Annotated in this window: 52 protein-coding genes (2 of these 52 cut by a window edge); 24 read left to right on the forward strand and 28 right to left on the reverse strand. The window is 68.7% G+C overall.

The features are described from left to right. The 4 genes from ABL838_RS29540 to ABL838_RS29555 form a co-directional block, all read right to left on the reverse strand. A protein-coding gene (locus tag ABL838_RS29540; protein ID WP_418123170.1) for a sensor histidine kinase crosses the window boundary here: on the reverse strand, positions 1-335 show its 5' end (the start). 1033 nt of this gene lie to the left of the window's left edge; the window shows 335 of its 1368 coding nt (coding positions 1-335); its start codon is at positions 333-335; its stop codon lies beyond the left edge, outside the window. Between the two features lie 58 nt (positions 336-393). Then, complete coding sequence (locus ABL838_RS29545) at positions 394-1050, reverse strand: response regulator transcription factor (RefSeq protein ID WP_176665079.1); 657 nt, start codon at positions 1048-1050, stop codon at positions 394-396. A gap of 143 nt (positions 1051-1193) precedes the next feature. Then, on the reverse strand, positions 1194-2327 hold the full coding sequence (locus ABL838_RS29550; protein ID WP_184639656.1) for a winged helix DNA-binding domain-containing protein: 1134 nt from the start codon (positions 2325-2327) through the stop codon (positions 1194-1196). After that, a complete protein-coding gene (locus ABL838_RS29555; RefSeq protein ID WP_418123172.1) occupies positions 2294-3127 on the reverse strand; it encodes a pseudouridine synthase in 834 nt (277 codons plus the stop codon). The genes ABL838_RS29550 and ABL838_RS29555 overlap by 34 nt, the downstream gene beginning before the upstream one ends. Positions 3128-3208: 81 nt before the next feature. On the opposite strand from ABL838_RS29555, the gene ABL838_RS29560 reads away from it, so the two are divergent. The 6 genes from ABL838_RS29560 to ABL838_RS29585 all read left to right on the forward strand — a co-directional run bounded on the left by ABL838_RS29560 (position 3209) and on the right by ABL838_RS29585 (position 9299). Continuing rightward, the gene (locus tag ABL838_RS29560) at positions 3209-4279 is read left to right on the forward strand and encodes a bifunctional nicotinamide-nucleotide adenylyltransferase/Nudix hydroxylase (RefSeq protein ID WP_418123174.1); all 1071 of its coding nucleotides are present in this window, start codon (positions 3209-3211) and stop codon (positions 4277-4279) included. A gap of 64 nt (positions 4280-4343) precedes the next feature. Then, positions 4344-5789 (forward strand): nicotinate phosphoribosyltransferase, encoded by a 1446-nt coding sequence (locus tag ABL838_RS29565; RefSeq protein WP_184639652.1) that lies wholly within the window; start codon positions 4344-4346, stop codon positions 5787-5789. A gap of 80 nt (positions 5790-5869) precedes the next feature. Beyond that, a complete protein-coding gene (locus ABL838_RS29570; protein WP_418123176.1) occupies positions 5870-7024 on the forward strand; it encodes an MGDG synthase family glycosyltransferase in 1155 nt (384 codons plus the stop codon). Then, a complete protein-coding gene (locus ABL838_RS29575; protein ID WP_418123177.1) occupies positions 7021-7518 on the forward strand; it encodes a hypothetical protein in 498 nt (165 codons plus the stop codon). The genes ABL838_RS29570 and ABL838_RS29575 overlap by 4 nt, the downstream gene beginning before the upstream one ends. Further along, complete coding sequence (locus ABL838_RS29580; RefSeq protein WP_418123178.1) at positions 7515-8090, forward strand: dual specificity protein phosphatase family protein; 576 nt, start codon at positions 7515-7517, stop codon at positions 8088-8090. Before ABL838_RS29575 ends, ABL838_RS29580 begins: the two co-directional genes overlap by 4 nt. 87 nt (positions 8091-8177) lie before the next feature. Beyond that, the gene (locus ABL838_RS29585) at positions 8178-9299 is read left to right on the forward strand and encodes a zinc-binding dehydrogenase (protein ID WP_418123180.1); all 1122 of its coding nucleotides are present in this window, start codon (positions 8178-8180) and stop codon (positions 9297-9299) included. Between the two features lie 311 nt (positions 9300-9610). Here the strand turns inward: ABL838_RS29585 and kdpE are convergent, their stop codons facing one another. The 10 genes from kdpE to ABL838_RS29635 all read right to left on the reverse strand — a co-directional run bounded on the left by kdpE (position 9611) and on the right by ABL838_RS29635 (position 18972). Beyond that, complete coding sequence (gene kdpE / locus ABL838_RS29590; RefSeq protein ID WP_184639641.1) at positions 9611-10309, reverse strand: two-component system response regulator KdpE; 699 nt, start codon at positions 10307-10309, stop codon at positions 9611-9613. A gap of 4 nt (positions 10310-10313) precedes the next feature. After that, positions 10314-13055, reverse strand: a complete 2742-nt coding sequence (locus tag ABL838_RS29595; protein WP_418123181.1) for a DUF4118 domain-containing protein — start codon at positions 13053-13055, stop codon at positions 10314-10316. A gap of 12 nt (positions 13056-13067) precedes the next feature. Beyond that, positions 13068-13202 carry a hypothetical protein gene (locus tag ABL838_RS29600; protein ID WP_418123183.1) on the reverse strand — a complete coding sequence of 45 codons (135 nt, stop codon included), beginning with the start codon at positions 13200-13202 and terminating at the stop codon, positions 13068-13070. Further along, complete coding sequence (locus ABL838_RS29605) at positions 13192-13506, reverse strand: hypothetical protein (RefSeq protein WP_418123184.1); 315 nt, start codon at positions 13504-13506, stop codon at positions 13192-13194. The genes ABL838_RS29600 and ABL838_RS29605 overlap by 11 nt, the downstream gene beginning before the upstream one ends. A 67-nt stretch (positions 13507-13573) precedes the next feature. After that, positions 13574-14206: a potassium-transporting ATPase subunit KdpC gene (kdpC, locus tag ABL838_RS29610; protein ID WP_418123186.1), complete on the reverse strand. Its 633-nt coding sequence runs from the start codon at positions 14204-14206 to the stop codon at positions 13574-13576. Positions 14207-14219: 13 nt separating this feature from the next. Continuing rightward, a complete protein-coding gene (gene kdpB, locus ABL838_RS29615) occupies positions 14220-16319 on the reverse strand; it encodes a potassium-transporting ATPase subunit KdpB (protein ID WP_418123188.1) in 2100 nt (699 codons plus the stop codon). A gap of 10 nt (positions 16320-16329) precedes the next feature. Continuing rightward, complete coding sequence (gene kdpA, locus ABL838_RS29620; protein ID WP_418123189.1) at positions 16330-18129, reverse strand: potassium-transporting ATPase subunit KdpA; 1800 nt, start codon at positions 18127-18129, stop codon at positions 16330-16332. A gap of 1 nt (position 18130) precedes the next feature. After that, entirely contained in the window at positions 18131-18229 is a 99-nt protein-coding gene (gene kdpF, locus ABL838_RS29625; RefSeq protein ID WP_019657711.1) for a K(+)-transporting ATPase subunit F, read from the reverse strand. After that, positions 18226-18363, reverse strand: coding sequence for a hypothetical protein (locus tag ABL838_RS29630; RefSeq protein ID WP_418123191.1), 138 nt, complete (start codon positions 18361-18363; stop codon positions 18226-18228). The genes kdpF and ABL838_RS29630 overlap by 4 nt, the downstream gene beginning before the upstream one ends. Before the next feature lie 192 nt (positions 18364-18555). Next, on the reverse strand, positions 18556-18972 hold the full coding sequence (locus ABL838_RS29635; RefSeq protein WP_184639630.1) for a hypothetical protein: 417 nt from the start codon (positions 18970-18972) through the stop codon (positions 18556-18558). 149 nt (positions 18973-19121) lie between these two features. Between ABL838_RS29635 and ABL838_RS29640 the strand changes: the two genes are divergently transcribed. The 6 genes from ABL838_RS29640 to ABL838_RS29665 all read left to right on the forward strand — a co-directional run bounded on the left by ABL838_RS29640 (position 19122) and on the right by ABL838_RS29665 (position 26525). Further along, complete coding sequence (locus tag ABL838_RS29640) at positions 19122-19280, forward strand: hypothetical protein (RefSeq protein ID WP_418123193.1); 159 nt, start codon at positions 19122-19124, stop codon at positions 19278-19280. Between the two features lie 284 nt (positions 19281-19564). Next, positions 19565-20677, forward strand: coding sequence for an efflux RND transporter periplasmic adaptor subunit (locus tag ABL838_RS29645; protein ID WP_369660484.1), 1113 nt, complete (start codon positions 19565-19567; stop codon positions 20675-20677). Further along, positions 20674-23754, forward strand: a complete 3081-nt coding sequence (locus ABL838_RS29650) for a MexW/MexI family multidrug efflux RND transporter permease subunit (RefSeq protein ID WP_369660483.1) — start codon at positions 20674-20676, stop codon at positions 23752-23754. Before ABL838_RS29645 ends, ABL838_RS29650 begins: the two co-directional genes overlap by 4 nt. 2 nt (positions 23755-23756) lie before the next feature. Beyond that, positions 23757-25190, forward strand: coding sequence for an efflux transporter outer membrane subunit (locus ABL838_RS29655; protein WP_418123195.1), 1434 nt, complete (start codon positions 23757-23759; stop codon positions 25188-25190). Positions 25191-25225: 35 nt separating this feature from the next. Then, entirely contained in the window at positions 25226-25900 is a 675-nt protein-coding gene (locus ABL838_RS29660; RefSeq protein ID WP_418123197.1) for a helix-turn-helix transcriptional regulator, read from the forward strand. Positions 25901-25943: 43 nt separating this feature from the next. Then, positions 25944-26525: a superoxide dismutase gene (locus ABL838_RS29665; RefSeq protein WP_418123199.1), complete on the forward strand. Its 582-nt coding sequence runs from the start codon at positions 25944-25946 to the stop codon at positions 26523-26525. A gap of 12 nt (positions 26526-26537) precedes the next feature. Here ABL838_RS29665 and ABL838_RS29670 read toward each other — a convergent pair whose 3' ends face one another. Continuing rightward, the gene (locus ABL838_RS29670; protein WP_418123201.1) at positions 26538-26915 is read right to left on the reverse strand and encodes a VOC family protein; all 378 of its coding nucleotides are present in this window, start codon (positions 26913-26915) and stop codon (positions 26538-26540) included. A 259-nt stretch (positions 26916-27174) separates the two neighbouring features. On the opposite strand from ABL838_RS29670, the gene ABL838_RS29675 reads away from it, so the two are divergent. Both ABL838_RS29675 and ABL838_RS29680 read left to right on the forward strand, forming a co-directional pair. Continuing rightward, a complete protein-coding gene (locus ABL838_RS29675; RefSeq protein ID WP_418123203.1) occupies positions 27175-28176 on the forward strand; it encodes a Bug family tripartite tricarboxylate transporter substrate binding protein in 1002 nt (333 codons plus the stop codon). Positions 28177-28236: 60 nt separating this feature from the next. Further along, positions 28237-29247 carry an MBL fold metallo-hydrolase gene (locus ABL838_RS29680; RefSeq protein WP_418123204.1) on the forward strand — a complete coding sequence of 337 codons (1011 nt, stop codon included), beginning with the start codon at positions 28237-28239 and terminating at the stop codon, positions 29245-29247. Between the two features lie 15 nt (positions 29248-29262). Here ABL838_RS29680 and ABL838_RS29685 read toward each other — a convergent pair whose 3' ends face one another. The 4 genes from ABL838_RS29685 to ABL838_RS29700 form a co-directional block, all read right to left on the reverse strand. Then, positions 29263-29520, reverse strand: coding sequence for a hypothetical protein (locus tag ABL838_RS29685; RefSeq protein WP_418123206.1), 258 nt, complete (start codon positions 29518-29520; stop codon positions 29263-29265). Positions 29521-29540: 20 nt separating this feature from the next. Beyond that, positions 29541-30305 (reverse strand): SDR family NAD(P)-dependent oxidoreductase, encoded by a 765-nt coding sequence (locus tag ABL838_RS29690; protein WP_418123208.1) that lies wholly within the window; start codon positions 30303-30305, stop codon positions 29541-29543. 66 nt (positions 30306-30371) lie between these two features. Continuing rightward, positions 30372-30839, reverse strand: a complete 468-nt coding sequence (locus ABL838_RS29695) for a hypothetical protein (protein ID WP_418123210.1) — start codon at positions 30837-30839, stop codon at positions 30372-30374. Next, positions 30836-31615 carry a Crp/Fnr family transcriptional regulator gene (locus tag ABL838_RS29700; RefSeq protein WP_369660474.1) on the reverse strand — a complete coding sequence of 260 codons (780 nt, stop codon included), beginning with the start codon at positions 31613-31615 and terminating at the stop codon, positions 30836-30838. The genes ABL838_RS29695 and ABL838_RS29700 overlap by 4 nt, the downstream gene beginning before the upstream one ends. A gap of 84 nt (positions 31616-31699) precedes the next feature. On the opposite strand from ABL838_RS29700, the gene ABL838_RS29705 reads away from it, so the two are divergent. The 7 genes from ABL838_RS29705 to ABL838_RS29735 all read left to right on the forward strand — a co-directional run bounded on the left by ABL838_RS29705 (position 31700) and on the right by ABL838_RS29735 (position 40520). Continuing rightward, positions 31700-33655, forward strand: a complete 1956-nt coding sequence (locus ABL838_RS29705; RefSeq protein WP_418123212.1) for an AMP-dependent synthetase/ligase — start codon at positions 31700-31702, stop codon at positions 33653-33655. Between the two features lie 160 nt (positions 33656-33815). After that, a complete protein-coding gene (locus ABL838_RS29710) occupies positions 33816-34598 on the forward strand; it encodes an ABC transporter ATP-binding protein (protein ID WP_184639600.1) in 783 nt (260 codons plus the stop codon). 160 nt (positions 34599-34758) lie between these two features. Continuing rightward, positions 34759-35688, forward strand: a complete 930-nt coding sequence (locus ABL838_RS29715; protein WP_126021240.1) for a branched-chain amino acid ABC transporter permease — start codon at positions 34759-34761, stop codon at positions 35686-35688. 164 nt (positions 35689-35852) lie between these two features. Beyond that, positions 35853-36917 carry a branched-chain amino acid ABC transporter permease gene (locus ABL838_RS29720; RefSeq protein WP_125950549.1) on the forward strand — a complete coding sequence of 355 codons (1065 nt, stop codon included), beginning with the start codon at positions 35853-35855 and terminating at the stop codon, positions 36915-36917. A gap of 59 nt (positions 36918-36976) precedes the next feature. Further along, positions 36977-38308 (forward strand): ABC transporter substrate-binding protein, encoded by a 1332-nt coding sequence (locus ABL838_RS29725; RefSeq protein WP_126021239.1) that lies wholly within the window; start codon positions 36977-36979, stop codon positions 38306-38308. Positions 38309-38407: 99 nt separating this feature from the next. After that, positions 38408-39220 (forward strand): ABC transporter ATP-binding protein, encoded by an 813-nt coding sequence (locus tag ABL838_RS29730; RefSeq protein ID WP_418118348.1) that lies wholly within the window; start codon positions 38408-38410, stop codon positions 39218-39220. A gap of 49 nt (positions 39221-39269) precedes the next feature. After that, entirely contained in the window at positions 39270-40520 is a 1251-nt protein-coding gene (locus tag ABL838_RS29735; protein ID WP_418123214.1) for a phenylacetate--CoA ligase family protein, read from the forward strand. Here the strand turns inward: ABL838_RS29735 and ABL838_RS29740 are convergent. Further along, positions 40511-41530, reverse strand: a complete 1020-nt coding sequence (locus ABL838_RS29740; RefSeq protein WP_418123216.1) for a hypothetical protein — start codon at positions 41528-41530, stop codon at positions 40511-40513. The two genes, ABL838_RS29735 and ABL838_RS29740, sit on opposite strands and share 10 nt — an antisense overlap. A gap of 94 nt (positions 41531-41624) precedes the next feature. Then, positions 41625-42746 (reverse strand): citrate synthase/methylcitrate synthase, encoded by a 1122-nt coding sequence (locus ABL838_RS29745; protein WP_418123218.1) that lies wholly within the window; start codon positions 42744-42746, stop codon positions 41625-41627. Positions 42747-42834: 88 nt separating this feature from the next. Here ABL838_RS29745 and ABL838_RS29750 point away from each other — a divergent pair, with 88 nt between their 5' ends. Beyond that, positions 42835-44061, forward strand: coding sequence for a citrate synthase (locus tag ABL838_RS29750; protein ID WP_418123220.1), 1227 nt, complete (start codon positions 42835-42837; stop codon positions 44059-44061). Here ABL838_RS29750 and ABL838_RS29755 read toward each other — a convergent pair. Together ABL838_RS29755 and ABL838_RS29760 are read right to left on the reverse strand one after the other, a co-directional pair. After that, the gene (locus ABL838_RS29755; RefSeq protein ID WP_369660466.1) at positions 44006-44581 is read right to left on the reverse strand and encodes a type 1 glutamine amidotransferase domain-containing protein; all 576 of its coding nucleotides are present in this window, start codon (positions 44579-44581) and stop codon (positions 44006-44008) included. The two genes, ABL838_RS29750 and ABL838_RS29755, sit on opposite strands and share 56 nt — an antisense overlap. Positions 44582-44716: 135 nt before the next feature. Continuing rightward, positions 44717-46183, reverse strand: coding sequence for an NAD-dependent succinate-semialdehyde dehydrogenase (locus ABL838_RS29760; RefSeq protein WP_418123222.1), 1467 nt, complete (start codon positions 46181-46183; stop codon positions 44717-44719). Positions 46184-46427: 244 nt separating this feature from the next. Here ABL838_RS29760 and ABL838_RS29765 point away from each other — a divergent pair, with 244 nt between their 5' ends. Next, complete coding sequence (locus tag ABL838_RS29765; RefSeq protein WP_418118357.1) at positions 46428-47402, forward strand: tripartite tricarboxylate transporter substrate-binding protein; 975 nt, start codon at positions 46428-46430, stop codon at positions 47400-47402. A gap of 170 nt (positions 47403-47572) precedes the next feature. Here ABL838_RS29765 and ABL838_RS29770 read toward each other — a convergent pair whose 3' ends face one another. Beyond that, positions 47573-49687 (reverse strand): PQQ-dependent dehydrogenase, methanol/ethanol family, encoded by a 2115-nt coding sequence (locus ABL838_RS29770; RefSeq protein ID WP_418123224.1) that lies wholly within the window; start codon positions 49685-49687, stop codon positions 47573-47575. Between the two features lie 131 nt (positions 49688-49818). Between ABL838_RS29770 and ABL838_RS29775 the strand changes: the two genes are divergently transcribed. Beyond that, positions 49819-51099 (forward strand): helix-turn-helix domain-containing protein, encoded by a 1281-nt coding sequence (locus tag ABL838_RS29775; protein WP_418123226.1) that lies wholly within the window; start codon positions 49819-49821, stop codon positions 51097-51099. A gap of 7 nt (positions 51100-51106) precedes the next feature. On the opposite strand, the gene ABL838_RS29780 is transcribed toward ABL838_RS29775, so the two are convergent. The 4 genes from ABL838_RS29780 to ABL838_RS29795 all read right to left on the reverse strand — a co-directional run. Further along, entirely contained in the window at positions 51107-53542 is a 2436-nt protein-coding gene (locus ABL838_RS29780; RefSeq protein WP_418123228.1) for a membrane-bound PQQ-dependent dehydrogenase, glucose/quinate/shikimate family, read from the reverse strand. Between the two features lie 68 nt (positions 53543-53610). Beyond that, a complete protein-coding gene (locus tag ABL838_RS29785) occupies positions 53611-54777 on the reverse strand; it encodes an ROK family transcriptional regulator (RefSeq protein ID WP_418123229.1) in 1167 nt (388 codons plus the stop codon). Between the two features lie 28 nt (positions 54778-54805). Continuing rightward, entirely contained in the window at positions 54806-55606 is an 801-nt protein-coding gene (locus tag ABL838_RS29790; RefSeq protein WP_184639579.1) for an ATP-binding cassette domain-containing protein, read from the reverse strand. A gap of 1 nt (position 55607) precedes the next feature. Beyond that, on the reverse strand, positions 55608-55877 hold the final stretch of the coding sequence (locus ABL838_RS29795; RefSeq protein ID WP_126021227.1) for a sugar ABC transporter permease. It continues 930 nt past the right edge of the window; only the last 270 of its 1200 coding nucleotides appear in the window; its start codon lies off the right edge, out of view; it ends in the stop codon at positions 55608-55610.

Here is a 55877-nt window from a genome sequence, read left to right on the forward strand (position 1 = left end):
GCCTGCAGCGGCACCGTGAGCACCGGCCACGATGTGGCGCGCAGCGTGCTGCCGTCGGCGCTCCAGATCTGCACGATGAAGGCGCCGCGCGAGAAGGCGGCCTCGCCGTCCATCGGGCGCGGCAGCTTCTGCGGGTCGCTGCCCGCGTACGACTCGGCCACGAGGCGCATCTGGTCGTCCAGCGCGTTGTGCACGAGGTTGCCGTAGGCCATGAAGGAGAACCACGCCGTGAGCACGGCCGCGCCCAGGTGCAGCGTGATGAGCCACAGCAGCAGTTGCGTGCGCAGCGATCGCGGCCGCCACCAGCGGCCCGGGCCGCGCGAGGTTGCGTTCATCGGCAGGCCAGTCCGGCAGCCCGGCCCCGAAGTGCGTGGAGCCTGCGGGCGAGCATCATCATGCGGCGACGCGCCAGCCCAGTCCGCGCACGTTGCGGATCGCATCGGCGCCGAGCTTGCGGCGCATGCCGTGGATCAGCACGTCGATCGCGTTGCTGGTCACTTCTTCGCCCCAGCCGTAGATGCGGTTCTCCAGCTGCTCGCGCGACAGGATGGCGCCGGGCCGCTCCAGCAGCGCGTGCAGCAGCGCGAACTCACGCGCGGTGAGCGCCTCTCGCGCGCCGTTGACCACGACTTCACGCGTGGTGAGGTCCAGCTGCAGCGCGCCGCTGCCCACCAGCGAGTGCGCGGCCCCGTCGCGGCGGCGCACCACGGCGCGCATGCGCGCGAGCAGTTCGCGGAATTCGAAGGGCTTGAGCAGGTAGTCGTCGGCGCCGAGGTCGAGGCTGTGGATGCGGTCGTCCAGGCCGTCGCGCGCGGTGAGCACCAGCACCGGCGTGGCGTCGCCGCGTTCACGGGCGCGGCGCAGCACCTCGGTGCCGTCCTGCCTGGGCAGGCCCAGGTCGAGCAGCACGCAGGTGTAGCCGCCGTCGCCCAGCGCGCTCTGCGCCAGCTCGCCGTCGCGCACCCAGTCCGCGGACCAGCCCGCGCCCTCGAGCGCCTGCTTGAGGCTGCGCCCGATCATTTCATCGTCTTCCACCAACAGCACGCGCATCGCGGCGACTCCTTCGGCCGCAAGGTAGCACGCGACCGGGATGATCGGAAGAGCCTGCGCCGTGGCGCAGAGTAGGCACGAATACTTAGGGCACGCTTAGGCGGCGGGCGCGGCGCGGGGCAATGGCCGGGACCACGGCCGGGTCAGGCCAGGCGCACGGCGTGGCGCTCGCCCTCGCCGTCCGAGGCGAAGGCCAGCAGGTCGAGAGCTTCCTTCTCCACCCCGGCGCGGTCGGCCTTCGACCAGCGGCCGAAGGGCTCCAGCAGCACGGTGGCGGTGTTCCCGCCCTTCAGCTTCCCTCGCTCGATCTTCCAGGTGCCCGCCACGAAGCCGTCGAGCAGCACCGTGCCGCGCACGATGCCATTGAGTGTGAACACGCGGGCGCGATGCGCCTCGCTGAGGATGCGGCTGCGGTCGGCATGCGAGAGCAGCAGGTTGTCCCACTCGGCCACCAGGCGCGGCGGCGCGGGCGTGTCGGGGTCGGGGCGCGGCGCGCGGGGCAGGTCGAAGAGCTCCTGGCCGTCTTCGCCCGCGAACACGCGCAACTGCGGCCGCAGGCGTTCGGCAACCGCCTTCCATCCCGTGAGGCCCGACCATGCGCCGGCATCGGCCAGCGTGGCGGGGCCGAAGGCGGCGAGGTAGCGCAGCAGCATGTCGTCCTGCGTGGCAGGGGCGGCTTCCACAGCCTCTCCGAGCCAGTCGCCCAGGGGCTGCAGCACCGCGTTCTGGTGCGAGTTCCAGGTGCCGGCCGGGGGCAGGTGCACGAGCGGCAGGTTGTTGCGGATCAGCGCGGCGAGCGATGCGGTTTCGCGGCCGGTCCACCGGAGGCCCAGCGCCTGGCCGAGCTCGGCGCCGGTGCGCGGCTGTTCGCCGAGCAGTGCGCGCCCCGCCGCGATCACCGCCGCGCGATCGAGCCCTTCGAGTTCCTTCTTGTGCGTGCTGCCCAGCAGGCCACGCTGGTGCACGGGCTCCAGCAGCGGACGCCATGCCAGCGCGTCCTGCGCGATCATCAGGTGCAGCGTCGCGCGCAAGGTCGACATGCGAACGATGCGGCGCCTGCGCAGCGCCTCGGTGAGCTGGTCGCGCCGGAAGCCTTCGATGCGGCTCCAGAGGCCGATATAGGGCGGATTCGGTGCCTGCGCCTGCAGCCCGGCCAGCCGCTCGATGGCCTGAGGCACCGACAGCTTGCGCCGCTCCAGCAGCATCTGCCGCGCCAGCGTGGCGCGGTTCAGCGCGCGCAGGCTCAGAACTTCTCGTGCGGCGCGAGGTATCGCCATTGCCCCAGCGGCAGGTTGCCGAGCATCACCCGGCCGATGCGCACGCGCTTCAGGCCGACCACCTTCAGGCCGACCAGCTCGCACATGCGGCGGATCTGCCGCTTCTTGCCTTCGGTGAGCACGAAGCGCAGCTGCTCGGGGTTCTGCCAGTCGACTCGCGCGGGCTTCAGGGCCTGGCCGTCGAGGCTCAGGCCGTGGCGCAGCTTCGCGAGCATGGCCTTCGGAAAGACCGCCTGCACGTTGGTGGTGACAGGGTCGTCGTCGTCCAGCCGCACCAGCTGGCCGGTGGGCGCGGGCTGGCCCAGGCCGTGGTAGGCCACGCGCACGAGGTACTCCTTCTCCATCGTCGAGTCCTCGCCGATGAGCTGGCGCGCGATGCGGCCGTCCTGCGTCATCACCAGCAGGCCGGTGGAATCGATGTCGAGCCGGCCGCAAGGCGCCAGGCCGCGCAGCTGCTTGGGGCTGAAGAAGAAGCGGGCGTTGTCGTCGGCCCAGCGGTTCTGCGGCGTGAAAAGCTTGACCGCAGGGTCGTGCCCGTCCTCGGCCTGCCCGCTCACGTAGCCGATGGGCTTGTTGATGAGGATGGTGACCTGGTTGGCCTGCTGGCCCTTCGCGGCCTTGTCGACCTCGATGCGGTCGACCGGCGTGACCTTCACGCCCATCTCGGCCGGCCTGCCGTTGACCTTCACCCAGCCGTTGGCGATCCATTCGTCGGCTTCGCGGCGCGAGCACAGCTTGAGATCGGCCATGCGCTTGTTCAGGCGCACGGCATCGGTGGGGGAAGGAGATGGCTCTGTCATCGGGGCTTGATCGGAATGCGGCACCGATGCTATCCTGAACCCGGACGCGAGTTGATCGCGTCATTTTTGGGGGATTCCCAAGTGAGCACACGCAAGTACCAGTACGCCATCGTCATCGGGCGTTTCCAGCCCGTTCATTTCGGACATCAACGACTCATCGAAGAAGGCCTTCGCGCCGCCGAACGGGTCATCGTGGTGGTCGGCTCCGACCGGCAGCCACGCAGCGTCAAGAACCCATTCACCTTCGACGAACGCGAACGCATGGTGCGCGCCTGCCTGCGCGGCACCGAGCAGATGCGCGTGAGCGTGGTCGGCGTGGGCGACTCGCCCTACAACGACCAGATCTGGATCGCGTCGATCCAGTCGGCGGTCGAGCGGCTGATCCAGCAGGACGGCCACGCGCCCACCAAGGCCAGGGTGGCATTGGTGGGCCACCTGAAGGACGCGTCGAGCTACTACCTGAAGCTCTTCCCGCACTGGGAGTTCGTCGGCCAGAACAGCGTGGAGAGCCTCAACGCCACCGACGTGCGCAGCCTCTACTTCGACCCCGAGAACCGCGGCCAGCTCTCCCGCGCCGACCTGCCCGACGGCACCGCGGCCTTTCTCGACCAGTTCACCCGGACAGCCGACTACGCCGAGCTCTGCGAGGAACGCGCCTTCCTCGCCGACTACCGCGACAAGTACCGCTACGCCGGCAGCGAATTCCCGCCGATCTACACCACGGTCGATGCCGTGGTGGTCGAGGCCGGCCACATCCTGCTGGTGCAGCGCAAGTTCCATCCCGGCAAGGGCACCTGGGCACTGCCCGGCGGCTTCGTCGGCCAGCACGAGCGTCTGCAGGACGCGGCCATCCGCGAGCTGAAGGAAGAAACGCGCCTGAAGGTGCCGGTGCCCGTGCTCAACGGCAGCATGAAGGCCAGCCACGTGTTCGACGCGCCCGACCGCTCGCAGCGCGGGCGCACCATCACGCACGGCTTCTTCTTCGAGCTGGCGCACAACCAGTGGACGGGCCTTTCGGAAGTGCGCGCCGACGACGACGCGGCCGAGGTGCGCTGGGTGCCCATCGCCGAGTTCCTCGACATGCAGGAGCGCATCTACGAAGACCACTTCTTCATCGCGAATCACTTTTTGGGTGGGCTGGGCAAGAACTGAATGCCCCGGCCTTGTCAGCAAGAACGGCCCCGGTTGACGGGGCCAACGTGAAAGGAGCTTTCACATGAACCGCAATCTCACCTCCACGCCCCTGGGCAACAACCTGCTGCTGCGCACCGACTCGTACAAGGTCTCGCACTGGATGCAGTACCCGCCCGGCACGCAGACGGTGTACAGCTACATCGAGTCTCGCGGCGGCATCTTCAGCCACTCGCTGTTCTTCGGGCTGCAGGCCTACCTGCGCGAATACCTGCAGACGCCGGTGACGCGCGACGACGTCGAGGAAGCCGCCGCTCTCATGGCCGTGCACGGCGAGCCCTTCAACCGCGAGGGCTGGCTGCGGCTGATCGAGAAGCACGGCGGGCTGATGCCGGTGCGCATCCGCGCCGTGCCCGAAGGCAGCGTGACGCCGGTGCACAACGTGCTCGCGACCATCGAGAACACCGACCCCGAGTTCTTCTGGGTCACCAGCTTCCTCGAGACCGAGCTGCTGCGCGCCATCTGGTACCCCACCACGGTGGCCACGCTCTCGGCCGCCGCGCGCACCACGCTGCTGCGCTACCTGGAAGCGACCTGCGACGACCCGCAGGGGCAGATCGCCTTCAGGCTGCACGATTTCGGCGCGCGCGGCGTGTCGAGCCTCGAATCGGCCGCGCTCGGCGGCATGGCGCACCTGGTGAACTTCATGGGCACCGACACGCTGGCCGCGCTGGTCGCCGCGCGCCGCTACTACGACTGCGACGTGGCGGGCTTCTCGATTCCCGCAGCCGAGCACAGCACCATCACGGGCTGGGGCCGGGAGCATGAATCGGACGCGTACAGCAACATGGTCGATCAGTTCGGCAAGCCCGGTGCGACCTTCGCGGTAGTGAGCGACAGCTACGACATCTTCAACGCCTGCGCCCGCATCTGGGGCGAGGAGCTGAAGGCGAAGGTGGTGGCCTCGGGCGCGACGCTGGTGGTGCGGCCCGATTCGGGCGACCCGGCCGAGACCACGTTGCAGGTTGCGCGCATCCTGGCCGACCGCTTCGGCACCACGACCAACGCCAAGGGTTTCCGCGTGCTGAACAACGTGCGCATCATCCAGGGCGACGGCGTGACGCTCGACTCGCTGCGGCTGTGCCTGTCGAACTTCTATCACAACGGTTTCTCGGCGGAGAACATCGCCTTCGGCATGGGCGGCGGGCTGCTGCAGCAGGTCAACCGCGACACCATGCAGTGGGCGATGAAGTGCTCGGCGATGCAGGTGAACGGCGAGTGGCGCGACGTGTACAAGTCGCCTGTTGGAGACGTAGGCAAGGCTTCGAAGAAGGGGCGGCTTGCGCTGGTGCGCGGCGAAGGTGGCGAGGTGCGTACCCTGCGCGAGGAAACGCTCGGACCTGACCAGGCCGATCTGCTGCAGACCGTGTTCGAGAACGGGCGCATCGTGGAGAGCACCAGCTTCGAGGCTGTGCGTGAGCGGGCTGCTGCCGGCGTCGGCCAGCTGATCACCTCGCGCGCGCCGCTTTGAGCCTGCGGGGTCGTGCCCCGGGAGTGCGCGGAATCGGCTGCCACACGGCATCGCCATAATCCGCGCAACTCCCGGATTCCATGACCAAACTCCTGATCCTCAGCGTGAGTGCCGGCAACGGCCACGTGCGTGCAGCACAGGCGCTCGCCGCCACCGCGCAGTCCCTCGCTCCGCCCTGCACGGCGGTCCACATCGACGCGATGGCCCACGTGGCCGCGGGGTTCCGCAAGGTCTACACCGACTGGTACATCCAGCTCGTGAATCGCGCGCCCGAGCTGTGGTCGTACCTGCACCAGCGCACCGACGTCACGCCGCACCATGCGCCCTCGCAGCGCCTGCGCCGCGGCATCGAGCGACTGAGCACCGGCGCGCTGGTGCGCGAGATCCGCCGCGAGAAGCCCGACGCGGTGATCTGCACGCACTTCCTGCCCGCCGAGCTGCTGATGCGCGAGCGCAACCGGGGTCGCATCGACTACCCGGTGTGGCTGCAGATCACCGACTACGACCTGCACAACATGTGGCTGGTACCGGGCATGACGGGCTACCTGGCCGCGACGGAGGAAGTGGGCTTCCGCCTGCGGGCGCGCGGCATTCCGGCCGAGCGCATCCACGTCACGGGCATTCCGGTGATGCCCGCCTTCTCCGAACCCGATGCGCCCGCGCTGGCGCGTGACGCCTGCGTGGCCGGACTTGGCCTCGACCCTTCGCGGCCGGTGCTGCTCATGGTGTCGGGCGGCGCCGGCGTCGGCGACCTGCCGAGCATGGTCGAGCGCGTGCTCGGCATGGGCGGGCCCGACGGGAAGCCGAACGACTTCCAGGTGATCGCCGTGGCGGGCCGCAACGCGGAGGCGCACGGCAGGCTCGAAGCGCTGGCCAGGCGCCACCCGGGCCGCGTGGCGGCCATCGGCTTCACCAACGAGATGCACAGAATGATGGCAGCGTCCGACCTGGTGGTGACCAAGCCCGGCGGCCTCACCGTTTCGGAATGCCTGGCGCTGGGCAAGCCGATGCTGCTGATCTCGCCGATTCCGGGGCAGGAAGAACACAACGCCGGCTTCCTCATGGAGGAAGGCGCCGCATGGCTCGCCTACGACTCCATCGGCCTCGACTACAAAGTGGCGCGCCTCATGGCTGATGCCGCCAAGCTCGCGAGCATGGCGACTCGCAGCCGCACGCTGGGCAAGCCGCAGGCGGCGCGATCGGTGCTGCATCACGTTCTCGGGACGCCCGCATGAGCCCCGCCACCGAAAAGACGAACGTGGCCCGCACGCTCGGCTACCTCGCCTGGGTCATCGTCATGGCCTTCTTCTTCGCCAACGCCGAGATCCAGATCGAAGGCGGCGCCGGCTGGGCCACATCGCTTCCCACATGGCGCATCGAGAACAGCATCTGGCTCGACATCTTCTGGGGCGGCCGCGCGATGACGGGTTATCACGCCTGGGTCTTCACCTTCATGGCGCTGGTGTTCTTCTCGCCGCTGGCCTTCAACGGCCGCTGGACCTGGCGCGACGTGGGGTTGGCGGTGGCGGGCCTGATCGTGTTCTGGGTCTGCGAGGACTTCACCTGGTTCCTCATCAACCCGGCCTTCGGCTGGGAGCGCTTCAACCCGGTGGACGCTTTCTGGCACAAGCACTGGCTTTGGGGCGCGCCCGTGGACTACTGGGGCGGGCTCGCGGTGGCGGCGATCATCCTGGCGACGCGGCACTGGCCGCGCAAGGGCAACCGATGAGCAGCAGCAGAAGAAAACGCAGGGAACGCGGGCAGGAGCCCATCGCCGACGCACCACGCCCCGGCCATTGGGCCGATCCGCTGGACGCGCTGGGCGTGGAGAACCTGCACCGCATCACGCCCACGCTGTACCGCAGCGCGCAGCCGAAGCGCTCGAACCTTGCCGCGCTGCAGTCGCTGGGCATCCGCACCGTAGTGAGCCTGCGTTCATTCAACGACGACCGCAAGGTGTTCGCCGGCAGCGGCATCCGGCTGGTGCGCGTGCCGATCAACACCTGGTCCATCGACGACGCGAAGGTGCTGCGCGCGCTGCAGGCCATCCGCGCGGCCGAGAAGCAGGGCCCGGTGCTCATCCACTGCATGCACGGCGCCGACCGCACCGGCGTGGTCGCGGCGGTCTACCGCATGGCGCTGCAGGACTGGGACAAGGACAGCGCCCGCCAGGAGATGCTGCGCGGCGGCTACGGCTACCACACGCTGTGGCGCAACATCCCGCGCTACATCGAGCGGCTCGACCCGGCCGCCATGCGCGACGCGCTGGCCCAGGCGCCTGCGATTCCGGTGGTGTCCTGAAGGCGCCAGCAGGCCGCGGAACCCGCTCCTATACTGGCCGCCCCGTGGCCGAAGGCCATCCGCGAACCTGACCAGAAGGGACCTCCCATGGCACTGCAAATCCGCTCCCTCATTCGTTCCAGCGGCGAACTCGAACTCTCGCTGCACGACGACCCCATCCCCGAGCCGCAGGTCCACGAAGTGGTGATCCGCGTCGAGGCCTCGCCGCTCAATCCGTCCGACCTGGGCCTGCTTTTCGGCGCGGCCGACATGAGCACCGCCAAGGCCTCCGGCACCGCCGATCGCCCCGTCGTCACCGCCACCGTGCCCGAGCGCGTGCTGCCCGCCATGAAGGCGCGGCTCGACGAATCGATGCCCGTCGGCAACGAAGGCGCGGGCGTGGTGGTGAAGGCAGGCTCCTCGCCGCAGGCGCAGGCGCTGCTCGGCAAGACGGTGGCCGCCATCGGCGGCGCGATGTATTCGCAGTACCGCTGCCTCGCCGCCGCCCAGTGCATGGAGCTGCCGGCGGGCACCACGCCGGCCGAAGGCGCCTCGTGCTTCGTCAACCCCCTCACCTCGCTGAGCATGGTCGAGACCATGCGCATGGAAGGCCACAAGGCCCTGGTGCACACCGCCGCCGCGTCCAACCTCGGCCAGATGCTCAACAAGATCTGCCAGAAGGACGGCATCGCCCTCGTCAACATCGTGCGCAAGCAGGACCAGGAAGACCTGCTGCGCGGCCTCGGCGCCAAGTACGTGTGCAATTCGAGCTCGCCCACCTTCATCGAGGACCTGACCCAGGCCCTCGCCGAGACCGGCGCCACCCTGGCCTTCGACGCCATCGGCGGCGGCAAGCTCGCTGGCCAGATCCTCGGCTGCATGGAAGCGGCCATCAACCGCACCGCCAAGGAATACAGCCGCTACGGCTCCAACACCCACAAGCAGGTCTACATCTACGGCGGCCTCGACCGCAGCCCGACCGAGGTCGTGCGCAACTTCGGCATGACCTGGGGCATGGGCGGCTGGCTGCTGTTCCCCTTCCTGCAGCGCCTTGGCGACGCCGGCACGCAGCGCCTGAAGGCCCGCGTGGTCGCCGAACTGAAGACGACTTTCGCAAGCCACTACACGCGAGAGGTGTCGCTGGTGGAGATGCTGCAGCTCGATGCCATCGGCGTGTATGGCAAGCAGGCTACGGGGGAGAAGTTCCTGCTGAATCCGAACAAGGCCTGATTCGCCTCGCGCCCGGTAAGCGACACGGCACGCTCGTCCCCACTATGCCGGCCGCTTCGCGGCTTCCCTGCGGTGCTCACGTTTCGCGGGGTCTCGCAGAACTCGCTTCGCTCAAACAGCTGCGAGCCCTTGTCCGCGAAACGCTGCGCTCCTCGGCGGCACAGAGGGGCCGAACGCGCCGCGCCGCTTACCGGGCTTGTCGTGTCGTTGATGCCGTCGCCCTCACCCCAACCCTCTCCCGGAGGGAGAGGGAGTAATACCCGGAGCGGCCTCAGGAATCGGCGTAGCGCTCGCCGCCGTCCCAGTAAGAACTAAACGACCAGCCGATACCCCACCGCCGTCTCCGTCAGCAGATGCTTCGGCTGCGCCGGATCAGCCTCCAGCTTCTGCCGCAGGTGCCCCATGTAGATCCGCAGGTAGTGGCTCTGGTCGGTGTACGAGGGGCCCCACACTTCGCGCAGCAGCTGGCGCTGCGTCAGCACGCGTCCCGCGTTCGCGACGAGCACCGACAGCAGGCGGTATTCGGTCGGCGTGAGGTGCACCTCGGCGCCGGCGCGACGCACGAGGCGCGCGGAGCGGTCGAGTTCGATCTCGCCGAAGCGGAACAGCGCCTCGGGTGCCGCTTCTTCCGTGCTGCTGGCGGCACGCGGGCGGCGCAGGTTGGCGCGCACGCGGGCCAGGAGCTCGCCGGTGCCGAAGGGCTTGGTGAGATAGTCGTCGGCGCCGGCGTCGAGGGCGGCGATCTTGTCGGCTTCGTCGGTGCGTGCCGACAGCACGATGATCGGCACCGCCGACCAGCCGCGCACGTCGCGGATCAGCGAGACGCCATCGCCGTCGGGCAGACCGAGGTCGAGCACCAGCAGGTCGGGCTGGCGAGTGCCGGCCGCGGCGAGGCCGTCGCGCAGGGTGCCGGCCTCGTGCACCAGCCAGCCCTCGGCCTCGAGCGCGCCGCGCACGAACCGGCGGATCTGCGGCTCGTCTTCGATCACGATGGCGGTGGGAGAAGGCATGGGTTCAGAGTTGGGCTTCGGCAGGCTCGGGTGGCTCACGCCGTGGGAGCGTGACGGTGAATTCTGCACCGCCATCGCGCGCATTCTCGGCGGCGATCTCGCCCCCATGCGCGCTCACCACCGCCTTGCAGATCGCCAGGCCCAGGCCCACGCCCGGCGTGGCGGATTCGGCCTCGCCGCGCGTGAACTTGTCGAAGAGCTTCTGCTCGTGGCCCAGCAGCGCGGCCGGCAGGCCGGGGCCGTGGTCGCGCACGGTCAGCACCAGCGCGCCGGGCTCGGCACGCGCGCCGACCACGATGGGCGGCGCGCCGTACTTGGTGGCGTTCTCCAGCAGGTTGACCAGCACGCGCTCGATGAGCACCGCGTCGAACTCGACCAGCGGCAGCTCGGGGTCGAGCGCGGTCTGCACCACGGTGCCGCCCAGCGAGGTGCGCGCCGCGCGGATGGCCGAGCCCACCACCTCTTCCACCGACTGCCAGTCGCGCCGCAGGTTCACCGCGCCGCCGGCGATGCCGCTTTCGAGCCGCGCCATGTCGAGCAGGTTGCTCACCAGCGCATGCAGCTCGTGCGCCTGCGCGACGATGGCGCGCGCGGCGTTGGCGTGTTCCTCGGGCGGCAATGTCTGCAGCGACTCGGCCAGCGCGATGAGCGCGGTGAGCGGCGTGCGCACGTCGTGCGAGATGGCGCCGAGCAGCGCGTTGCGCAGCCGCTCCGACTCCATTTCGACCACGGCCTGCTGCGCCACCTCGACGTAGTGCACGCGCTCCAGCGCGATGGCGATCTGCCGCGCCAGCGTGTCGAGCTGCTGCGCCTGCTCGGGAATGAGCAGCCAGCGCGGCTGCGCGGGCGAGAGCGCGAGCACGCCGCGCACGCGCATCGGCGCGCGCAGCGGCACGTAGTGCCAGGGCTGGGCCGCGAGGGTGGCGGTGGCGAGGCCCGCGCTCTGGCCATGGCGGAAGGCCCAGTCGGCCACCTGCGCATCGAAGCCCTCGGGCGCGTCGGCGGGCATCACGAGCTGGTCGGCCGCGTCGGTCACCAGCACCAGCGCATCGCCGCCGAAATGGCCCCGCACGGCGGCCGTGCCGAGCGCGACCACCTGCGAGCTCTCCAGCGCCGCCGACAGCTCGCGCGTGAGCTCGAACAGCGAACGCGCGCGCCGCTCGCGGCTGGTCGACACGCCCGCCGCGAAGCGCAGCCCGGCCGTGAGCTGCCCCACCAGCAGGCCCACGCCGAGCATGATCGCGAAGGTCAGCACGTACTGCACGTCGCTCACCGCGAACGACAGGCGCGGCGGCACGAAGAAATAGTCGAAGGCCGCGACGTTGAGCAACGCCGCCAGCGCCGACGGCCCGCGCCCGAAGCGCATCGCCACGCCCACCACGCCGAGCAGGAACAGCATGACGATGTTCGACAGCTCCAGCACGTTGGCCAGCGGCGTGCACACCAGCGTGAGCGCGACGCTTGTGGCCGTCGCCCATGCATAGCCGGGCCAGTGGATGGGCGCCTTCTCGTGGTCGTCGCTGTCGATGCTCGCGCCCTGCAGCGGCGCGCGAGAGAGCCGGCGCGAGCTTTCGGCGGGCGCGACTTCCATGATGTCGAGCGCCGGCGCGCGCTGCGCCAGCGTGCGCGCGAGCGGCACCGTCTTCCCGGGCCGCCAGCGCCGCCAGCCGGCCTCGGGCTGCGGGCGGCCCAGCACCAGCGTGGCGCAGTTCAGGCGCCTCGCCTGTTCGGCCAGCTGCTCGGCCACGTCGGAGCCGGTGAGAACGGCTGTGGCCGCGCCCAATTCTTCCGCCAGCTTGAGCACCGCGAGGATGCGGTCGCGCTCCGCCGCGGCCAGCCGCTGCAGCCGGGGCGTCTCGACGTAGACCGCATGCCAGCGCACGTTGAGCTGGCCTGCGAGCCGCGCCGCCGTGCGCACCGTCTGCGCCGCGCCTTCGTGCGGGCCGACGCACGCGAGGATCGCGCCCGATGTGTTCCAGGCCTGCAGGTCGCGCCCGCTTCCGACCGCCCCCGATTGCTCCACACGCCAGCCGCGCACGTCGTCTTCCACGTGCTCGGCGGTGCGCCGCAGCGCGATCTCGCGCAGGGCGATGAGGTTGCCCTTGCGGAAGAAGTTCTGCGCCGCACGCTCGGCCTGCTGCGGCAGGTAGACCTTGCCGGCCGCGAGCCGCGCGGTGAGCTCGTCGGGCGTGACGTCGACCAGCACCACCTCGTCGGCCTCGTCGAGCACGGTGTCGGGCACGGTCTCGTGCACGCGCACGCCGGTGATGGCGCCGACCGTGCCGTTGAGGCTCTCGAGGTGCTGCACGTTGAGCGCGGACCACACCTCGATGCCGGCGGACAGCAGCTCCTGCACGTCCTGCCAGCGCTTGGCGTGGCGCGAGCCGGGGGCGTTGGTGTGGGCCAGCTCGTCGACCAGCAGCACGGCGGGCTTGCGCGCGAGCGCTGCGTCGAGGTCGAACTCGGCGAGCGTGCGCCCGCGGTAACCCAGCTCGCGCAGCGGCAGCGCCTCGAGCCCCGCAAGCAGCGCGGCGGTCTCGCTGCGGCCATGGGTCTCGACCACGCCGATCAGCACGTCGCGCCCCGCGGCCCGCTCGCGCTGCGCCGCGCTGAGCATGGCCCATGTCTTGCCGACGCCCGCGCTGGCGCCGAAGTAGATGCGCAGCTTGCCGCGCTGGGCGCGCGCCTCGTCGCTGCGCAGCTGCGCGAGCAGCGCGTCGGGGTCGGGGCGGAGCACGTCGTTCATCGGCGGCACAGGTTAGCGCATCGGGCCGTCCTTGCGGCGCGAACGCTGGTGGCGCCGCGCGGTGCGCGACAGCATCCACCAGGCGAAGCCCAGCGGCACGAAGAGCGCCGCCATGGCCAGCAGTGCCATCAGCAGGTCAGTGGCCATGGCGCAGGCCGCAGCGCGCGAGGTGCTCGCGCCAGCTCACGAGCCGGCCGATCTCGCCCGAGGGGACGCATTCGACCAGCCGGTGCAGCACGTCGGCATAGCGCGCGAGCGGCAGGCGCATCATCAGGCGCACGCAGGGCGCATCGCTTTCCTGCGAGCTGCAGGCATGCAGCAGCGGCTCGCAGCGCACCACGCCGGCCTCGGGGCAGCCGGCGATGCTGCGGCGCACGCGCAGGGCATCGGCGCAGCAGACCGTGACGTCGAGCACGTAGAACGGGCTGCCGTTGCCCTTGCCGGTGTTCATGGAAGCGCGCGTTCTCGGCGCACCGGGATGTTCTCGATAAGCGGCATAGGCCATGGCTTGTTTCTCCTCAACGCGGTGTCGAAGGACTGAATGAACCGGAGGCGGCGTCCAGCGCGATGTTCAGCGCCAGCACGTTGACGCGCGGCTCGCCCAGGAAGCCCAGCAGGGGCTGCTGCGTGTTCCTGTCGATCAGCGACTGCACCTGCGCGAGCGGCATGCCGCGCACGCGCGCCACGCGCGCCGCCTGGTACTGCGCGGCGGCGGGGCTGATGTCGGGATCGAGCCCGCTGGCCGAGGCCGTGACGAGGTCGACCGGCACCCGCGCCGCGTTGTCCGGGTCGGCTGCGCGCAGCGCTTCCACGCGCGCCTTCACCGCATCGGTCAGCGCGGGGTTGAGCGGACCCTGGTTGGAGCCGCCCGAGGCGCTCGCGTTGTAGGGCTGCGGCGCGGTGGCCGACGGCCGGCCCCAGAAATGCTTCGGATCGCTGAAGTTCTGGCCGATGAGCTTCGAGCCGACGGTGGTGCCGTCGAGCACGACCAGGCTGCCCGCCGCCTGATCGGGAAACGCCGCCTTCGCGACGCCGGTGACGGCTATCGGGTAGATCAGGCCGGTGAGCGCGCTCAGCAGCACGAAGAGCACGAGCGCGGGGCGGACGATACCGCCCTCGCAGCCATTGCCGTTGATGGTGTTGTTGTTCATGACGGAATACTCCTCAGACGAGATGGACGGCCACGAGCAGCCAGTCGATCAGCTTGATGCCGATGAAGGGCACGAGCAGGCCGCCCAGGCCGTAGATGGCCAGGTTGCGGCGCAGCAGCGCAGCGGCACCCACCGGCCGGTAGCGCACGCCCTTGAGCGCCAGCGGGATAAGGAACACGATCACCAGCGCGTTGAAGATCACCGCGCTCAGGATGGCCGACGACGGGCTCGCGAGCCGCATCACGTTGAGCGCGCCCAGCTGCGGGTAGGTCGAGATGAAGATCGCCGGGATGATGGCGAAGTACTTCGCCACGTCGTTCGCGATCGAGAAGGTGGTGAGCGAGCCGCGTGTCATCAGGAGCGCCTTGCCGGTCTCCACCACTTCCAGCAGCTTGGTCGGGTTGGAGTCGAGGTCGACCATGTTGCCGGCCTCCTTGGCGGCCTGCGTGCCGCTGCCCATGGCCACGGCCACGTCGGCCTGCGCGAGCGCAGGGGCGTCGTTGGTGCCGTCGCCGGTCATGGCCACGAGGCGGCCTTCGGACTGGTACTGGCGGATCAGCGCGAGCTTGTCCTCGGGCGTGGCCTCGGCCAGGAAGTCGTCCACGCCGGCCTCTGCGGCGATGGCAGCGGCCGTGAGCTTGTTGTCGCCGGTGATCATCACCGTCTTGATGCCCATGCGGCGCAGCTCGGCGAAGCGCTCCTTGATGTCGGTCTTGACGATGTCCTTGAGCTCGACGATGCCGAGCACGCGGTTGCCCTCGGCCACCGCCAGCGGCGTGCTGCCACGGCGCGCGGCTTCCTCGGCTGCGCGCAGCACCTCGGGCGCGGCCGTGCCGCCGATGGCCTCGACGTGGCGGCGCACCGCGTCGACCGCGCCCTTGCGCAGCAGCACGGGGTCGGTGTCCAGGCTGTTGGGGGCGGCCGGCAGGTCGGCGCCGCTCATGCGCGTCTGCGCGGTGAAGGCGACGAAGCGGGCGCCCTCCACCGGCGTCGGTTCCAGGCCTTCGCGGCGCGCGAGCTCGACGATGCTGCGGCCCTCGGGGGTCTCGTCGGCCAGCGAGGCGATCATCGCGGCGCGAGCGAGCCGCGCCTTGGTCACGCCCGGCGCAGGCAGGAAGGCGCTGGCCTGGCGGTTGCCGTGCGTGATGGTGCCGGTCTTGTCGAGCAGCAGCACGTCGACGTCGCCGGCGGCTTCGACCGCGCGACCCGAGGTGGCGATCACGTTGGCCTGCATCATGCGGCTCATGCCGGCCACGCCCACGGCCGACAGCAGGCCGCCGATGGTGGTCGGAATCAGGCACACCAGCAGCGCGACCAGCGCGGTGAGCGACACCACCGTGCCCGCACCCGCGGCCTCCACGCTGAAGATGGAGAAAGGCAGCAGCGTGACCGTGACCACCAGGAACACGATGGTCAGCGCCACCAGCAGGATGGTCAGCGCGATCTCGTTCGGCGTCTTCTGGCGCTTGGCGGCCTCGACCATGCCGATCATGCGGTCGAGGAACGACTCGCCCGGGTTCACCGAGATGCGCACCACCAGCCAGTCGGACAGCACGCGGGTGCCGCCGGTCACGGCCGAGAAGTCGCCGCCCGATTCGCGCACCACGGGTGCCGATTCGCCGGTGATGGCGCTCTCGTCGACCGAGGCCACGCCTTCGATCACTTCGCCGTCGAGCGGAATCACGTCGCCGGTCTCGACCAGCACGACGTCGCCCTTGCGCAGGTTGGGCGCCTGTTCGGGCAGCCACTGCGCGCCATGGTGCGGCTCCTGCAGCTTCTTGGCCCAGGTGTCCTTGCGTAGCCCGCGCAGCGAGGCGGCCTGCGCCTTGCTGCGGCCTTCGGCCAGCGCCTCGGCGAAGTTGGCGAACAGCACGGTGAACCACAGCCAGATGGTCACGGCCAGCACGAAGGCGGGCTTCATGCCGGTGTCGCCCGGGAAGCTCAGCGCATGCACCCAGAGCACCGTCGTGAGGATGCTCCCGATGTACACGATGAACATCACCGGGTTGCGCCACTGGACGCGCGGGTCGAGCTTGGCGAAGGCGGCCCACAGCGCGGGCCTGACCAGCGCCGCGTCGAAGAGCGAGAGAGAGGTTTTTGTATTGGCGGTCATGGCGGGCTCCTTACTTCCAGAGCACCAGGTGCTCGACGATCGGGCCCAGGGCCAATGCCGGCACATAGTTGAGCAGGCCGACCAGCAGCACCGTGCCGATCAGCAGCGAGACGAACAGCGGGCCGTGCGTGGGCAGCGTGCCGCTGGTGACGGGCAGGCGCTTCTTGGCGGCCAGCGCGCCCGCCACGGCGAGCACCGGCACGATCATCGCGAAGCGGCCGAGCCACATCGCGAGCGCGAGCAGGCCGTTGTAGAAGGGCGTGTTGGCAGACAGGCCCGCGAAGGCGCTGCCGTTGTTGTTGGCGGCCGAGGTCAGCGCGTACAGGATTTCGGAGAAGCCGTGCGCGCCGGGGTTGGCGATGCCCGCCTTGCCCGCGCCCGCGATCACCGCCACCGCGGTGCCGGCCAGCACCAGGATCGGCGTGACCAGGATGGCGATGGAGATCAGCTTCATCTCGCGCACCTCGATCTTCTTGCCGAGGTACTCGGGCGTGCGGCCGATCATCAGGCCGGCGATGAACACCGCGAGCATCGCGAAGATCAGCATGCCGTACAGGCCCGAGCCCACGCCGCCGAACACCACTTCGCCGAGCTGCATCAGCACCAGCGGCACCATGCCGCCGATCGGGGTGAGCGAGTCGTGCATGCCGTTGACCGCGCCGCACGAGGCGGCCGTGGTGATGGCGGCGAAGAGCGATGAGGCATCGATGCCGAAGCGCACTTCCTTGCCTTCCATGTTGCCGCCGGCCTGCAGCGCGCCATGCATCTGGTCGACGCCCAGCGGGGTCAGCAGCGGGTTGCCGGCCTGCTCGGCGGGCGTGATGACGATGACTGCAACGACGAACATCACCGTCATCGCCGCGAGCACCGCCCAGCCCTGGCGCATGTCGCCCACCACGTGGCCGAAGGTGAAGCACAGCGCCGCCGGAATCAGGAAGATCGCGAGCATCTGCAGCAGGTTCACCAGCGCCGTCGGGTTCTCGTAAGGATGCGCCGAGTTGGCGTTGAAGAAGCCGCCGCCGTTGGTGCCCAGCATCTTGATCGCTTCCTGCGAAGCGACCGGGCCCATGGCGAGCGTCTGCGTCTTGGTGGTGGCGTCTTCCATCACCGGCTGGCCCTTGTCATCCTTCAGCGGCTGGCCGTCGGCGCCGTTCTTCGGCTGCTGGAAGGCGGTGGTCTCGAGCGTGCTCACCTCCTTGTAGGCGTCGAAGTTCTGGATCACGCCCTGGCCCGCGAAGACCACGGCCAGCACGAAGGAGATCGGCACCAGCACCCACAGTGTGACGCGCGTGATGTCGGCCCAGAAGTTGCCCACCAGCCCCTTGCCGTCGCCCCGGCGCGCGAAGCCGCGCACCAGCGCGAAGGCCACCGCGATGCCGGTGGCGGCGGAGAAGAAGTTCTGCACCGCGAGCCCGAGCATCTGCGTGAGATAGCTCATGGTCGACTCGCCGGCATAGCCTTGCCAGTTGGTGTTGGCCACGAAGCTCACCGCGGTGTTGAAGGCCGAGTCGGGCGACACGGCCGCCATGCCCGCGGGGTTGAGCGGCAGCCATGCCTGCAGGCGCTGCAGCGCATAGACGAAGATCGCGCCGATGGCATTGAAGGCCAGCAGCGCGAAGGCATAGCGCAGCCAGTGCATCGACTGCTCGGGCTTCGTGCCCGCGAGCTTGTAGAGCGTCGCCTCGATGCGCTGCATCCAGCGCGGCACGCGCTCGTTGCACAGCGCGGCAAGGAACTTGCCGACCGGCCATGCGAGCACGCCCAGCAGGACGAGGAAAAGGGCCAGCAGGCCCCAGGCGGAGGAAGTCATTTCAGAATTCCTCCGCGCAGATCAGCGCGAACACCAGGTACGCGAAAAGAACCACGGCGATCAGCGCGCCGAAGCCGTAAAGCACTTCGAGGCTGATCACGATGAGGCTCCATCGGCGGCGTTCGACGCCTTGCTCGACGGGTTCTTCGGCGCATCGAGCCTGTTCAGCCCGACCACCATGGCCCCCACCACGGCCCACAGCGCCAGCAAGGCGCCCATCCAGACGATGTCCATGCATCACTCCTGCAAACGAGAAAGATGGGAGTCAGTCTCGGCAGTCGGGCGTCAAAACGGGGGAAAGAGTGGTGGGGTGGGCGTAAAGAAAGCGTAAAAACGCCACCTCAGTGCCCGTGAGGTGGCGCCGGGAACGGCCGGAGCATCCTTGTCGGGCCAATATTCCCGGCAAGGACACGACACACAATTCGATCAGTACTTGAAGCCAGGTATCGGGACCGGACTGCAGTCCGGCGCATTCACCGGGTTCAGCTGGACAACGGCGTAATTTCCGCTCGATCGGATGAAGTCCGTCGGATAGACGTTCGAGCTGGAATGAATGGGCAAACCTCCCAGCAGAGTTTTCAAAGCGCTGGCCGCTGCATCGGCTCGGCGCCTTGCGAGTTCCTTTCGGTCCTTGCCGGCCTCATTGCCAACGGCCACGCCCTCGACATCGGCATCGCCGTACTGGAAAAGGCCGCGCACGTCGACCAGCCATCTCGCCAGCCGCAAGATCTGCTTGGATTCGAGTTGCGCAGAGTCTTCCTGGAAATCCAGTGTGATCTGGATCACCCGTGAACATCCCTGCGCGTTGGCGGAGGCCAACGTCAGCGCCAGGACCAGAGACATCAACCTAGTCGACATAGAGCACGTAGCCAGTGATGCTGTCCGCGTTGAAACGCGCTTCCTCGGGGTTCGAGGCCAGAGGGAGGCTTTTCCGCATAGTTCCGACGGTGTCCTTCGAGGAAAAGGTGTCATCGAAGGGAGTCACCTCGTGGATGAGCGTGCTGAACCGTGAGTCGGTCGAAAAGGCGGCATCAGGAATGCTGCAGAACCCCGGGGGCGATGCCGATGGTATGCGTCCTGGTGGATCACCCACCACGATCACCTTTCGCATCATTGCAATGAATCTCCAAGTTGAGGACATCGACTTGTAGAGAGACCGGGCGGCATCGCTCGCCAAGCACCGCAGACAAAGCTCCGCGACGCGACTTACTTCACGCGACGCATTCAGCCGGACAGAAGAGCCCGACTGTCACAACAAGCCCGGCCGGCACGTCTCAGGTCTGCGGCATTTCCCGCTCGACTCCCGGAGACCCAGACATGCACTGCCTTGCGCGAATAGCCCCGGCCTATGACGGCCATTGCGATGCCTTCATCGACAGGCAAACGACATCAACAAATAATCAAAGTACTTTCTTTGATTAATAATGGACGTCGTATGAACAAGCAATCAAGGGCCTGGCTGGGTGCCGGCCTTGCGACACTGGTATTGGGAGGCGCCGGCTTCGGGCTCGCCACCAAGCTGCGGCCCGCGCATGCGGAGGGTGGAGGCGGCATGCCGCCGGCCAAGGTGGCAGTCGCCGCTGCGCAGAAGACGGAAGTGGCGCGCTTCCTCGGCGGCATCGGCACGCTGGAGGCCAACCGGCAGGTGGAGGTGCCGGCCGAGGTGGAGGGGCGCATCGCGAAGATCCTCTTCACGCCCGGCGCCGAGGTGCGCGCGGGGCAGGTGCTGGTGCAGCTCAACGACGCGCCCGAGCAGGGCGACCTGGAGCGGCTGAAGGCCCAGCGCGCCAATGCGAGGGCGCTGCTGGAGCGCACGCGCCGGCTGGTGCCGCAGCAGGCGGCGACGCAGGAGCAGCTCGAACAGGCGCAGGCCGCCTTCGACCAGGCCAGCGGCGAGCTGCGGCGCGTGCAGGCGCTGCTGGAGCAGAAGCGCATCAAGGCGCCGTTCGACGGCGTGCTCGGCATCCGCCGCGTCAACCTCGGGCAGTTCGTGCGCGCGGGCGATGCGCTGGTGTCGCTCACCGACAGCCGCACGCTCTTCGCCAACATCACGCTGCCCGAGACCGCCCTGCCCGCGCTCAAGCGCAACCAGCAGGTGGCGCTGTCGGTCGACGCGTATCCGGGACGCGTGTTCCAGGGCAGGCTCAGCACCATCGAGCCACAGATCGGCAGCGACACGCGCACGGTGCGCCTGCAGGCCACGGTCGACAACGCCGACGGCGCGCTCGCGCCGGGCATGTTCGTCAACGGCCGGGTCGCGCTGCCGGCACGCACCGACGCCATCACCGTGCCCGAGACGGCCATCACCTACAGCACGCACGGCGACTCGGTGTTCATCGTGGTTCCCGCTGAAAAAGGCGGCGGCTTCTCCGCGCAGCAGGTCTTCGTGAAGGCCGGCGAGCGGCAGGACGGGCTGGTGGTGATCGAGAAGGGCCTCTCGCCCGGCGACAAGGTCGTCACCTCGGGCCAGCTGCGCCTTTACACGGGCGCGGCGGTCGCACCCGGCGACAAGGACACGCTGTCACTCACGCAGGAATCGAAGTCATGAAGTTCACCGACCTCTTCGTGCGCCGGCCCGTGCTGGCGCTGGTGGTGAGCACGCTCATCCTGCTGCTGGGCGCGCGCGCCCTGGGCGACCTGCCGGTGCGGCAGTACCCGCTGACCGAGAGCACCACGCTCACCATCACCACGCAGTACCCCGGCGCCTCGCCGGAGCTGATGCAGGGCTTCGTCACGCAGCCGATCGCGCAGGCGGTGGCGACCATCGAGAACGTCGACTACCTTTCCTCCTCGTCCACGCTGGGCCGCAGCGTGATCAGCGTGCGCATGAAGCTCAACGCCGACGCCAACCAGGCGCTCACGCAGGCGATGGCGCAGGTCAGCCAGGTGAAGTACCGGCTGCCGGCCGAGGCCTTCGACCCGGTGATCCTGAAGTCGTCGGGCGAGGCCACCGCCGTGGCGTACGTGGGCTTCTCCAGCAAGACGATGCCGATGCCCGCGCTCACCGACTACCTCTCGCGCGTGGTGCAGCCGCAGTTCGCCTCCATCACCGGCGTCTCGGGCGTGGAGGTGTCGGGCGGGCAGACGCTGGCGATGCGCGTATGGCTCGACCCCAACCGCATGGCGGCGCGCGGCATCTCGGCCGGCGAGCTGGCCGACGCCTTGCGCCAGAACAACGTGCAGGCCGCGCCGGGGCAAGTGAAGGGCCTGTACGTGGTGTCGAACATCCGCGTGAACACCGACCTGGTGAACGTGGCCGAGTTCCGCGACATGGTCGTCAAGCGCGAGGGCGATGCCATCGTGCGACTGGGCGACGTGGCCACCGTGGAGCTCGGGGCGGCCAGCGCCGACAGCAGCGCGACCATGGACGGCGTGCCCGCCATCTACCTCGGCCTGCAGGCCGCGCCCAACGGCAATCCGCTGGTGATCGTCAAGCGCATCCGCGAGCTGCTGCCCGGCATCAAGCAGAACCTGCCGCCGGGCGTGGAGGTGCAGCTGCCCTTCGAGCTGGCGCGCTTCATCGAGGCGTCCATCGACGAGGTGCGCCACACGCTGCTGGAGGCCATCGCCATCGTGGTGATCGTGATCTTCCTGTGCCTGGGCTCGGTGCGCGCGGTGCTGATTCCGGTGGTGACCATTCCGCTGTCGATGCTGGGCGCGGCCGCGCTGATGCTGCTGTTCGGCTTCAGCATCAACCTGCTGACCTTGCTGGCGATGGTGCTGGCCATCGGGCTGGTGGTGGACGACGCCATCGTGGTGGTGGAGAACGTGCACCGGCACATCGAGGAAGGCAAGTCGCGCGTGCAGGCCGCGCTGATCGGCGCACGCGAGGTGGCCGGCCCCGTGATTGCCATGACGCTCACGCTGGCAGCGGTGTACGCGCCCATCGGCCTGATGGGAGGGCTCACGGGTTCGCTCTTCAAGGAATTCGCCTTCACGCTCGCGGGCGCGGTAGTGGTGTCGGGCGTGATCGCGCTCACGCTGTCGCCGGTGATGAGCTCCTTCCTGCTTCCGCAGGACGCCACCGGCAGCCGCATGGCGCGCGCGGCCGAGAGCTTCTTCCACCGGCTCGCCACGGGCTACGGCAGGCTGCTCGACGTGTCGCTGCACCATCGCTGGGCCACCGGCATCTTCGCGGCGCTGGTGCTGGCGAGCCTGCCTTTCCTCTACAACGCGGCGCAGCGCGAGCTTGCCCCGGGCGAAGACCAGGCCATGGTGCTGACGGCCATCAAGTCGCCGCAGCACGCCAACATCGACTACGTCGAGAAGTTCGGCAAGAAGTGGGACGACGTGTTCGCCTCGCTGCCCGAGAACACCGGCCGCTGGCTCATCAACGGCTCGGACGGTGTCTCCAACAGCATCGGCGGCGTGCAGCTTTCCGACTGGAAGGACCGCAAGCGCAACGCCGACCAGATCCAGGGCGACACGCAGGGCCGCATGAACGAGGTGGAAGGCAGCAGCGTCTTCGCTTTCCAGCTGCCCTCGCTGCCGGGCTCCACCGGCGGGCTGCCGGTGCAGATGGTGATCCGCAGCGCGGGCGACCACCGCACCGTGTTCGAGGCGATGGAGGCGCTGAAGAAGTCGGCGCGCGACAGCGGCAAATTCATCGTGGTCGACAGCGACCTGGAGTTCAACAACCCCACGGTCGAGATCCGCGTGGACCGCGCCAAGGCCAACAGCATGGGCGTGACGATGAAGTCCATAGGCGACACGCTCGCGGTGCTGGTGGGCGAGAACTACGTCAACCGCTTCGGCATGGACGGCCGGTCGTACGACGTGATTCCGCAGTCGCCGCGCGAGCAGCGGCTGACCGCCGAGGCGCTCTCGCGCTACTTCGTGAAGAGCGCGAGCGGCCAGCCGGTGCCGCTGGCCAACCTGGTGCAGCTGTCGACCAGCGTGGGCCCGAACAAGCTCACTCAGTTCAACCAGCTCAACGCGGCCACCTTCCAGGCCATTCCGGCGCCGGGCGTGACCATGGGCGACGCGGTGGCCTTCCTGAGCGAGGAGGCGAAGAAGCTGCCAGCCGGCTTCAGCTACGACTGGCAGTCGGACGCGCGGCAGTTCACGCAGGAAGGCTCGGCGCTGGTGATGGCCTTCGTGTTCGCCATCGTCGTGATCTACCTGGTGCTGGCGGCGCAGTACGAGAGCCTGCGCGACCCGCTGATCATCCTGATCAGCGTGCCGATGTCGATCTGCGGCGCGCTGGTGCCGCTGGCGCTGGGCTTCGGCACCATCAACATCTACACGCAGATCGGGCTGGTGACGCTGATCGGGCTCATCAGCAAGCACGGCATCCTGATGGTGGAGTTCGCCAACGAGATCCAGATGCACAAGGGCCTGGACCGGCGCTCGTCCATCGAGGAGGCCGCGCGCATCCGGCTGCGCCCCATCCTGATGACCACCGCCGCGATGGTGGTGGGCCTGGTGCCGCTGCTCTTCGCGAGCGGGGCCGGCGCCAACAGCCGCTTCAGCATCGGGCTGGTGATCGTGGTCGGCATGCTGGTGGGAACGCTGTTCACGCTCTTCGTGCTGCCCACCATGTACACGCTGCTGGCGCGTGACCACCGCGCCGAGGGCCGCTCGCAGCGCGCGGCCGAACTCGAAGCGCTGGCCGAAGGAGCGTGACCATGAACAGACTCTTTTCCTACGCCGCTCCCTTCGCGCTGGGCATGCTGGTGCTCGCCGGCTGCGCCGTCGGGCCCGACTACAAGGCCCCGGCGGATGCGCCAGTGGTCATCCGCGCACCGGAGAGTTCGCTCTTCGCCAACGACGCGGTGCAGCGCGACTGGTGGAGCCAGCTCGACGATCCGCAGCTCGACGCGCTCGTCGACCGCGCGCTGGCCGAGAACCACGACATCCGCATCGCGCAGGCCCGCCTGCTCGAAGCCCGCGCGGTGCAGACCGGGGCGGAGCTAGACCGGCTGCCGGTGGTGACCGCCAGCGCGAGCAAGACACGCGGCATCGCCCAAGGCAACAACGGCGCGCAGCCCGATGTGCGCTCGCTGGCACAGAGCAGCCGCGCGGGCTTCGACGCCTCGTGGGAGATCGACCTGTTCGGCCGGCTGAAGCGCCTGGACGAGGCCGCGACCGCACGCGCCGAGGCCAGCGCGGCCGACCTGGAGCAGGTACGCATCGTCGCGGTGGCCGAGCTGGCGCGCAACTACTACGAGATGCGCGGCGCCGAGCAGCGAATCGCGGTCACGCGCCGCACGCTCGACAGCCTGCGCCAGAGCCTGCGCGTGACCGAAGCGCAAGTGCAGACCGGCCGCGCCCTCGAAGGCGACCTGGCGAGCGCGCAGGCCAACCTCGCGACCACCGAGAGCCAGCTGCCCGCGCTGGAAACCACGCGCCGCCAGTCGGCCTACCGCGTCGCGGTGCTGGCCGGCCTGCGCCCGGGCGAGCTGGAGCCGATGCTGCAGCCGCGCCAGCTGCGCGTGATCGACAAGCGCCTGCCCGTGGGCGACCTGAGCGAACTGCTGCGCCGCCGGCCCGACGTGTTGCGCGCCGAGCGCGGGCTTGCCGCGAGCACGGCCGACGTGGGCGCGGTCACGGCCGAGCTGTATCCGCGCTTCGACATCGGCGGCTTCCTCGGCTTCATCGCGTTGCGGGGTTCGGACCTCGGCAGCTCGTCGAGCCGGGCCTTCAGCGTGACGCCGGGCGTGAGCTGGCCTGCCCTGCGGCTGGCCTCGGTGAAGGCCCGCGTGCGCGGCGCCGAAGCCCGCGCCGAGGGCGACCGTGCACTCTACGAGCAGACGGTGCTGCGCGCCATCGAGGACGTGGAAGGCGCGCTCACCGGCTATGGCCAGAACCAGCTGCGCCTGCAGCGGCTGGTGGAGGCATCCGCCCGCAGCAGCCGCGCCGCCGAGCTGGCCGAGGTGCGCTACCGCGAAGGCGCCGCGCCCTATCTCAGCGTGCTCGATGCCCAGCGCACCCTGCTGCGCGCGCAGGAGGCCGTGGCCGAGGCCGAAACCGCCTCATACACCAGCCTCGTCGCGCTCTACAAGGCGCTGGGCGGTGGCTGGCAAGCACCCGCGGTGGCGAAGGGAGCGCCAACCACCTGACAATGGTGCTGTTTTCCATGCCAGAAGCCGCCGCCATGTCCGCCCCCGATGCAAAGCCAACCTGGATGCCGCACCAGCCGGCAGACCGCATCCTCTCGACGCTCAAGACCCGCGGCGCGCTCGGCATACCCGACATCGCCAAGGTTCTCAACGTCACGGTGGAGGCGGTGCGCCAGCAGATGTCCAAGCTGGAGGCCGAGGGACTGGTCGACTCCGAGAGCCGCTCCAGCGGCCGGGGCAGGCCCACGCAGATCTGGCGGCTCACCGGGGAAGGCCACAAGCGCTTTCCCGACACGCACGCCGAGATGACGGTGCAGATGATCAGCGCCGTCATCAGCGTGTTCGGGCAGAAGGGCATGGACCAGCTCATCAACGCGCGCGAAGCCACGATGCGCACCAACTACGCCGAGGCCATGCGCGGCGCGCGCAGCCTGAAGACGCGGCTGGAGCGGCTGGCCGAGATCCGCAGCCGCGAGGGCTACATGGCCGAGTTCCGGCCCGACGAGGAGGGCCGGGGCGACGGCTTTCTCTTCATCGAGAACCACTGCCCCATCTGTACCGCAGCGCAGGCCTGCACGGGCTTCTGCCGCAGCGAGCTGCAGCTCTTCAACGAGGTGCTGGGCCCCGACGTGAACGTCAGCCGCGTCGAGCACGTGCTGGCGGGCGCTCGGCGCTGCGCCTACCGGGTCGAGCCCAAGGCGGCCGCCTGAAATTTCTTTCTCCCTGCTCTTTCACCAACCCAAAGGAACCACGATGGAACACAAGCTCCCACCCCTGCCCTACGCGCTCGACGCACTGGCGCCCGAGTATTCGAAGGAAACCCTCGAGTACCACTACGGCAAGCACCACAACGCCTACGTGGTGAACCTCAACAACCTGCAGAAGGGCACCGAATTCGAATCGATGACGCTCGAGGAGATCGTCAAGAAGTCCAGCGGCGGCATCTACAACAACGCCGCCCAGATCTGGAACCACACCTTCTTCTGGAACTGCATGAAGCCGCAAGGCGGCGGTGCTCCGACCGGCGCGCTGGCCAAGGCCATCGACGCCAAGTGGGGCAGCTACGACGCCTTCAAGGAAGCCTTCGTGAAGTCGGCCGTGGGCAACTTCGGCTCGGGCTGGACCTGGCTGGTGAAGAAGGCCGACGGCTCGGTGGACATCGTGAACACGGGCGCAGCCGGCACGCCGCTGACCACCGCCGACACCGCGCTGCTGACGGTGGACGTCTGGGAGCACGCCTACTACATCGACTACCGCAACCTGCGCCCGAAGTTCGTCGAGACCTTCCTGGCCAAGCTGGTCAACTGGGACTTCGCAGCCAGGAACTTCGGCTGATCGATCGTTCGATCAGTCGTTGATCAGGTTCAGGATGTTCCCGTCCGGGTCCTTGAACCACGCGACCTTCATGTCGCCCATGACATGGAGGTCGCCGACCCGCTGCGTGTCGGGCATGTCGTAGTGCTCGAAACGCACGCCCCGCGACTTCAGCGCGTCCACGAGGCGTTCGATGTCGCCATCGACCGACCACGTCACGGCCGTCGCCTGGTTGGTGCCCGCGAACTGCGATCGGTACACATTGATGCGCGTGTTGCCGCTGCGATAGACGATGACCTCGTCCCCTTCCGCATCGACCTGGGTCAGGCCCAGCGTGTCTTCGTAGAAGCGACGGGCCACGGCGAGGTCCTTCACCGCGAGATTGGCCACTGCGTTGATGTTTCCGAGCATGCGAGTCTCCTTCCAGGCCCCGCGCGCCATCGAAAGGGAAGGGCGCCGGGCTTGCCAAAAATACTCAACCATGCGGTGCAGTATTTGCGTCGGACAGGGCCCTGTCAAGGCATCGGAAAATGGGGCCCCGCAAGTCGATACGTGCCCCATCGCGAATGAAGAAATCCTTCTTACGCGGCTTCCGGCACACTGCACCCCCGGTGCAGTGACCGCAGGCGACGGCTGCAACCCCCGATCCATTCCGACGAAGAGACAACCCATGATCCGCAGACATCTCGGCAAGCTGGCCACCTCGCTGGCGTTTTCGCTGGCACTCCCGCTGGCCCTTACCGCCACCGCCACCGCCCACGCACAGGCCACCGCCTACCCCGCCAAGCCCGTGCGCCTGATCGTGCCCTTCCCGCCCGGCGGCGGCACCGACATCCTGGCCCGCCTGGTGGCCCAGAAGCTCACCGAGGCCAAGCACTGGACCATGGTGCCCGACAACCGCGCGGGCGCCGGCGGCACCATCGGCATCGCCGAGGCGGCGCGCGCGGCGCCCACGGGCTACGACATCGTGATGGGCCAGAAGGACAACATGGTCGTCGCGCCCTGGCTCTACAAGAACCTGAGCTACAACCCGGTGAAGGACCTGACCGCGGTAGCCCATGTGGCCTACACGCCGGTGGTGATCGTCACGCAGGCCAACTCCAAGTTCAAAACGCTCGACGACGTGGTGAAGGCCGCGCGCGCCGCGCCCGACACCGTCACCTACGGCTCGCCCGGCAACGGCACCACCATCCATCTGGCCGGCGAGATCTTCAACGGCGCCGCCAGGATCAAGATGCGCCACGTGCCCTACAAGGGCTCCAACGCGGCCATGATGGACGTGCTCGCGGGCAACGTCGACCTGATGGTGTCGTCGGTGCCCTCGGCCATGGCGCAGATCAAGGCCGGCAAGCTGCGTCCGCTGGCCGTCACCTCGGCCAAGCGCAGCACCTCGCTGCCCGAGACGCCCACCGTGGCCGAGCTCGGCTACAAGGACTTCGACGTGAGCACCTGGTACGGCATCTTCGTGCCGGCCGGCACGCCCAAGGACGTGGTGACCACGCTCAATGCCGAGATCAACAAGCTGCTGGCCACGCCCGACATGAAGGCGGCCATCATCGCGCAGGGCGCCGAGCCGCAAAGCATGACGCCCGAGCAGTTCGGTGCGCTGCTGAAGACCGACTACGAGAAGTGGAAGGGCATCGTGCAAGCCTCGGGCGCGACAATCGAATAAGACTTCGCGTCGCAGAATGGTGTCTCCAGAACAGGCCGCAACGACGGCATGGAGACACCGATGGTTCCTTCGCTTCCCCTGAAGACGGCTGCCCTCGCGGCGGCCGTCGTCCTTTTCCAGGGCTGCGCGCAGACGCCTGCCGCGCAGAAACCTTCAGATGCCACCGTCGCCGCCCACGTCGCGGCAGCCACGAAGGCCGCGGGCACCGACCTCGGGCCGCTGCTGTCGCTGTGCAAGCCCGCCCCCGCCACGCGCCCGCCGCAGGAAGAGCTCGACAAGGGCCTGCCGCTGCTCATCAACAAGCCGGCACCGCCGCCCGCCAAGGCCTTCGACAACCTCTACTTCGTGGGCGCCGACTGGGTCAGCGCCTGGGCCATCAAGACCTCGGACGGCATCATCCTCATCGACGCGCTCAACAACCAGGTGGAAGCCGCAGCGCTGATCGAGGGCGGCATGCGCAAGCTGGGCCTGGACCCGGCGCAGATCAAGTACGTGATCGTCACGCACGGACACGGCGACCACTACGGCGGCGCGCCGTATCTCGCGCAGAAGTACCGCGCGCGCGTGGTGATGAGCGAGCCCGACTGGACGATGACCGAGACCAAGCTCGAATTCGCCACGCCGATCTGGGGCGCGCCTCCGAAGCGGGACATCTCGGTGAAGGACGGCGACCGCGTCACGCTGGGCGACACCACCGTCACGCTCTACCTCACGCCGGGCCACACCATGGGCACGCTCTCGCCGGTGTTCGACGTGAGCGAGAACGGCCGCAGGCACCGCGCCATGCTCTGGGGCGGCACCGGCTTCAACTTCGGCAAGGACGTGCCGCGGCTGGACAGCTACATCGCATCCACGAAGCGCATGGACTCGGTGGTGAAGGCGCAGAACATCGACGTGATGCTGTCGAACCACTCGAACGTCGACAGCTCGCAGGCCAAGATGGCCGCGCTGCGCCAGCAGCCCGCGGGCGCGGTGAATCCGTTCGTGATGGGCACGCCCACGGTGGAGCGTGCGCTGAACGTGATGGGCGAATGCGCGCAGGCGCAGCGCGACAGGTTCGCGATGCAGTGAAGCGGCGTGCCGGATTCAGTCCGGCACGAACTTGCGATTGAAGATGTCCACGTCGGCGACGTCCTCGAACGTCGCCACCTGCCCCATCTTCCCGTCGCTCATGCGGCAGGCCGAGAACAGGCTGTAGCGCCCCTTGAAGCCGAACTCGTTCATCACGATCAGCGCATAGGGGTGCGGCACGAACACCTGATGCTCGAACACGATGCGGTGCACGTTGCGCGGCGAGGGAAAGAGCTTGTACTCGCCGGTGTCGATGGCCTGGGCCGTTGCCATGGGAATCTCTCGCCTTCCGCTCAGTCGGGGTCGCGCACGTCGGCCACGGGCTTCGCGCCGAAGTCCGCGCGCGCAAGGTACTTCAGCACCTTGGCCGCCGCCGAGGCGGGGCTGTCTAGCATGCCTTCGTTCTTCATCTTCTCGAAGCGCGTGCGGTCCGGAAACTTCTCTGCCGAGGCGCCGCGCAGCTGCACCTGCATGTCGGTGTCGATCACGCCCGGCGCCAGCGAGACGATGCGCGCACCGTTCGGCGCATTCGCCTCTTCCAGCGCCACGGCGCGCGAGAAGTGATCCATGCCGGCCTTCGACGCGCAGTAGGGCGCCTGGCTGCCCATGGCGTTGCGGCCCAGGCCCGAGGAAATGTTCAGCACCTTGCGCGCGCCGCGCCATTCGCGCGTGGCGCCGAGGAACGCCGCCGTCAGCAGCATCGGCGCTTCCAGGCCGATGCGCAGGGCCAGCGACAGCTCGGACTCCACGGCGCGCGACAGCGGCGCGGGGTTGCCGACGGTGCCCGCGTTGTTGATGAGCGTGACGCTGTCGAAGCGCTGCGCGTCGACGGTCTTGAGCCAGGCCGAGAGGCGCTCGGCCGCGGCCACCGGGTCGGACAGGTCCTGCTCCCATTGCGTGAGCTCGGCACCGCCAGCCTTGGCTGCCTCGGCCAGCGCGGACGACTGCTTGCGCGAAATGCCGACGACCGTGTGGCCGGCCTGCAGCAGCTGCTCGGCCATGGCCTGGCCCAGGCCGCGCGAGGCGCCGGTGATGAGAGTGAGGTGGGAAGCGGTCATCTGTATGAGAACTCTTGGTTTGTGGAACGAAAGGAAAGCGCGAAGGTTAAAGGGAATCGCTCGTCCCTACTTGAACTGCTTTCTCAGGAAGTTGCGATGGCGGGCGATGTGCTGCATCTGTGCCGGCGCAACGGTGCCGCCCAGATCGACCTCGTCCGCGCCGTTGAGCACAGCATTGGCATTGGCCATGGCGCGCGCCACGACTTCTTCCTCGCTCACGCCGAGCTGCGCCGCGAGGTCGAGGGCAACGCGGCGCATGGCGCGCTGCGAGAGCATCCACATCGCGCCGAAGCGATCCCAGGCGAGCGCGGCTTCCTCGGCCTTCTCGCGGTCGGCCAGGATCTCGGCGAGCGGCTTGGCCAGCACCGCGTCGAGCGCTTCTACCTTTTCGGTGAGCGCCTCGTTGCGCTCGATGACTTCCTCCAGCGTGGGGCTGGCGCTTTCAGGCTTGGCCTTGGGTGGTTCCGGAGGCGGGATGAATGCGGCCTCGGCATTCGCGGGCACGATCTGGAGCTTGTCGGAGAGATTGGTCATGATTTTTCCGCCTGGGTTGGCACCGGCTGGGTCTTCTTGTTCGACATCGCGGTCGCGCGCAGGCCCGGCAGGTCGAGCACGCGCAGCCCGCCGTACTCCACGCGGATCAGCCCCTGCGCCGAGAGCGCGTTCAGCGCCTCGTTCACGCGCTGGCGCGAGAGGCCGACGAGGTAGGCCAGTTCCTGCTGGGTGATTCGCAGGACTTCGCCCACGCCCGGATACAGCACCGGATTGAACAGCGACACGAGGTTGCGCGCCACGCGCGCGTCGGGGTTGTTGAGCCGGTCGATCTCGAGCGCGGCGATGAACTGGCCCAGCCGCTCGTTGAGCTGGTTCATCACGAAGCGGTTGAAGCCGATGGAATGGTCGAGCAGCCAGTGGAAGCTGTCGGTGGGCAGGCCGGCGATGAGGCTGCGCCGCAGCGCCTGGATGTTGTAGCGGTAGGGCTCGCGCTTCATCACCGTGCCTTCGCCGAACCAGCCGCCGGGCGGCACGCCGGTGTAGGTGACGGAGCCGCCGTCGGCGTTGTCGTTGCTCATCTTCAGGAGCCCCTCGACCACGCCGAACCAGTAGGTGGGCGAGCGCCCGACACGGCAGACGAGGTCGCCGGGCTCGGCCTCGCCGACCACCAGCGCGGCCTCGGCGCGGCGCCGCTCGGCGGGCGTGAGCGTGGGCAGCCACGGAATGCCTTCCAGTTCCTGCGCGTTGGCTGCGCGCACCCGGTCCCTGATGGTCGAACCGCCGAGCGCGCTGTGGGTGGGATGGCCGTGAGGCATCGGGAAACTCCGGGGAGTAGTGTCCCTAGGATTGTCGTTGGAACGACAAGCGGGCGTCAAAGTGAGTCCTACGATCCGGCCACTGTGCAAACACCCGCCCCCACCTTTCCCCGTCTGCTGCTCGCGCACGCCGAGGCCCAGCCCGAGGCCCCAGCCATGCGCGAGAAGGACCTCGGCATCTGGCAAACCTGGAGCTGGAGCGCCGTCGCGCAGGAAGTGCGCGAGACCGCCTGCGGCCTCGCGAGCCTGGGCTTCAGGCCCTTCGACAACCTGGCCATCGTCGGCGCCAACCGGCCCCACCTGTACATGGCGGCGGTCGCGGCGCAGAGCCTGCGCGGCGTGCCGGTGCCGCTGTACCAGGACGCGGTGGCCGGCGAGATGGTCTTCATGCTGCAGGACGCAGGCATCGAGTTCGTGATCGTCGAAGACCAGGAGCAGGTCGACAAGCTGCTCGAATGCCGCGAGATGCAGCAGGGCAAGCAGCCCGGCATCCGCTACATCGTCTACGACGACCCCAAGGGCCTGCGCCACTACGACCAGCCCGGGCTCATGAGCCATGAGCAGCTGCGCGCGCTGGGCCGCGAGTTCGACAAGGCCAACGTCGGCTACTACGACCGCGCGGTGGCCAGCGGCGAAGCGACGGACGTGGGCGTGATCCTCTACACCTCCGGCACCACCGGCCGCCCCAAGGGCGTGTGCCAGACGCACGCGAGCTTCATCGCGGCGGGCCGTGGCGGCGTGGAGACCGACAGGCTCGGCCCCGGCGACAACATCATGAGCTACCTGCCGATGGCGTGGGTGGGCGACCACCTGTTCTCGGTGGCGCAGTGGCTGGTGGGCGGCTTCACGCTCAACTGCCCCGAGTCGTCGGAAACGGTGATGAACGACATGCGCGAGATCGGCCCGAGCTACTACTTCGGCCCGCCGCGCACCTTCGAAGGACTGCTGACAGCCGTGTCGATCCGCATGGAAGACGCGGCGGCTCCGAAGCGCTGGCTGTACGCGAAGTTCATGGCGCTGGCGCAGCGCGTGGGCGCCGACATTCTCAACGACGCGCCGGTGAGCATGGGCGACCGCCTGATGTACCGCCTGGGCGACCTGCTGATCTACGGCCCGCTGCGCAACGTGCTGGGCATGAGCCGCATCCGCGTGGCATACACCGCGGGCGCGGCCATCGGGCCCGACTTGTTCCGCTTCTACCGCTCCATCGGCGTCAACCTGAAGCAGTTCTACGGCCAGACCGAGACCTGCGCCTACGTGTGCCTGCAGCAGGACGGCAAGGTCAAGCTGCAGACCGTGGGCACGGCCGCGCCCGGCATCGAGCTGAAGATCGCCGAGGACGGCGAGGTGCTGGTGCGCGGCGTGTCGGTGCTCAAGGAGTACTACAAGCGCCCCGACGCCACCGCCGAGGTGCTGGACGCGAACGGCTACTTCCACACCGGCGACGCGGGCGTGCTCGACAGCGAGGGCCACCTGCGCATCATCGACCGCGCCAAGGACGTGGGCCGCCTCGTGGGCGGCGCGATGTTCGCGCCCAACTACATCGAGAACAAGCTCAAGTTCTTCCCGCAGATCAAGGAAGCCGTGTGCTTCGGCAACGGCCGCGACGAAGTCTGCGCCGCCATCAACATCGACTACGAGGCCGTCGGCAACTGGGCCGAGCGCCGAGGCCTGGCCTACGGTGGCTACGTCGACCTGGCCGGCAAGCCCGACGTGCTCGCGCTGGTGGCCGAGTGCATCGCCAAGGTGAACGCCGACCTCGCCGCCGAAGACGGCATGGGCGAGACGCAGATCGCGCGCTTCCTCGTGCTGCACAAGGAACTCGACCCCGACGACGACGAGCTCACCCGCACGCGCAAGGTGCGCCGGGGCTTCATCGCCGACAAGTACGCGGTGCTGGTCGACGCGCTCTACGGCGGCAAGGCCGAGCAGTTCATCGAGACCCAGGTCAAGTTCGAGGACGGACGCACGGGCGTGGTGAGCGCGACGCTGAAGATCGTCGAGGCGAAGCGGTTCGCGCCGTTGGAAAAGGCGGCGTGAGATGAATGCACTCGAATTCGGACAGCCGAACGCAGAAGAATACAAAAACTACGCAGAAGTCGCAGAGGGAATCGGATGAACTTTTCATGGTCTTCTTTCGCGACTTCTGCGAAACCTTCGCGACTTCTGCGTTCGGCTGTCCGCGTCCAGGAGCCCGTCCATGGCTAGAAAAACCGGCGACGTCATCCTGGACGTGCAGAACATCTCGCTGAGCTTCGGCGGCGTGAAGGCGCTCACCGACATCAGCTTCAACGTGCGCGAGCACGAGGTACGGGCCATCATCGGGCCGAACGGCGCGGGCAAGAGCTCGATGCTGAACTGCATCAACGGCGTGTACTGGCCGCAGCAGGGCTCCATCACCTTCCGGGGCCAGACCTTCAAGCACATGAACTCGCGCCAGGTGGCCGAGATGGGCGTGGCGCGCACCTTCCAGAACCTGGCCCTCTTCAAGGGCATGAGCGTGCTCGACAACATCATGACGGGCCGCAACCTCAAGATGAAGAGCGGCCTGTTCGCGCAGGCGCTGCGCTGGGGACCGGCCGAGCGCGAGGAGCTCGCGCACCGCGAGTTCGTCGAGCACATCATCGACTTCCTCGAAATCCAGGCGCACCGCAAGACGCCCGTGGGCCGCCTGCCCTACGGCCTGCAGAAGCGCGTGGACCTGGGCCGCGCGCTCGCGATGGAGCCGCAGGTGCTGCTGCTGGACGAGCCCATGGCCGGCATGAACGTGGAGGAGAAGCAGGACATGAGCCGCTTCATCCTCGACGTGAACGACGAGTTCGGAGCCACCATCGTGCTGATCGAGCACGACATGGGCGTGGTGATGGACATCTCCGACCGCGTGGTGGTGCTGGACTACGGCAAGAAGATCGGCGACGGCACGCCGGATGAAGTCCGGAACAACGAAGACGTGATCCGGGCCTATCTGGGTGTGGAGCACTGATGGCCGCGCACGACCGCTTCCTGTCTTGCCCCCTCTCCCACCTGCGGGAGAGGGTTGGGGTGAGGGTCGACGGCCTCATCACAAACGGCAGCATCTCCAACGCCGCTTGCCCTCACCCCTGCCCTCTCCCGCAAGCGGGAGAGGGAGAAAGAAACTGACCATGGGCTTTTTCCTCGAAACCCTCTTCGGCGGCCTGATGGTCGGCATGCTCTATTCGCTGATCGCCATCGGCTTCGTGCTGATCTACAAGGCCTCCGGCGTCTTCAACTTCGCGCAGGGCGCGATGGTGCTCTTCGCAGCGCTGGCGATGGCGCGCTTCGCCGAGTGGTTCCCGCAGTGGTTCGGCTTCGAAAGCCAGATCCTCGCGAACATCCTGGCCTTCGTCGCGGCCATGGCGGTGATGGTCCTCGTGGCCTGGCTCATCGAACGGCTCGCGCTGAGCAAGCTGGTGAACCAGGAAGGCATCACGCTGCTGATGGCCACGCTGGGCATCGCCTACTTCCTCGACGGCGTGGGCCAGACCATCTTCGGCAACGACATCTACAAGATCGACGTCGGCATGCCCAAGGAACCGCTGATGGTGCTGGAGAACACCTTCCAGGGCGGCCTGCTGCTGAGCCAGGAAGACCTGATCGCCGCACTCGTGGCCGCGGGCCTCGTGGTGGTGCTGGCCATCTTCTTCCAGAAGACCGCCACCGGCCGCGCCCTTCGCGCGGTGGCCGACGACCACCAGGCCGCGCAGTCCATCGGCATTCCGCTCAAGCGCATCTGGGTGATCGTGTGGTCGGTGGCCGGCTTCTCGGCGCTGGTGGCCGGGATCATCTGGGGGTCGAAGCTGGGTGTGCAGTTCTCGCTCTCGCTGGTGGCGCTGAAGGCGCTGCCGGTGGTGATCCTGGGCGGCCTCACTTCCATTCCGGGCGCCATCATCGGCGGCCTCTTGATCGGCGTGGGCGAGAAGCTCTCCGAGATCTATCTCGGCCCGATGTTCGGCGGCGGCATCGAGATCTGGTTCGCCTATGTGCTGGCGCTGGTGTTCCTGCTGGTGCGTCCGCAGGGCCTCTTCGGCGAAAAGATCATCGATCGGGTGTGAGATGAAGAACTTCGAATACGGACAGCCGAACGCAGAAGAAATACAAAAGCTGCGCAGAGGTCGCAGAAGAAAACCTCAAGATTTTCTGCATTCCTTCCGCGACCTCTGCGAGACCTTCGCGACCTCTGCGTTCGGCTGTCCGATCCCGCTTTCGACCTACTGACATGTTCTACAGAGAAAACGGCCAATTCAAGTCGAGCTACCGCGCCGACCAGCAGATCTTCCCGATCGCGCAGGACCGCCTGGCCATCCTCGTTCTGCTGCTCGTGGCCTTCGTGGTGGTGCCGCTGGGCGTGTCGGACTACTGGATGCGCGCCATCCTCACGCCCTTCCTCATTCTTTCGCTCGCCGCACTGGGGCTGAACATCCTCGTGGGCTACTGCGGCCAGATCTCGCTGGGCACCGGCGCCTTCATGGCGGTGGGCGCGTACGCGGCCTACAACTTCCAGGTGCGCATCGACGGCATGCCGCTCATTGCATCGCTGCTGCTGGGCGGACTGTGCGCGACGGTGATCGGCGTGCTCTTCGGCATTCCGAGCCTGCGCATCAAGGGGCTGTACCTGGCCGTGGCCACGCTGGCGGCGCAGTTCTTCACCGACTGGGCCTTCCTGCGCATCCAGTGGTTCACCAACAATTCTTCCTCCGGCTCGGTGAGCGTGGCGGGGCTCAACGTGTTCGGCGTGCCCATCGAGTCGCCGGCGCAGAAGTATCTTTTCTGCCTGATCTTCGTCTCGGTGTTCGCGCTGCTGGCCAAGAACCTGGTGCGCAGCGCCATCGGCCGCGAATGGATGGCGATGCGCGACATGGACGTGGCCGCCGCGGTGATCGGCATCCGCCCGGTGTACGCCAAGCTCACGGCCTTCGCGGTGAGCAGCTTCATCGTCGGCGTGGCCGGCGCGCTGTGGGGCTTCGTGCACCTGGGCGCGTGGGAGCCGGCGGCCTTCAGCATCGACCGCTCGTTCCAGCTGCTGTTCATGGTAATCATCGGCGGGCTGGGCTCGATCATGGGCAGCTTCTTCGGTGCCGCCTTCATCGTGCTGCTGCCGCTCCTGCTCAACCAGCTGCCGGGCTGGCTGGGCTTCTCGATTTCCACCGCGCTGGCCTCGCACCTGGAGACCATGATCTTCGGCGCGCTGATCGTGTTCTTCCTGATCGTCGAGCCGCACGGCCTCGCGCGGCTGTGGTCCACGGCCAAGGAGAAGCTGCGGCTGTGGCCCTTCCCGCATTGAGATCCAAAGGTTCCCGTTAGTCAAAACCCGGCACCGAGGTGCCCACAAAGGAGACAGGCATGAAACTGAAATCGCTCGCTCTGACCGCCGCCCTGGTGGCCGGCACCCTCGGCGCCGCGCTCGCGCCATCCGTGGTCAACGCGCAGGCCAAGGAGCAGTTCTTCCCGCTGCTGGTGTACCGCACCGGCCCCTACGCACCCAACGGCACGCCCTGGGCCAACGGCAAGCAGGACTACATCAAGCTGGTCAACGCCACCGGCGGCATCAACGGCGTGAAGATCGCGTACGAGGAGTGCGAGACCGGCTACGCCACCGACAAGGGCGTGGAGTGCTACGAGCGCCTGAAGGGCCGCCCCGGTGTCGCGCTCTTCGACCCGCAGGCCACCGGCATCACCTTCGCGCTGACCGACAAGGTGCCCACCGACAAGATCCCGCTGATCACGCTGGGCTACGGCCTGGCCGCCTCGCAGGACGGCGGCGTCTTCAAGTGGAACTTCCCGCTGATGGGCTCCTACTGGACCGCGGCCGACATCCTGATCCAGCACATCGGGAAGAAGGAAGGCGGCATGGACAAGCTCAAGGGCAAGAAGATCGCCCTCGTCTATCACGACTCGCCCTTCGGCAAGGAACCGATCCCGCTGCTGCAGGAGCGCGCCAAGCAGAACGGCTTCGAGCTCTCGCTGATTCCAGTGACCGCGCCCGGCGTGGAGCAGAAGTCGGCCTGGCTGCAGGTTCGCCAGCAGCGCCCCGACTTCGTGCTGCTGTGGGGCTGGGGCGTGATGAACTCCACCGCACTGAAGGAGGCCGTGGCCACCGGCTACCCGCGCGAGAAGATGTACGGCGTGTGGTGGGCCGGCGCCGAGCCCGACGTGAAGGACGTGGGCGCCAACGCCAAGGGCTACCACGCGCTGGCGCTGAACACCTCGGGCACGCAACCCAAGGTGATCCAGGACATCCTCAAGCAGGTGCACGACAAGGGCCAGGGCACCGGCCCGAAGGACGAAGTGGGCTCGGTGCTCTACACGCGCGGCGTGATCATCCAGATGCTGACCATCGAGGCCGTGAAGCGCGCGCAGGAGCGCTTCGGCAAGGGCAAGGTCATGACCGGCGAGCAGGTTCGCTGGGGCATGGAGAACCTCGCGCTCGACCAGAAGAAGCTGGACGCGCTGGGCTTCTCGGGCGTGATGCGCCCGGTGAGCACCTCGTGCCAGGACCACATGGGCTCGACCTGGGCGCGCGTGCACACCTGGGACGGCGCGAAGTGGGGCGACATGTCCGACTGGTACCAGGCCGACGAGCAGATCATCAAGCCGATGGTGAAGGCCGCGGCCGACAAGTACGCGGGCGAGAAGAAGCTGACGCGCCGCGAAGCAGCCGACTGTCAGTCCTGATGCGCTGAGCGAGCGTTCCGTGGCGGCTCGCGAGAGCCGCCATTCGCAAGAGCGGCAGGCACCCCGTGCGCCGTTCTTGCGAATGCTTCGGACCACACCATGAGCGAATCCAACATCCTCCTCAACGTCAACGGCATCGAGGTCATCTACAACCACGTGATCCTGGTGCTCAAGGGCGTGTCGCTCACCGTGCCCGAAGGCGGCATCGTGGCGCTGCTCGGCGGCAACGGCGCGGGCAAGACGACCACGCTGCGCGCGGTGAGCAACCTGCTCGCGGGCGAGCGCGGCGCGGTCACCAAGGGCACCATCGAGCTGCGCGGCGAGCGCATCGAGGCGCTGTCGCCGGCCGAGCTGGTCAAGCGCGGGCTGATACAGGTGATGGAAGGCCGCCACTGCTTCGCGCACCTGACCATCGAGGAGAACCTGATGACCGGCGCCTACACGCGCACCGACGGCAAGGCCGCGGTGCAGCAGACGCTGGAGAAGGTCTACGCGTACTTCCCGCGCCTGAAGACGCGCCGCACCTCGCAGGCGGCCTACACCTCCGGCGGCGAGCAGCAGATGTGCGCCATCGGCCGCGCGCTGATGGCCAACCCGACCATGGTGCTGCTCGACGAACCCTCGATGGGCCTCGCGCCGCAGATCGTGGAGGAAGTGTTCGAGATCGTGAAGGACCTCAACGCCAAGGAGCGCGTGACCTTCCTGCTGGCCGAGCAGAACACCAACATGGCGCTGCGCTATGCCGACTACGGCTACATCCTGGAGAACGGCCGCATCGTGATGGACGGCGAGGCCAAGAGCCTGCGCGAGAACGAGGACGTGAAGGAGTTCTACCTCGGCGTCGGCGGCGCGGACCGCAAGAGCTTCCGCGACGTCAAGAGCTACAAGCGGCGCAAGAGGTGGCTGGCTTGACTCTCCCCCGCCGGAGGCTGAACCGAACAGAAAGACAAAGGGTACGGACATGACCGACCACTACGACAAACTCGAGATCCGAGACCCCGCCGAACGCGAGCGCGACCTGCTGGCCGCGCTGCCGAAGCAGATCGCGCAGGCCCAGACAGCGGCGCCCGCCTTCGCGAAGATCCTCGACGGCGTGAAGCCTGCCGACGTCACCACGCGCGAGGCGCTCGCGAAACTGCCGGTCACGCGCAAATCGGAATTGCTCGAATTGCAGAAGGCACGGCGCGCGGACGACCCCTTCGGCGGCTTCTCGACGATCGTGCGCGGGCCGCGGATGCCGCGCGTGTTCGCGAGCCCCGGCACCATCTACGAGCCCGAGGGCGAGGCGCGCGACTACTGGCGCACCGCGCGCGCATTGCATGCGGCGGGTTTTCGCGGCGGCGAGCTCATCCACAACAGCTTCAGCTACCACATGACGCCCGCGGGCTCGATCATGGAAAGCGGCGCGCGCGCCATGGGCTGCACCGTTTTCGCGGGCGGCACCGGCCAGACCGAGCAGCAGCTCGAGGCCATGGTCGACCTCAAGCCCGAGGGCTACGCGGGCACGCCCAGCTTCCTGAAGATATTGCTGGAGAAGGCCGAGGAGAAGAGCGTCAAGCTGCCATCGCTCACCAAGGCGCTGGTGTCTGGCGAGGCCTTCCCACCGAGCCTGCACGACTGGATCGCCGCGCGCGGCGTGAAGGGTACGCAGTGCTACGCCACCGCCGACCTGGGCCTCATCGCGTACGAGACCAGCGCGCGCGAAGGGCTGGTGCTCGACGAGGGCGTGCTGGTGGAGATCGTGCGCCCCGGCACCGGCGACCCGGTGCCCGACGGCGAAGTCGGCGAGATCGTCGTCACCACCTTCAACTCCGACTACCCGCTGGTGCGCTTCGGCACCGGCGACCTCTCGGCGGTGCTCGCGGGCACCTGCCCCACGGGCCGCACCAACAAGCGCATCAAGGGCTGGATGGGCCGCGCCGACCAGACCACCAAGGTGCGCGGCATGTTCGTGCACCCGTCGCAGGTGGCCGAGATCGCGCGGCGCTTTCCCGAAGTGCAGCGCGCGCGCCTCGTCGTCTCGGGCGAGATGGGCGACGACAGGATGACGCTGCAGCTCGAATGCGCGGGCAGTGCACCCGAAGGGCTTGAAGCGCGCGTGAGCGCGGTGATCCGCGAGGTGACCAAGCTGCGCGGCGAGGTCGTCGTCGTGGGCGCGGGCTCGCTGCCCAACGACGGCAAGGTGATCGAGGACGCGCGCAGCTACAAGTAGCGGCGGTAGAAGCCGCGCGTCGCGGCGCGCGTGAGCAGCACCGCGAGCAGCGTGTAGACCAGCACGAGCGCCAGCGCGAAGCCGACGAGGCTGCCCGCGCTGTTGAAGCCGTGCAGCCAGACCGCCAGCGCCAGCCAGGCCAGTGCAATGGCGATGCAGCCGATCTGCACCAGGGCGAAAGCCAGCACCGATGCCGCCACGGCCCTGAAGGGCCGCACCCTCGAAAGGGCCGCCGTCGCGCCCAGCCAGCCGCCCCAGAAAGCCAGCGCGAAGGCGGCCAGCGGCGGCACCACCCATGCCACCAGCAGCCCGGCGCCGTCCAGGCCTTGCGACACGGAACTCCAACGGCTCAGCGCCGCGCCGCTCCACATCTGCAGCGACGCGAACACCGACGCCCCCACCAGCGCCACCGCGCGGCGCGGCGAAGAGGCCGCGGGTACGTCATCGCCCCGCGTATCCGAGGCATCGGCACGGCCGGCCCTCAGCGCGAACCATGCCGCGACCCACACGCCGAGCACCAGCACGATCAGCTGGGCCACGGACTGCAGGAACATGAACACCGGCATCGCCGCGCGCATCGAGGTGTCGCCCAGCGATTCGTGCAAACGCCCGCCCGGCATGAAAAGCAGCTGCAGGTCGTACAGCAGCGGGCTCAGCGCGTAGAAGTTCAGCAGCAGCACCACGACGTATGCCGCGCCGTAGCGCACGCGCGGCTGGGGCAGCCGTGCCACGCTGTCCACGCCGCGCTTTTCGAGCGCATTGCGCCCGTGGCTCCAGGCCAGCGCGGCCGCCAGCACCCAGGCCATGCCGATGCTGAACACCATCGGGACCCACACGCCCGGCAGCGCATAGGCGCTGCGCAGCTGCTCGGCATTGGGCGAGTCGGGCCAGAGCTGGAGGGTCATGTTGACCAGCACCATCACGGCGTCGATGGCCACGGTGATGAGCGCGAAGTCGCGCGGCAGGCGCAGTGCCTGCCGTGCTTGCGGATGGGAAGAAGTCGCCGTCATGGAAGAGATACTTTCGCCTTTCACGACGCATGGCGCGGCCGCGTCATGCGGAAAAGGCGAGCGTATCGGATGACGGCGGGTGCGCCCTGTAGGCTCAGTGCGCGAGTGCGGCCTCGCCCGATTCCTCCGGTGCAGGCCCGACGTAGACCGACTGCGGACGGATCAGCCGCCCCTTCTTCACCTGCTCGCGCGCATGCGCCACCCAGCCGCTCACTCGGCCCGCCGCGAACACGCAGGTGAAGCTCTCGCGGCCGAAGCCCAGCGCTTCGAGCAGCAGCGCGGTGTAGAACTCCACGTTGGTCTCCAGCGCACGGCCCGGCTTCTTCTCGCGCAGGATGGCGAGCGCGGCCTGCTCGGCGGCTTCGGCCAGCGCGAAGCGCGCGGCGTTCACGCTGCCTTCCTCGCCGAGCCTGCCGAGCGCGCCCTTGAGCGCATCGGCACGCGGATCGCGCACGCGGTAGATGCGATGGCCGAAGCCCATCAGCCGCTGGCCGTCGGCCACGGCCTGCTCCAGCCATGCGCGCGCGTTGGCGGCAGTGCCGATGGCATCGAGCGCATTCAGCACCGGGCCGGGCGCGCCGCCGTGCAACGGCCCTTTGAGCGCGCTGACGCCCGCGAGCACCGCCGATGCGAGACCCGCGCCTGTCGATGCGACCACGCGCGCCGCGAAGGTCGATGCGTTGAGGCCGTGGTCGCACACGGTGACGAGGTAGGTGTCGAGCGCGGCGCTTTGCGCGGGCGTGGGCGCACGGCCATGCAGCATGCGCAGCATGTCGGCGGCGTGCGGCAGCGCCTCGTCCGGCGCGAGCGCCGGCACGCCCAGGCGCCAGCGCATCACGGCGGCGGTGTAGACGGCCGGCGCGGCCACCAGGCGCAGCGCAGTCGGCAGGTCGTCGCCATCGGGAAGCCGAGCCATCAGCGCGCGCACGGCCTCGATGGGCGGCATGCGGCGCAGCTGCGCATCGTCGTTCGGCTGCAGCAGCTCGAAGGCCTCGCGGCGCGCGCGGCCGAGGGCGCGGCGCAGGGCCGAGGCGGCGGGCAGCGTGTCGAAGAAGCCTTCGAACAGCAGGCTCACCACGTCTTCATAGCGCCAGCGCTGCGCGATCTCGTCGAGCTCGTGGCCACGGATCACCAGCCGGCCGGCCTCGCCGTCCACCTCGGACAGCACGGTATGCGCTGCCACCACGCCTTCGAGGCTGCCGTCATCGTTGTTCATCGCTCTTTGCTCCTGGGTTGTCACGATGACATCGATTCTGGTCCGATGGATATTGACGTCAATCTTGATCTATTCTGTCAACATGACCATGAAGAGAAGCACGCCCCTGTGGCTGCCGGCCACCGAGGCGCTGGAGCTGATGCAGGTGCGTCCGCAGACGCTCTACGCGAGCGTGAGCCGCGGCCGCATCCGCGCCAAGCCCGATGCGGCGGATCCGCGCCGCAGCCTCTATCACCGCGACGACGTGCAGCGCGTCGCGGCGCGCGCGCGGGGCAGGCGCAGTGTCGAGACAGTGGCGAGCGAGGCGATCCAGTGGGGCGAGCCGGTGCTGGCCTCTGCCGTATCGACGGTGGCCGAAGGGCGGCTGCTGTATCGCGGGCAAGATGCCTGCGTGCTGGCGGAGCAGGCCGCGCTGGAGGATGTGGCGGGGCTGCTGTGGGAAAGCACGCCACCGCGCTTTCCTGCTTCGGCCGCATCCGCTGCTTCAGGCAACGCACCGCTGCAGGCCGGCCTGCTCGCGCTCGCGGCGCGCGCCGCCACAGACCTGCCATCGCGCGGCCGCTCGCGCAGCGTGCTTCAGGCCGAGGCGGCAAGCGCGATCGGCGCGCTGGCCGATGCGATGCTGGGCACCACGCCTGCCGCGCGCGAGATGCCGCTGCACATGCGGCTGGCCACGGCGTGGCGCCGGCCGCGCGCCGCCGACGACCTGCGCCGCGCCCTGGTGCTGCTGGCCGACCACGAACTCAACGCTTCGACCTTCGCCGCGCGCGTGACGGCATCGACCGGCGCGTCGATGGCTGCCTGCCTGCTCACCGGCCTCTCGACGTTGACCGGGCCGCTGCATGGCGGCGCTTCGGCAGCAGTGCAGGCGCTGATGCACCGTGCGTCGGACATCGGCGCCGAGGCCGCGGTGCGCGAGTGGCTCGCGCACGACCGGCCGCTGGCGGCCTTCGGCCATCCGCTCTACCCGGGCGGCGACGTGCGCTGCGGCGCCCTGCTCGCGAACATCGAGCTGCCGCCCGCCTTCGAGGAATTGCGTGGCATCGGCGAGAGACTGCTGGGCGAGGCCGCGAACATCGATTTCGCGCTGGCCGCCCTCGCTGCCGAGCACAGGTTGCCGCCGGGCGCGCCGCTCACGCTCTTCGCGCTCTCGCGTACCGTCGGCTGGACCGCGCACGTGCTGGAGCAGCAGGCCACGGGGCAGTTGATCCGTCCGCGAGCCCGCTACACGGGGCCGATGCCCGGCGCGGCGGAAGAGATCAGTGAGCCGCGGTTTCCCGCGCGAGCGCGAAGGCCTTCGTCATCTCGCGGTTGAAGGCGGGCAGGTCGTCCGGCTTGCGGCTGGTGACGAGGCTGCGGTCGACCACGACTTCCTCGTCGGTCCACTTCGCGCCGGCGTTCTTCAGATCGGCATGCAGCGAGGGCCACGAGGTCATCTTGCGACCCTTGACGCCGCCGGCATCGATCAGCGTCCAGGGTCCGTGGCAGATCGCCGCGATGGGCTTGCCGGCCTCGACGAAGGCACGCACGAAAGCGACCGCCTTCTCGTCGATGCGCAGCGCGTCCGGGTTCACGACGCCGCCGGGCAGCAGCAGTGCGTCGAAGTCGTCGGGCCTCGCATTCGTCAGCGGCACGTCGACGGGGAAGCTGTCCGCCGGGTCGTGATGGTTCCAGCCGCGCACGCGCCCGACGGGCGAGACGATCCGCGTCTGCGCGCCGGCGAGGTCGAGCGCCTTGCGCGGCTCGGTCATCTCGACCTGCTCGAAGCCGTCGGACACGAGGATGGCAACCTTCATTCCGTCCAGCGAGGATGACGATGTGGTGGTGTTGGGCATGGGTTGAATCTCCTTCAAAAGCCCTTCACCCTAGGTCCGGCATGCGCCGGCCGCATCGTCCGGCGCCGGCTCCGCCTGTCGGACAGTTCGACGGCCGGCAAACTTCCTTTACGAAGAATGTGCAGCCGCTTGCTGCTACTTGTCGATCCCCGCGAGGCAGACGTATTTCACCTCGAGGAAATCGTCGAGCCCGTACTTCGAGCCCTCGCGGCCGAGCCCCGACTGCTTCACGCCGCCGAAGGGCGCTTCGGCCGTGGACACGAGCCCCGTGTTCACGCCCACGATGCCCGACTCCAGTGCCTCGGCCACGCGCATGATGCGGCCGATGTCGCGCGCGTAGAAATACGAGGCCAGGCCGAACTCGGTGTCGTTCGCGGCGGCGATGGCTTCCTCCTCGGTGTCGAAGGCGAAGATCGGTGCGAGCGGCCCGAAGGTTTCTTCGCGCACGAACAGCATGCCGGCGGTGGCGCCGCCGATCACCGTGGGCTCGAAGAAGAGGCCGCCCAGCGCGTGGCGCTTGCCGCCGGTGAGCACCTTGCCGCCCTTGGCCACGGCGTCGGCCACGTGCTCCTCGATCTTCTCGACGGCCTTGGCGTCGATCAGCGGCCCCTGTGTGACGCCGGGCGCGGTGCCGTCGCCCACCTTCATCGCCTCGACCTTCGCCACCAGCTTGCGCGTGAAGTCGTCGAGCACGCCGCGCTGCACGTAGATGCGGTTGGCGCACACGCAGGTCTGGCCGGTGTTGCGGTACTTGGAGACCATCGCACCCTCGACGGCCGCGTCCACATCCGCATCGTCGAACACGATGAAGGGCGCGTTGCCGCCAAGCTCGAGCGAGAGCTTCTTGATGGTGTCGGCCGACTGCTTCATCAGCGTGCGGCCCACCTCGGTCGAGCCCGTGAAGGTGAGCTTGCGCACGACGGGGTTGCGCGTCATCTCGCCGCCGATCTTGCTGGCCGAGCCGGTGAGCACCGACAGCAGCCCCTTGGGCACGCCCGCGCGCTCGGCCAGTTCGGCGAAGGCCAGCGCGGAGAACGGCGTCTGCGTGGCGGGCTTCACCACCATCGCGCAGCCGGCAGCGAGCGCGGGGCCTGCCTTGCGCGTGAGCATGGCGGCGGGAAAGTTCCACGGCGTGATGGCGGCCGTCACGCCCACGGGCTGCTTGAGCGCGAGGATGCGGCGGTCGGCCTGCGGCGCGGGAATGGTGTCTCCGTACACGCGGCGCGCCTCCTCGGCGAACCATTCGATGAACGAGGCTGCGTAGGCGATCTCGCCGCGGCTCTCGGCCATGGGCTTGCCCTGCTCGGTGGTCATGATGAGCGCGAGGTCGTCCACATTGGCCAACATCAGGTCGTTGAGCCTGCGCAGCACGGCGCAGCGCTCCTTGGCCGGCACCTTCGCCCACGCACGCTGGGCAATCTCGGCGGCGGCGATGGCGCGCGCGGTCTCTTCGGCGCCGCACATCGGCACCGTGCCGATCTGCTGGCCGTTGGCCGGGTTGGTGACGGCCACGGTCTCGCCGCCGTCGGCGTCGGCCCATGCGCCTGCGATGTAGGCCTGCTGGCGCAGCAGGGTCGGGTCTTTGAGCTGGATGGTCTGCATCGGTGGTGGTCTCCTGGTGTCGGGAAGGATGAAGGGGCCTGCAGGACGAGAGGACCACGCCGGCGGCATCGCCGCAAGCGGCCCACCGCAAAACCCGTTCGCGAGGCCCGGGTTTGCAAGCCCCGCCATGCGCCCCTCCGAGGTGCGCAAGACGGCCTTTGGCTAAGGGCTATTCGCTATAGGTCAGCCCCTGGTCAGCCCTTAAGATCGCGGGCGTTTTTATTCCCCCTTTTCCGGAGACGACATGAAGAAACTGTTCGCCCTCGCGGCGATTGCCGCCGCGGCCGTCGGTGCACACGCCCAGGACTTCCCCGCGGGCAAGACCGTGACGCTGGTGGTGCCTTTCGCCGCCGGCGGCCCGACCGACCGTGTCGCGCGCGACCTGGCCGAAGCCATGCAGAAGACGCTGGGCACCACCATCGTGGTGGACAACACCGCCGGCGCGGGCAGTTCCATCGGCACCGCCAAGGTGGCGCGCGCCAACCCCGACGGCTATACCCTGCTGCTGAACCACATCGGCATGTCGACGATGCCGGCGCTCTACCGCAAGCTGCCCTTCAACGTCGAGAACGACTTCGAGTACCTGGGCATGGTCAACGAAGTGCCGATGACGCTGATCGGCAAGCCCGGCCTGCCGGCCAACAACTACAAGGAGTTGACGAGCTGGATCGCGGCCAACAAGGGCAAGATCAACCTCGGCAACGCCGGCCTGGGCGCCGCCTCGCACCTGTGCGGCCTGCTGTTCCAGAGCGCACTGAAGGTCGAGATGACGCCGGTTCCCTACAAGGGCACCGCACCGGCCATCGCCGACCTGCTGGGCGGCCAGATCGACCTGCTGTGCGACCAGACCACCAACACCACGTCGCAGATCGAGGCCAAGAAGGTCAAGGCCTACGCCGTGACCACCAGCAAGCGCCTGACCACCCCCGCGCTGAAGGACCTGCCGACGCTGGACGAGTCGGGCCTCAAGGGCTTCGAAGTGACGATCTGGCACGGCGTGTACGCGCCCAAGGGCACGCCCGCGCCGGTGCTGAAGAAGCTCAACGAAGCCATCAAGGCCGCGATGAAGGACCCCGGCTTCATCAAGCGTGAAGAGGCGCTGGGCGCGGTAATCACCACCGACAAGCGCACCGAGCCGGCGGAACACAAGAAGTTCGTCTCGGCCGAGATCGCGAAGTGGGGGCCGATCATCAAGGCCGCCGGCGTCTACGCCGATTGACCTGGTTCGCCCCCAGGCTGCGCGCACTTCGTGTCGCTACGCCAACCCCCTTCCGGGGGCAACACCTGAGGCCCGGCGAAGCCGGTTCCTCGGTGTTCCTGGAATTGACAAATTGAAGCCGCTGTCCTTTGGGACGGCGGCTTTCTTTTTTGTTGGTGCTGCTGCGTCCTCTACTTCGGGCGGATGGCGTCGGCGGTTCCCTGGATGAAGGCCTTGATGCTCTCGATGTCGTCGTTCGAGAGCTTGCCCGTGAAGTCGGGCATGCCGCGCGACATGGCCGGGCCCTTGAGCACGAACTTGTCGAGGTTCTCGATGTAGGCCGCGTCCATGTAGCCGAGGTTGGGGATGTTGCCGCCGCGGTCCACGCCCGGCACGCCGTGGCAGAACACGCAGTTGCTCACGTAGAGCATGGTGCCGGCCTGGACCTTGGCGGGGTCGTACTTGACGCCCTGCACCAGCTTGTCCATGCGGTACTGCACGAAGTCGGGCATCTTCGCCGTGCCGCCGACCGCGAAGGTGTAGACGGTGCCCGGACCCTGCCGCTCGGTGGCGCGCTGCGCGAGGCCGTAGACGCCGCCCCAGCCCACCGCGACCGACACGTACTGCTTGCCGTCGACCATGTAGGTCGATGGCGCGGCAACCACACCGGTGCCGGTGGGCGTTTCCCAGAGCTTCTCGCCGGTCTTCGCGTTGTAGGCCAGCAGGCGGCCATCGGCCGTGCCCTGGAACACGAGGTTGCCGGCGGTGGTGAGGGTGCCGCCGTTCCAGGGCGATGCATAGTCCACGCCCCAGGCTTCCTTCTGCGCCACCGGGTCCCAGGCCACGAGGCGGCCGAAGGGCTTGCTCTTGGGAGGCTCGGCGTTGGCGAACTTGCCCAGGTTCCAGCCCAGGCCCGAATGCGGACGGCCGGGCACGTTCTCGTCGAACTTCCAGTCCTTGTCGTCCATGAGGTTGATCGGCACGTGCTGCGCGGGCAGGTAGGCGAAGCCGGTCTGCGGGTTGAACGACATCGGATGCCAGTTGTGCGCGCCGAAGGGCCCGGGGATGCTGTCGCCGGGCTTGGTGGCGTCGCGCGCGGCGGCGATCTCGATGGGGCGGCCGTTCCTGTCGTAACCGGTGGCCCAGTTGACCTCGACGAAGTTCTTCGCCGAGATGAACTTGCCGTTGGTGCGGTCGATGACGAAGAAGAAGCCGTTCTTCGGCGCATGCAGCAGCACCTTGCGCTGCTTGCCGCCGATCTTCACGTTGGCGAGGATCATCGACTGCGTGGAGGTGTAGTCCCAGTTGTCGCCGGGCGTCTCCTGGTAGTGCCACTTGTACTTGCCGGTGTCGGGGTCGAGCGCCACCACCGAGCCCAGGTAGAGGTTGTCGCCGCCCTTGGGGCTGCGCGCCTTGTGCGACCAGGGCGAGCCGTTGCCGGTGCCCACGTACATCAGGTTGAGCTCGGGGTCGAAGGCGAAGCTGTCCCAGGCGGTGCCACCGCCGCCGGCCTCCCAGTACTTGCCACTGGGGTCCCAGGTCTTGGCGGCGCGCGCCATCGACTCGTCCTCGAAGGGCTTGCCCGGGTCGCCCGGCACCACGAACCAGCGCCACTTCTGGTCGCCCGTCTTCGCGTCGTAGGCGGTGACGAAGCCGCGCACGCCGTATTCGGCCCCGCCGTTGCCGATGATGACCTTGCCCTTGAACACGCGCGGCGCGCCGGTGATGGTGTAGCTGCCCTTCTGGCCCTCGATGGTGTTCTTCTCCCAGACCTTCTGGCCGGTGGCGGCATCGAGCGCGATCAGCCGGCCGTCGTAGGCCGCCACGTAGACCTTGCCCTCGTAGATCGCGACGCCTCTGTTCACCACGTCGCAGCAGCCCCTGAAGCCCTTGGACCTGTCGACCTGCGGATCGAAGGTCCACAGCCGTTGGCCGGTGCGCGTGTCGATGGCGTGCACCACGCTCCAGGAGGCGGTGATGTACATGATGCCGTCCACCACCAGCGGCGTGGCTTCGACGCCGCGCGTGGACTCGAGGTTGTACGACCAGACCAGCCCCAGGTCCTTCACGTTGCCGGCGTTCACCTGGTCGAGCTGGCTGAAGCGCGATTCCGAATAGTCCAGGCCCACGCTGGGCCAGTCCGGCGTCTTCTTCTGCGCGGCGTTGGCGCGGATGAAGCCGCCGTCGACGCGTTTCGTGGCGGCTGCCGCGCGGTCCTGTGCGTTCTGGGCCGTGGCTGCGGTGGTGGCGCCCAGGCACAGCAATGCGCCGGCGAGCACGAGCAGCCCGGAGTGTGTTTTTTTCATCGCAGGTCTCCTTTGTGCGCCAAGAATCGTCGGGACGGGCCGCGCGTTCATCTTCGGGATTTCCCCAGTCCGGCGCTGTTCCATTGCGGAACACATTCGACGCTGGTCCTGAACCGGAAGGCAGCTCACCCATGGCCCTCGACAGAAGCCTTGTCGGAAGAATCGGTACACCCGATGCCCCGCGCCAGCTCTTCGCCAGCACGCCCGCGCAGCGCGTGGCGCTCGCGCGGCGGCAGTTCTTCGAGGAAGGCGTGCGCCCCTCGGGGCTGGTGGGCGAGGCGGTGATCCAGTCGTGGATGCGCTGCAGCCGCACCCACGCCGACCGCCAGCGCATCGTGCCCTTCGACCCGGTCACGCCCAGCCGGCTGCACGCCACGCTCGCGCGCAACCGCCAGCTGCTCGAAGCGGCGCGGCAGGAGTTGGTGCAGATGGAGCACGCGCTCGCGGGCACCGACTGCCGCGTGATCCTCACCGACCGCGAGGGCGTGGTGGTGCACGTCACGCAGCATCCCGCCGCCGCGCACCAGCCGGTGCTGCGCAAGACCGCGCGCGTGGGCGTGAACATTGCCGAGCACATCGTCGGCACCACCGCGCCGGGCATCGTGGCGAGCACCGGGCAGGCCTGCACCGTCGACGGCGCCGAGCACTACTTCGACCTGCTGTGCCACATGCAGTGCGCGGCCGCGCCGATACGCGATGTGACAGGGCAGCTCGCCGGCGTGCTCGACCTCACGGTGGAGGCGCGGCGTTTCGGCTTCGACGCGGCGTCGATGGTGTCGCTGTACGCCACCACCATCGAGAACCGGCTGCTGCAGGCGCAGTCGCGCGACCACCTGATCCTGCGCTTCCAGGCCAGCCCCACGCTGCTGGGCACGCCGCTCGAAGCGCTGGCCGGCATCGCGCCCGACGGCACCATCGCCTGGCTCAACAACGCGGGCGCGCGGCTGCTGGGTCGGCTGCCCGAGGCGGCGGACGAGCGCGACGTGGAGTTCCTGCTCGGGCACGATCTTGCGAGCCTGCTGCGCTTGGGCCGACGCGAGGCTGCGCAGCCGTTGCGGCTGGCAAGCGGCCTTGGTGTGTGGGTGCAGGCACAGTTGAAGGGCGGCGCGGATGGCGCGGACTTCCGGCACGCAGTGGCGATGCCGGGCGAGGCTGCCCCACTGGCCATCGAGCGGCACGATGCGATGCCGGCCGCACAGGCCAGCGAGCACGCAGATGGTGACGAGGCAGCGCCGCACGAGCAGACCACGCTGCGCGAGCACAGCCGCAAGCTGATCGAGGAGACGCTCGCCGCGCATGGCGGCAACGTGTCGCAGGCGGCGCGGCAGCTGCGCGTGTCGCGCGGCACGCTCTACCGGCGGCTGCGGGGCTGGCGCGACGAAGCCGCGGCCGTGGCCGACGCACGCGACTGAAGGCCGTTCAGCGCCTGGGCAGCGCGTAGGCGATCACATGGTCGCCGGTGCGCGTGCCGAGCGAGCCGTGGCCGCCGGCCACCACCAGCAGGTACTGGCGCCCGTCGGCGCCGCGGTAGGTCATTGGCGTGGCCTGTCCGCCGGCCGGCAGGCGGCTGCGCCAGAGCTCCCTGCCGTCGTTCACGTCATAGCCGCGCACGAACTGGTCGAGCGTCCCCGAGAGAAAGGCCACGCCCCCTGCCGTCATGATGGGCCCGCCGAGATTGGGCACGCCCATCGCGAAGGGCAGTGGCAGCGGCGAGCTGTCGCGCACCGTGCCGTTCTTGTGCATCCAGGCGACCCTGCCGGTGCGCAGGTCGGCCGCGGCGACGTAGCCCCAGGGCGGCGCCTGGCACGGCAGGCCGAGCACCGAGGTGAAGGCGCTGAGCTTCACCGCGAAGGGCGCGCCGAAGTTCTCGTTGAGCGCGGGCAGGCTGTCGTTGGGGCGTTCCTTGCCCTGCACGTAGAGCGAGGTGGCGTCCGCGCGCGGCACGAGCCTGGAGACGAAGGCCAGCGACGCGGGCGTGACGAAGACGATCTGCCGGCGCGGATCGACCGCCACGCCGCCCCAGTTGAAGACGCCGAAGTTGCCCGGATGGATCAGCGAGCCCTCGGTCGAGGGCGGGGTGAACCGGCCCTCGTAGCGCAGCCGGTGGAAGGCGATGCGGCAGGCCAGCTGGTCGAAGACGGTGGCACCCCACATGTCCGAGGGCTTGAGCGCCGGCGGATCGAAGGACAGGGCCGATGACGGCTGCGTCGGCGCGGTGACGTCGCCCGCGGCAGCGCCCTGCGGCGCGGCGCGCTCGTTCACCGGCAGGATCGGCTTGCCGTTGCGGCGGTCGAGCACGAAGAGCTCGCCCTGCTTGGTCGGCTGCACCAGCGCGGGCACGGTCTCGCTGCCCACGCGCAGGTCGACCAGGCTGGGCTGCGCGGGCACGTCGTAGTCCCACAGGTCGTGGTGCACGGTCTGGAAGCTCCAGCGCACGCGGCCGGTGGCCAGGTCGAGCGCCACCACCGCCGACGAATACTTCTTCGCGCCTTCGCTGCGCGCGCCGCCCCACTGGTCGGGCGGCTGGTTGCCCATGGGCACGTAGACCAGGCCCAGCGCCTCGTCCACGCTGGAGATCGACCAGCTGTTGGGCGAATTGGCGGTGTAGGTGCGGTCGGCCGCGATGGGGGCGGTGTCCTCGGGGTTGCCGGAGTCCCAGTTCCACACCAGCGCGCCGGTGTTCGCGTCGAAGGCGCGGATCACGCCGGAGGTTTCCTTCGTCGAGACGTTGTCCAGCACGGTACCGCCCACGATGAGGAGCGAGCGCGTCACGACCGGAGGCGAGGTCGAGTAGTAGGAGCCTGCCTTCACGTTCGGCATGTTCTTCCAGAGATCGATCTGGCCGGCGCCGCCGCCGAAGGCCGGGCAGGGCTGGCCGCTGGCGGGATCGAGCGCGATGACGCGGCCATCGGCTGTGGGCATGAACAGCTTCGCGTCGCAGGCGGCCGGCGACGCGGATGCGGACGCGGATCCGGCAGATGGCGCCGCCGCAGCACCCGGGTAGTACGAGAGCCCCCGGCAGGTCAGGTGCTGCAGCGCGAGCGGCCGCGCGATCTGGGGCGTGTAGCGCCAGACCTGCTGGCCGGTGGTGGCGTCGAGCGCGATCACCGACTGGTGCGGCGTGCACAGGAAGAGCCTGCCGCCGATCTTCAGGGGCGTGACCTCGAAGGTCGTCTCCTCGGGGTCGCCCGGCTGGCCTCGCACGTCGCCGGTACGGAAGTGCCAGGCCTCCTCGAGCTGGCTCACGTTCTGCGGCGTGATCTGGTCGAGCGCCGAATAGCGCTGGCCGAAGCCGGTGCCGCCGTAGGCCGTCCATTCGTCCGCCGCGGCCGTGGGGCCCGCGGGCGCGCTCGCCGTGGCGGCCGTGGCATCGGCCGGGGGCAAGATGCCTTCGATGCGGCGGGGATCGCGCATCCACGAGAACACCGCCGCCACCAGGAAGGCCACGAGCACCACGCCGAGCACGGCGCGCGCGCTTCCAACGCCCGCGGCATTGCGCAGGGCGAGCGCACGCGCCACCCACGGCGTGAGCAGCAGCAGGCCGATCACGAAGAACACGTCGCCACGCGCGGCCATCGGCCACCAGTCGAGCCCCACCTCCCACAGTGCCCAGGCCAGCGTGAGCAGGACCACCGCCGCGTACACCATCAACCCGGCACCGCCGCCGCGCCGCAACAGCAGCGCCGCCGCCGCCAGCCCCAGTCCCGCGACGAGGTAGTACCACGAGCCGCCGAGCGCGATCAGCCATGCACCGGCCACGGCGAGCGCCACGCCTGCAAGCCCGATCAGCACGGCCATCGCGGCCAGCAACACGGAAGCGGAACGGGCGGGCTCGGCGGACGGGCGCGGATTCATGGCGGGAACTCCAGGGACGGAGTCCGAACGCTAGACCGCTGCGGGCAGCCCGCGCGTAGGCCGAAGGCTCAGGTGGCGGCGAGAACCTGCGCGGCGCGCGCCCTGCGTGCCTTCGCATCGGGCTGCAGCGGCCTTAAGTATTCGTGCAGCGCGAGCGCCGCCGCGCCCACCGCGGGCGCCAGCTCGCCGTAGCGCGCTGTGCGCAGGTCCGGTGCCGGCATGCCGGCGTCGTCCGCATGCCGCTTCATGCATTCGAAGGCAGCCTGCGCGAAGCCCTTGTGGTCGGCGCAGGCCTTGCCGCCGAGCACGATGGCGCGCGGATTGAAGGTGACCCACAGGTTCTGCAGCAGCACGCCGAAGAATGCGGCGGCGCGCGGCAGATCGGCGCCTTCGCGCTCCAGCACGCGCGAGCCGAAGAAGGCCTCGGCGCAGCCACGACGGCCGCACGAGCACAGCGGCCCGTCGAGCTGGAGGATGGTGTGGCCGATCTCGCCGGCCATGCCCTGCGCGCCGGTGAAGAGCCGGTCGTTGAGCACCACGCCCGCGCCAACGCCCACGTCGCAGTTGACGAAGATCAGCGGGTCTTCGCCCTCTTGGCCGACGCTGGAGGCGAACTCGTATTCGCCCAGCGCGGCGGCATCGGCGTCGTTCTGCAGCTGCACCGTCACCCCGGGTAGCCCGACGGCGGCGAAGGCTTTCTCGAGCGCCGGCAGCAGGCTCACGTTGCGCCAGCCGAGGTTGGGCGCGAAGCGGACGACGCCGGTGCAGTCGTCCACCGCGCCGGGCACGCACACGCCGATGCTCGACAGCTGCAGGCCGAGCTGCTGCAGCTTCGCGTGCGCGGCCACCGCCATGCGCGCGACCTGCGCGCACACGCCGGCGGGCGAACCGTCGGTCAGGTCGTGGCTCTGCGAATGCAGCACCTCGCCCTGCAGCGACATGCACACGAGGCGCACGGTCTCCACAGCGATCTCCACGCCCATGAGCGCGCGCACGCCCACGTCGATCTGCAGCGGCGTGGAGGGGCGGCCCAGCCCGTCGGCCACGGTCGCGCCGGCCTCGCTGAGCCAGCCCTCGTCGATCAGCTCGCGCACCAGCAGGCTCACGGTCGACTTGGTGAGGCCGCTCTCGCCGGCCAGCCGTGCGCGCGAAAGGCCGGGCTGCGCGCGCAGCAGCCGCAGCAGCACGCTGCGGTTCATGCGCTTCACCAGTTGCAGGTCGGCCGTGGTGGTCACGTCGGGTCTGTCTCCGTCTACCTGTGCGTCAGGCGGGTGCCGCCGCGGTATCGGCGTGGTGGGCCTGCTCCTTGCCCTCGGGCCGCTTGCCGGCAATGATCATCCCGAGCACCTCGTCCTCGGTCACGTCGGCGGTGCGGTAGGTGCCCACGAGCCTGCCGTTCTTCATCACCGCGAGGCGGTCGCTCAGCGAGAACACGTCGGGCATGTCGTGCGTGATGAGGAAGATGCCCACGCCGTCGGCCTTGAGCTGCTTCACCAGGCCGCCGACCATCGCCGTTTCTTCGGGGCCCAGCGCGGCGCAGGGCTCGTCCATGATGAGGATGCGCGCATTGAAGTACAGCGCGCGCGAAATGGCCACCACCTGCCGCTGCCCGCCCGAGAGCCGGCGCACCGGCACGCGGATGTTGGTGAAGTTCCTGTTCAGGCGCTGGAACACCTTGCGCGCCTGCACTTCCATGAAGTGGTCGTCGAGCGTGTTCCACGGTGTCATCTTCTCGCGGCCGAGGAAGAGATTGGCCACCGAGTCGAGGTTGTCGGCGAGCGCGAGCGTCTGGTAGATGGTCTCGATGCCTTGCGCCTGCGCCTCGGCCGGCGTGCGGATGTTGACCTTCTCGCCCGCGATCAGCGTGTCTCCCGAGTCGATGGGGTAGGCACCCGCGAGCATCTTCATCAGCGTGGACTTGCCCGCGCCGTTGTGGCCCAGCAGCGCGACCACCTCGCCGGGGTAGAGGTTCACGCTCACGCCGTCCACGGCCTTCACGCCGCCGAAGGCCTTGCGGATCTCGCGCAGTTCGACGAGGGGTCTGGAGGTGTCGATATCTGCCATTTCAGTTTTCCCCAAACTTGCGGCGGTAGAGCACATCGAACACCACCGCCACGATCAGCACCTGGCCGATGATGACCATGCGCTTGCCGATGGGCACGTCCAGCAGCAGCATGCCGCTGTCGAGCGACTGCATGATGAGCGCGCCCAGCACCGAGCCGAAGATCGAGCCGCTGCCGCCCGCGAGCGCCGTGCCGCCGATGACGGCCGCGGCGATCACGTACAGCTCCATGCCCGTGCCCAGCGAATTGGTGCCGGCGTTCAGTCGCGCGAT

Source organism: Variovorax sp. 160MFSha2.1, from assembly GCF_048305075.1.
GTDB classification, from domain to species: Bacteria; Pseudomonadota; Gammaproteobacteria; order Burkholderiales; family Burkholderiaceae_C; genus Variovorax; species Variovorax guangxiensis.

What these genes read in the sequence shown, in the direction of transcription:
- ABL838_RS29790 (WP_184639579.1), bottom strand. Translation starts at nt 55,606, where the DNA reads ATGGCAGATATCGACACCTCCAGACCCCTCGTCGAACTGCGCGAGATC.
- ABL838_RS29640 (WP_418123193.1), top strand. Translation starts at nt 19,122, where the DNA reads ATGAGCGTGCTGAACCGTGAGTCGGTCGAAAAGGCGGCATCAGGAATG.
- ABL838_RS29700 (WP_369660474.1), bottom strand. Translation starts at nt 31,615, where the DNA reads ATGCCTCACGGCCATCCCACCCACAGCGCGCTCGGCGGTTCGACCATC.
- ABL838_RS29605 (WP_418123184.1), bottom strand. Translation starts at nt 13,506, where the DNA reads ATGAACACCGGCAAGGGCAACGGCAGCCCGTTCTACGTGCTCGACGTC.
- ABL838_RS29765 (WP_418118357.1), top strand. Translation starts at nt 46,428, where the DNA reads ATGAAGAAACTGTTCGCCCTCGCGGCGATTGCCGCCGCGGCCGTCGGT.
- ABL838_RS29645 (WP_369660484.1), top strand. Translation starts at nt 19,565, where the DNA reads ATGAACAAGCAATCAAGGGCCTGGCTGGGTGCCGGCCTTGCGACACTG.
- ABL838_RS29660 (WP_418123197.1), top strand. Translation starts at nt 25,226, where the DNA reads ATGTCCGCCCCCGATGCAAAGCCAACCTGGATGCCGCACCAGCCGGCA.
- ABL838_RS29650 (WP_369660483.1), top strand. Translation starts at nt 20,674, where the DNA reads ATGAAGTTCACCGACCTCTTCGTGCGCCGGCCCGTGCTGGCGCTGGTG.
- ABL838_RS29655 (WP_418123195.1), top strand. Translation starts at nt 23,757, where the DNA reads ATGAACAGACTCTTTTCCTACGCCGCTCCCTTCGCGCTGGGCATGCTG.
- ABL838_RS29710 (WP_184639600.1), top strand. Translation starts at nt 33,816, where the DNA reads ATGGCTAGAAAAACCGGCGACGTCATCCTGGACGTGCAGAACATCTCG.
- ABL838_RS29585 (WP_418123180.1), top strand. Translation starts at nt 8,178, where the DNA reads ATGGCACTGCAAATCCGCTCCCTCATTCGTTCCAGCGGCGAACTCGAA.
- ABL838_RS29670 (WP_418123201.1), bottom strand. Translation starts at nt 26,915, where the DNA reads ATGCTCGGAAACATCAACGCAGTGGCCAATCTCGCGGTGAAGGACCTC.
- ABL838_RS29600 (WP_418123183.1), bottom strand. Translation starts at nt 13,202, where the DNA reads ATGGCCACTGACCTGCTGATGGCACTGCTGGCCATGGCGGCGCTCTTC.
- ABL838_RS29665 (WP_418123199.1), top strand. Translation starts at nt 25,944, where the DNA reads ATGGAACACAAGCTCCCACCCCTGCCCTACGCGCTCGACGCACTGGCG.
- ABL838_RS29740 (WP_418123216.1), bottom strand. Translation starts at nt 41,530, where the DNA reads ATGACGGCGACTTCTTCCCATCCGCAAGCACGGCAGGCACTGCGCCTG.
- ABL838_RS29775 (WP_418123226.1), top strand. Translation starts at nt 49,819, where the DNA reads ATGGCCCTCGACAGAAGCCTTGTCGGAAGAATCGGTACACCCGATGCC.
- ABL838_RS29770 (WP_418123224.1), bottom strand. Translation starts at nt 49,687, where the DNA reads ATGAAAAAAACACACTCCGGGCTGCTCGTGCTCGCCGGCGCATTGCTG.
- ABL838_RS29755 (WP_369660466.1), bottom strand. Translation starts at nt 44,581, where the DNA reads ATGCCCAACACCACCACATCGTCATCCTCGCTGGACGGAATGAAGGTT.
- ABL838_RS29735 (WP_418123214.1), top strand. Translation starts at nt 39,270, where the DNA reads ATGACCGACCACTACGACAAACTCGAGATCCGAGACCCCGCCGAACGC.
- ABL838_RS29635 (WP_184639630.1), bottom strand. Translation starts at nt 18,972, where the DNA reads ATGTCTCTGGTCCTGGCGCTGACGTTGGCCTCCGCCAACGCGCAGGGA.
- ABL838_RS29675 (WP_418123203.1), top strand. Translation starts at nt 27,175, where the DNA reads ATGATCCGCAGACATCTCGGCAAGCTGGCCACCTCGCTGGCGTTTTCG.
- kdpB (WP_418123188.1), bottom strand. Translation starts at nt 16,319, where the DNA reads ATGACCGCCAATACAAAAACCTCTCTCTCGCTCTTCGACGCGGCGCTG.
- ABL838_RS29550 (WP_184639656.1), bottom strand. Translation starts at nt 2,327, where the DNA reads ATGGCGATACCTCGCGCCGCACGAGAAGTTCTGAGCCTGCGCGCGCTG.
- ABL838_RS29565 (WP_184639652.1), top strand. Translation starts at nt 4,344, where the DNA reads ATGAACCGCAATCTCACCTCCACGCCCCTGGGCAACAACCTGCTGCTG.
- ABL838_RS29780 (WP_418123228.1), bottom strand. Translation starts at nt 53,542, where the DNA reads ATGAATCCGCGCCCGTCCGCCGAGCCCGCCCGTTCCGCTTCCGTGTTG.
- ABL838_RS29680 (WP_418123204.1), top strand. Translation starts at nt 28,237, where the DNA reads ATGGTTCCTTCGCTTCCCCTGAAGACGGCTGCCCTCGCGGCGGCCGTC.
- ABL838_RS29725 (WP_126021239.1), top strand. Translation starts at nt 36,977, where the DNA reads ATGAAACTGAAATCGCTCGCTCTGACCGCCGCCCTGGTGGCCGGCACC.
- ABL838_RS29595 (WP_418123181.1), bottom strand. Translation starts at nt 13,055, where the DNA reads ATGAACGACGTGCTCCGCCCCGACCCCGACGCGCTGCTCGCGCAGCTG.
- ABL838_RS29555 (WP_418123172.1), bottom strand. Translation starts at nt 3,127, where the DNA reads ATGACAGAGCCATCTCCTTCCCCCACCGATGCCGTGCGCCTGAACAAG.
- ABL838_RS29575 (WP_418123177.1), top strand. Translation starts at nt 7,021, where the DNA reads ATGAGCCCCGCCACCGAAAAGACGAACGTGGCCCGCACGCTCGGCTAC.
- ABL838_RS29745 (WP_418123218.1), bottom strand. Translation starts at nt 42,746, where the DNA reads ATGAACAACGATGACGGCAGCCTCGAAGGCGTGGTGGCAGCGCATACC.
- ABL838_RS29570 (WP_418123176.1), top strand. Translation starts at nt 5,870, where the DNA reads ATGACCAAACTCCTGATCCTCAGCGTGAGTGCCGGCAACGGCCACGTG.
- ABL838_RS29685 (WP_418123206.1), bottom strand. Translation starts at nt 29,520, where the DNA reads ATGGCAACGGCCCAGGCCATCGACACCGGCGAGTACAAGCTCTTTCCC.
- ABL838_RS29730 (WP_418118348.1), top strand. Translation starts at nt 38,408, where the DNA reads ATGAGCGAATCCAACATCCTCCTCAACGTCAACGGCATCGAGGTCATC.
- ABL838_RS29695 (WP_418123210.1), bottom strand. Translation starts at nt 30,839, where the DNA reads ATGACCAATCTCTCCGACAAGCTCCAGATCGTGCCCGCGAATGCCGAG.
- kdpA (WP_418123189.1), bottom strand. Translation starts at nt 18,129, where the DNA reads ATGACTTCCTCCGCCTGGGGCCTGCTGGCCCTTTTCCTCGTCCTGCTG.
- ABL838_RS29720 (WP_125950549.1), top strand. Translation starts at nt 35,853, where the DNA reads ATGTTCTACAGAGAAAACGGCCAATTCAAGTCGAGCTACCGCGCCGAC.
- kdpC (WP_418123186.1), bottom strand. Translation starts at nt 14,206, where the DNA reads ATGAACAACAACACCATCAACGGCAATGGCTGCGAGGGCGGTATCGTC.
- ABL838_RS29715 (WP_126021240.1), top strand. Translation starts at nt 34,759, where the DNA reads ATGGGCTTTTTCCTCGAAACCCTCTTCGGCGGCCTGATGGTCGGCATG.
- kdpE (WP_184639641.1), bottom strand. Translation starts at nt 10,309, where the DNA reads ATGCCTTCTCCCACCGCCATCGTGATCGAAGACGAGCCGCAGATCCGC.
- ABL838_RS29630 (WP_418123191.1), bottom strand. Translation starts at nt 18,363, where the DNA reads ATGGACATCGTCTGGATGGGCGCCTTGCTGGCGCTGTGGGCCGTGGTG.
- ABL838_RS29760 (WP_418123222.1), bottom strand. Translation starts at nt 46,183, where the DNA reads ATGCAGACCATCCAGCTCAAAGACCCGACCCTGCTGCGCCAGCAGGCC.
- ABL838_RS29580 (WP_418123178.1), top strand. Translation starts at nt 7,515, where the DNA reads ATGAGCAGCAGCAGAAGAAAACGCAGGGAACGCGGGCAGGAGCCCATC.
- ABL838_RS29690 (WP_418123208.1), bottom strand. Translation starts at nt 30,305, where the DNA reads ATGACCGCTTCCCACCTCACTCTCATCACCGGCGCCTCGCGCGGCCTG.
- ABL838_RS29545 (WP_176665079.1), bottom strand. Translation starts at nt 1,050, where the DNA reads ATGCGCGTGCTGTTGGTGGAAGACGATGAAATGATCGGGCGCAGCCTC.
- ABL838_RS29750 (WP_418123220.1), top strand. Translation starts at nt 42,835, where the DNA reads ATGAAGAGAAGCACGCCCCTGTGGCTGCCGGCCACCGAGGCGCTGGAG.